At 55.2% G+C, this 57138-nt stretch carries 53 protein-coding genes, 1 tRNA gene and 1 other RNA gene; 37 read left to right on the forward strand and 18 right to left on the reverse strand.

The window, feature by feature from the left end; genetic code table 11:
• On the forward strand, window positions 1–995 hold a 995-nt coding region (locus tag JI62_RS23055; protein ID WP_240513328.1), incomplete at its 5' end, for an ATP-dependent DNA helicase.
• Window positions 996–1016: 21 nt separating this feature from the next.
• A complete protein-coding gene (locus JI62_RS21630) occupies window positions 1017–1799 on the forward strand; it encodes a sulfite exporter TauE/SafE family protein (RefSeq protein WP_088702133.1) in 783 nt (260 codons plus the stop codon).
• Between the two features lie 17 nt (window positions 1800–1816).
• Here JI62_RS21630 and JI62_RS21635 read toward each other — a convergent pair whose 3' ends face one another.
• From JI62_RS21635 to ispB, 7 genes are all read right to left on the reverse strand, one after another.
• The gene (locus JI62_RS21635; protein ID WP_240513332.1) at window positions 1817–4801 is read right to left on the reverse strand and encodes a response regulator; all 2985 of its coding nucleotides are present in this window, start codon (window positions 4799–4801) and stop codon (window positions 1817–1819) included.
• Window positions 4695–6794, reverse strand: a complete 2100-nt coding sequence (locus JI62_RS21640; RefSeq protein WP_240513329.1) for an ATP-binding protein — start codon at window positions 6792–6794, stop codon at window positions 4695–4697. Before JI62_RS21640 ends, JI62_RS21635 begins: the two co-directional genes overlap by 107 nt.
• Window positions 6795–6827: 33 nt before the next feature.
• On the reverse strand, window positions 6828–8480 hold the full coding sequence (locus tag JI62_RS21645; protein WP_088702135.1) for a diguanylate cyclase: 1653 nt from the start codon (window positions 8478–8480) through the stop codon (window positions 6828–6830).
• Window positions 8464–8862, reverse strand: coding sequence for a response regulator (locus tag JI62_RS21650; RefSeq protein WP_088702136.1), 399 nt, complete (start codon window positions 8860–8862; stop codon window positions 8464–8466). Before JI62_RS21650 ends, JI62_RS21645 begins: the two co-directional genes overlap by 17 nt.
• A 213-nt stretch (window positions 8863–9075) precedes the next feature.
• The gene (locus tag JI62_RS21655; RefSeq protein ID WP_240513330.1) at window positions 9076–10266 is read right to left on the reverse strand and encodes an MFS transporter; all 1191 of its coding nucleotides are present in this window, start codon (window positions 10264–10266) and stop codon (window positions 9076–9078) included.
• Window positions 10267–10450: 184 nt separating this feature from the next.
• A tRNA-Pro gene (locus tag JI62_RS21660) sits at window positions 10451–10527 on the reverse strand.
• Between the two features lie 100 nt (window positions 10528–10627).
• On the reverse strand, window positions 10628–11632 hold the full coding sequence (ispB, locus tag JI62_RS21665; protein WP_088702137.1) for an octaprenyl diphosphate synthase: 1005 nt from the start codon (window positions 11630–11632) through the stop codon (window positions 10628–10630).
• Window positions 11633–11966: 334 nt separating this feature from the next.
• On the opposite strand from ispB, the gene rplU reads away from it, so the two are divergent.
• The 4 genes from rplU to proB all read left to right on the forward strand — a co-directional run bounded on the left by rplU (window position 11967) and on the right by proB (window position 15237).
• Complete coding sequence (rplU, locus tag JI62_RS21670; protein ID WP_088702138.1) at window positions 11967–12278, forward strand: 50S ribosomal protein L21; 312 nt, start codon at window positions 11967–11969, stop codon at window positions 12276–12278.
• A gap of 29 nt (window positions 12279–12307) precedes the next feature.
• Window positions 12308–12565, forward strand: a complete 258-nt coding sequence (gene rpmA / locus JI62_RS21675; RefSeq protein WP_008957069.1) for a 50S ribosomal protein L27 — start codon at window positions 12308–12310, stop codon at window positions 12563–12565.
• Window positions 12566–12732: 167 nt separating this feature from the next.
• Window positions 12733–13920 (forward strand): Obg family GTPase CgtA, encoded by a 1188-nt coding sequence (gene cgtA, locus JI62_RS21680; protein ID WP_088702139.1) that lies wholly within the window; start codon window positions 12733–12735, stop codon window positions 13918–13920.
• Window positions 13921–14097: 177 nt separating this feature from the next.
• Window positions 14098–15237, forward strand: a complete 1140-nt coding sequence (proB, locus tag JI62_RS21685; protein WP_088702140.1) for a glutamate 5-kinase — start codon at window positions 14098–14100, stop codon at window positions 15235–15237.
• A gap of 17 nt (window positions 15238–15254) precedes the next feature.
• On the opposite strand, the gene JI62_RS21690 is transcribed toward proB, so the two are convergent.
• Both JI62_RS21690 and JI62_RS21695 read right to left on the reverse strand, forming a co-directional pair.
• Window positions 15255–16250 carry a DUF1853 family protein gene (locus JI62_RS21690; RefSeq protein ID WP_430750728.1) on the reverse strand — a complete coding sequence of 332 codons (996 nt, stop codon included), beginning with the start codon at window positions 16248–16250 and terminating at the stop codon, window positions 15255–15257.
• Between the two features lie 219 nt (window positions 16251–16469).
• Window positions 16470–16946 carry a hypothetical protein gene (locus JI62_RS21695; RefSeq protein ID WP_088702142.1) on the reverse strand — a complete coding sequence of 159 codons (477 nt, stop codon included), beginning with the start codon at window positions 16944–16946 and terminating at the stop codon, window positions 16470–16472.
• A gap of 146 nt (window positions 16947–17092) precedes the next feature.
• Between JI62_RS21695 and JI62_RS21700 the strand changes: the two genes are divergently transcribed.
• The 12 genes from JI62_RS21700 to JI62_RS21755 all read left to right on the forward strand — a co-directional run bounded on the left by JI62_RS21700 (window position 17093) and on the right by JI62_RS21755 (window position 30394).
• Window positions 17093–17461 carry a PepSY domain-containing protein gene (locus tag JI62_RS21700; RefSeq protein ID WP_088702143.1) on the forward strand — a complete coding sequence of 123 codons (369 nt, stop codon included), beginning with the start codon at window positions 17093–17095 and terminating at the stop codon, window positions 17459–17461.
• A 79-nt stretch (window positions 17462–17540) separates the two neighbouring features.
• On the forward strand, window positions 17541–18215 hold the full coding sequence (locus JI62_RS21705) for a winged helix-turn-helix domain-containing protein (RefSeq protein WP_088702144.1): 675 nt from the start codon (window positions 17541–17543) through the stop codon (window positions 18213–18215).
• A complete protein-coding gene (locus tag JI62_RS21710) occupies window positions 18212–19588 on the forward strand; it encodes an ATP-binding protein (protein WP_088702145.1) in 1377 nt (458 codons plus the stop codon). The genes JI62_RS21705 and JI62_RS21710 overlap by 4 nt, the downstream gene beginning before the upstream one ends.
• Window positions 19589–19607: 19 nt before the next feature.
• Window positions 19608–21527 carry an alkaline phosphatase D family protein gene (locus JI62_RS21715; RefSeq protein ID WP_088702146.1) on the forward strand — a complete coding sequence of 640 codons (1920 nt, stop codon included), beginning with the start codon at window positions 19608–19610 and terminating at the stop codon, window positions 21525–21527.
• 158 nt (window positions 21528–21685) lie between these two features.
• The gene (locus tag JI62_RS21720) at window positions 21686–23443 is read left to right on the forward strand and encodes a bifunctional diguanylate cyclase/phosphodiesterase (RefSeq protein ID WP_088702147.1); all 1758 of its coding nucleotides are present in this window, start codon (window positions 21686–21688) and stop codon (window positions 23441–23443) included.
• A gap of 115 nt (window positions 23444–23558) precedes the next feature.
• Entirely contained in the window at window positions 23559–24524 is a 966-nt protein-coding gene (gene phnD, locus JI62_RS21725; RefSeq protein WP_088702148.1) for a phosphate/phosphite/phosphonate ABC transporter substrate-binding protein, read from the forward strand.
• A 77-nt stretch (window positions 24525–24601) separates the two neighbouring features.
• Entirely contained in the window at window positions 24602–25462 is an 861-nt protein-coding gene (phnC, locus tag JI62_RS21730) for a phosphonate ABC transporter ATP-binding protein (RefSeq protein ID WP_088702149.1), read from the forward strand.
• On the forward strand, window positions 25459–26277 hold the full coding sequence (gene phnE, locus JI62_RS21735; protein WP_088702150.1) for a phosphonate ABC transporter, permease protein PhnE: 819 nt from the start codon (window positions 25459–25461) through the stop codon (window positions 26275–26277). Before phnC ends, phnE (JI62_RS21735) begins: the two co-directional genes overlap by 4 nt.
• Before the next feature lie 46 nt (window positions 26278–26323).
• Window positions 26324–27139 (forward strand): phosphonate ABC transporter, permease protein PhnE, encoded by an 816-nt coding sequence (gene phnE, locus JI62_RS21740; RefSeq protein ID WP_088702151.1) that lies wholly within the window; start codon window positions 26324–26326, stop codon window positions 27137–27139.
• Window positions 27140–27179: 40 nt separating this feature from the next.
• Window positions 27180–27809, forward strand: coding sequence for a histidine phosphatase family protein (locus JI62_RS21745; protein ID WP_088702152.1), 630 nt, complete (start codon window positions 27180–27182; stop codon window positions 27807–27809).
• Window positions 27810–27874: 65 nt separating this feature from the next.
• On the forward strand, window positions 27875–28387 hold the full coding sequence (locus JI62_RS21750; protein ID WP_088702153.1) for a C40 family peptidase: 513 nt from the start codon (window positions 27875–27877) through the stop codon (window positions 28385–28387).
• A 201-nt stretch (window positions 28388–28588) separates the two neighbouring features.
• Window positions 28589–30394 carry a GGDEF domain-containing phosphodiesterase gene (locus JI62_RS21755; RefSeq protein WP_088702154.1) on the forward strand — a complete coding sequence of 602 codons (1806 nt, stop codon included), beginning with the start codon at window positions 28589–28591 and terminating at the stop codon, window positions 30392–30394.
• On the opposite strand, the gene JI62_RS21760 is transcribed toward JI62_RS21755, so the two are convergent.
• Window positions 30391–31044: a putative metalloprotease CJM1_0395 family protein gene (locus tag JI62_RS21760; protein ID WP_088702155.1), complete on the reverse strand. Its 654-nt coding sequence runs from the start codon at window positions 31042–31044 to the stop codon at window positions 30391–30393. The genes JI62_RS21755 and JI62_RS21760 overlap by 4 nt on opposite strands.
• 142 nt (window positions 31045–31186) lie before the next feature.
• On the opposite strand from JI62_RS21760, the gene JI62_RS21765 reads away from it, so the two are divergent.
• The 5 genes from JI62_RS21765 (at window position 31187) to JI62_RS21785 (ending at window position 35235) form a co-directional block, all read left to right on the forward strand.
• Window positions 31187–31408: a DUF2835 family protein gene (locus JI62_RS21765; RefSeq protein WP_088702156.1), complete on the forward strand. Its 222-nt coding sequence runs from the start codon at window positions 31187–31189 to the stop codon at window positions 31406–31408.
• 14 nt (window positions 31409–31422) lie between these two features.
• Complete coding sequence (locus JI62_RS21770) at window positions 31423–31830, forward strand: hypothetical protein (RefSeq protein ID WP_088702157.1); 408 nt, start codon at window positions 31423–31425, stop codon at window positions 31828–31830.
• 129 nt (window positions 31831–31959) lie between these two features.
• Window positions 31960–32535, forward strand: coding sequence for an antibiotic biosynthesis monooxygenase (locus JI62_RS21775; RefSeq protein ID WP_088702158.1), 576 nt, complete (start codon window positions 31960–31962; stop codon window positions 32533–32535).
• 180 nt (window positions 32536–32715) lie between these two features.
• Window positions 32716–33387 (forward strand): glutathione S-transferase, encoded by a 672-nt coding sequence (locus JI62_RS21780; protein WP_088702159.1) that lies wholly within the window; start codon window positions 32716–32718, stop codon window positions 33385–33387.
• 9 nt (window positions 33388–33396) lie between these two features.
• Window positions 33397–35235 carry a putative bifunctional diguanylate cyclase/phosphodiesterase gene (locus JI62_RS21785; protein ID WP_088702160.1) on the forward strand — a complete coding sequence of 613 codons (1839 nt, stop codon included), beginning with the start codon at window positions 33397–33399 and terminating at the stop codon, window positions 35233–35235.
• Window positions 35236–35322: 87 nt separating this feature from the next.
• Here JI62_RS21785 and nhaD read toward each other — a convergent pair whose 3' ends face one another.
• Window positions 35323–36801, reverse strand: a complete 1479-nt coding sequence (gene nhaD / locus JI62_RS21790) for a sodium:proton antiporter NhaD (RefSeq protein WP_088702161.1) — start codon at window positions 36799–36801, stop codon at window positions 35323–35325.
• A 482-nt stretch (window positions 36802–37283) separates the two neighbouring features.
• Between nhaD and JI62_RS21795 the strand changes: the two genes are divergently transcribed.
• Complete coding sequence (locus JI62_RS21795) at window positions 37284–38261, forward strand: TAXI family TRAP transporter solute-binding subunit (RefSeq protein ID WP_088702162.1); 978 nt, start codon at window positions 37284–37286, stop codon at window positions 38259–38261.
• A gap of 42 nt (window positions 38262–38303) precedes the next feature.
• Here the strand turns inward: JI62_RS21795 and JI62_RS21800 are convergent, their stop codons facing one another.
• Window positions 38304–39260, reverse strand: a complete 957-nt coding sequence (locus tag JI62_RS21800) for a calcium/sodium antiporter (RefSeq protein WP_088702163.1) — start codon at window positions 39258–39260, stop codon at window positions 38304–38306.
• Window positions 39261–39628: 368 nt separating this feature from the next.
• On the opposite strand from JI62_RS21800, the gene JI62_RS21810 reads away from it, so the two are divergent.
• From JI62_RS21810 to JI62_RS21820, 3 genes are all read left to right on the forward strand, one after another.
• Window positions 39629–39835 carry a cold-shock protein gene (locus JI62_RS21810; protein WP_007111857.1) on the forward strand — a complete coding sequence of 69 codons (207 nt, stop codon included), beginning with the start codon at window positions 39629–39631 and terminating at the stop codon, window positions 39833–39835.
• Window positions 39836–40062: 227 nt separating this feature from the next.
• The gene (locus JI62_RS21815; protein ID WP_088702165.1) at window positions 40063–40788 is read left to right on the forward strand and encodes a metal-binding protein ZinT; all 726 of its coding nucleotides are present in this window, start codon (window positions 40063–40065) and stop codon (window positions 40786–40788) included.
• A gap of 281 nt (window positions 40789–41069) precedes the next feature.
• Window positions 41070–41663, forward strand: coding sequence for a hypothetical protein (locus JI62_RS21820; protein WP_088702166.1), 594 nt, complete (start codon window positions 41070–41072; stop codon window positions 41661–41663).
• 31 nt (window positions 41664–41694) lie between these two features.
• Here JI62_RS21820 and JI62_RS21825 read toward each other — a convergent pair whose 3' ends face one another.
• Complete coding sequence (locus tag JI62_RS21825; RefSeq protein ID WP_088702167.1) at window positions 41695–42510, reverse strand: helix-turn-helix transcriptional regulator; 816 nt, start codon at window positions 42508–42510, stop codon at window positions 41695–41697.
• Between the two features lie 251 nt (window positions 42511–42761).
• Here JI62_RS21825 and JI62_RS21830 point away from each other — a divergent pair, with 251 nt between their 5' ends.
• The 3 genes from JI62_RS21830 (at window position 42762) to JI62_RS21840 (ending at window position 46077) form a co-directional block, all read left to right on the forward strand.
• The gene (locus JI62_RS21830) at window positions 42762–44138 is read left to right on the forward strand and encodes an APC family permease (RefSeq protein WP_088702168.1); all 1377 of its coding nucleotides are present in this window, start codon (window positions 42762–42764) and stop codon (window positions 44136–44138) included.
• Between the two features lie 13 nt (window positions 44139–44151).
• A complete protein-coding gene (locus tag JI62_RS21835) occupies window positions 44152–45039 on the forward strand; it encodes a carbon-nitrogen hydrolase family protein (RefSeq protein WP_170938616.1) in 888 nt (295 codons plus the stop codon).
• A gap of 189 nt (window positions 45040–45228) precedes the next feature.
• A complete protein-coding gene (locus tag JI62_RS21840) occupies window positions 45229–46077 on the forward strand; it encodes a sulfurtransferase (protein WP_088702169.1) in 849 nt (282 codons plus the stop codon).
• A 224-nt stretch (window positions 46078–46301) separates the two neighbouring features.
• Here JI62_RS21840 and JI62_RS21845 read toward each other — a convergent pair whose 3' ends face one another.
• Entirely contained in the window at window positions 46302–47189 is an 888-nt protein-coding gene (locus tag JI62_RS21845; RefSeq protein WP_088702170.1) for a LysR family transcriptional regulator, read from the reverse strand.
• A 94-nt stretch (window positions 47190–47283) separates the two neighbouring features.
• On the opposite strand from JI62_RS21845, the gene JI62_RS21850 reads away from it, so the two are divergent.
• Window positions 47284–47880 (forward strand): NAD(P)H-dependent oxidoreductase, encoded by a 597-nt coding sequence (locus tag JI62_RS21850; RefSeq protein WP_088702171.1) that lies wholly within the window; start codon window positions 47284–47286, stop codon window positions 47878–47880.
• Window positions 47881–47906: 26 nt separating this feature from the next.
• Window positions 47907–49394, forward strand: a complete 1488-nt coding sequence (locus JI62_RS21855) for a carotenoid oxygenase family protein (RefSeq protein ID WP_088702230.1) — start codon at window positions 47907–47909, stop codon at window positions 49392–49394.
• A 14-nt stretch (window positions 49395–49408) separates the two neighbouring features.
• Here the strand turns inward: JI62_RS21855 and ssrA are convergent.
• Window positions 49409–49788: a transfer-messenger RNA gene (gene ssrA / locus JI62_RS21860) on the reverse strand.
• 45 nt (window positions 49789–49833) lie between these two features.
• Window positions 49834–50325, reverse strand: coding sequence for an SsrA-binding protein SmpB (gene smpB, locus JI62_RS21865; protein WP_087108742.1), 492 nt, complete (start codon window positions 50323–50325; stop codon window positions 49834–49836).
• 125 nt (window positions 50326–50450) lie between these two features.
• Between smpB and JI62_RS21870 the strand changes: the two genes are divergently transcribed.
• Together JI62_RS21870 and JI62_RS21875 are read left to right on the forward strand one after the other, a co-directional pair.
• Entirely contained in the window at window positions 50451–50885 is a 435-nt protein-coding gene (locus JI62_RS21870) for a type II toxin-antitoxin system RatA family toxin (protein WP_088702172.1), read from the forward strand.
• Window positions 50875–51192: an RnfH family protein gene (locus tag JI62_RS21875; RefSeq protein ID WP_088702173.1), complete on the forward strand. Its 318-nt coding sequence runs from the start codon at window positions 50875–50877 to the stop codon at window positions 51190–51192. Before JI62_RS21870 ends, JI62_RS21875 begins: the two co-directional genes overlap by 11 nt.
• A gap of 11 nt (window positions 51193–51203) precedes the next feature.
• On the opposite strand, the gene JI62_RS21880 is transcribed toward JI62_RS21875, so the two are convergent.
• The gene (locus JI62_RS21880; RefSeq protein WP_088702174.1) at window positions 51204–51656 is read right to left on the reverse strand and encodes an outer membrane protein assembly factor BamE; all 453 of its coding nucleotides are present in this window, start codon (window positions 51654–51656) and stop codon (window positions 51204–51206) included.
• Between the two features lie 72 nt (window positions 51657–51728).
• Here JI62_RS21880 and fur point away from each other — a divergent pair, with 72 nt between their 5' ends.
• On the forward strand, window positions 51729–52181 hold the full coding sequence (gene fur, locus JI62_RS21885; RefSeq protein ID WP_007111850.1) for a ferric iron uptake transcriptional regulator: 453 nt from the start codon (window positions 51729–51731) through the stop codon (window positions 52179–52181).
• A 156-nt stretch (window positions 52182–52337) separates the two neighbouring features.
• Here fur and recN read toward each other — a convergent pair whose 3' ends face one another.
• Window positions 52338–54011, reverse strand: a complete 1674-nt coding sequence (gene recN / locus JI62_RS21890) for a DNA repair protein RecN (protein WP_088702175.1) — start codon at window positions 54009–54011, stop codon at window positions 52338–52340.
• A 224-nt stretch (window positions 54012–54235) separates the two neighbouring features.
• Here recN and grpE point away from each other — a divergent pair, with 224 nt between their 5' ends.
• Both grpE and dnaK read left to right on the forward strand, forming a co-directional pair.
• On the forward strand, window positions 54236–54877 hold the full coding sequence (grpE, locus tag JI62_RS21895) for a nucleotide exchange factor GrpE (protein ID WP_088702176.1): 642 nt from the start codon (window positions 54236–54238) through the stop codon (window positions 54875–54877).
• Between the two features lie 158 nt (window positions 54878–55035).
• A complete protein-coding gene (dnaK, locus tag JI62_RS21900; RefSeq protein WP_088702177.1) occupies window positions 55036–56970 on the forward strand; it encodes a molecular chaperone DnaK in 1935 nt (644 codons plus the stop codon).
• Window positions 56971–57138 lie beyond the last annotated feature (168 nt).

Here is a 57138-nt window from a genome sequence, read left to right on the forward strand (position 1 = left end):
GTAAACCCGTCTATCGGCTGCTGAGGACGTTACCCGATAAGCTGGTAGCTGCCGCTCAGCAAGTGGGCGCTGCGATTACCGACCACCTGGGTGAGCACCCCGAGGATGCGACGCTTGAGCTCCAGGAGCTGCTGTTCGAGTCGCTGGCGTTCTGCCGCCTAGCGGAGCGCTTTGGGGATCACTCGCTATGTGACCTTACCCGCCATGGCCGCGGGCGAGCGGTGCTGGGGCTTCGCAATCTGATACCTGGCGATTTCCTGGCGGCGCGGTTTAACACTGCCCACTCAGTGGTGCTGTTTTCCGCCACGCTCTCACCCGCTCACTACTATCGAGATCTGCTGGGGTTGCCGGATAATACGGTGTGGCAGGAAGTAGCGTCGCCCTTTGCTGCGCACCAGCTTGAAGTACGCATACGCAGCGATATTTCCACGCGTTTTCGTGATCGGGAAGCGTCTGTTGAGCCGATGGTGGCGGCCATGGCGCAGCAGTATCAGCGTAAGCCCGGCCACTATTTAGCCTTCTTCAGCAGCTTTGCCTACTTGGAGGCAGTGCTGGCGAGGTTTCGCGAGGCGCACCCTGAGATAGCCGTTTTCAGCCAGACCCGCGGGATGCCGGAAGCCCAGCGCGAGGCATTTCTGGCGCGCTTTACCCCTGGTGGAGAAGGCATCGGTTTCGCAGTGCTCGGCGGTGCCTTCGCAGAAGGCATCGACCTGCCCGGCGACCGGCTGATCGGCGCCTTTGTCGCCACCCTGGGCCTGCCGCCGTTTAACGACTTCAACGAGGCGCTTAAAGCGCGTTTGACCGCACGCTTTGGCCAGGGTGACGACTACACCTACCGCATTCCCGGCATGATCAAAGTGGTGCAGGCCGCAGGACGGGTGATTCGCAGTCCAGACGATGAAGGCGTTGTGGTATTAATGGATGATCGTTTTGCCCAGGCCAGTGTGCGCGCGCTATTGCCAAGCTGGTGGTCGCTGGGCAACCCCATTCCCTAATTGAGAACCTTAACGCGAGCCATGACAGATCTACTCTGGTACCAGTATGCGCTGATTGGGCTAATTTTTGCCTGGAGCGGTTTTGTGCGAACTAGCCTGGGCTTTGGCGGCGCTGTGCTGGCGCTGCCATTCCTGCTTTTGGTGGTCAACGAGCCCCTGGTGTTTTTGCCGATCATTGCCATTCAACTGCTGATTTTCTCCAGTTGGATCGCTTGGAGCGGGCATCGCCAGCTACAGAAAGAGGGCGTGGGAAGCGGTACACCTGAGAGCAATATCGATTGGAGCTACCTGTTCAAAGCCCTGAAAATCATGATCATCCCCAAGCTGATCGGGGTGGTGGGGCTATTAACGCTACCCGCACAGGTCATGACCAGTATCATTTTCGGCATTGTGATCATCTATGCCATTGGCTATGTATTGAATAAGCCTTTCAAGAGCAAGAACAAGTACGTGGACTACGTGCTGCTGGCGCTTGGGGGGTATGTCAGCGGTACCTCGCTGATTGGCGCGCCGTTGATTGTGGCGGTGTTCGCCACTCACGTGGCCAAAGAGCAGCTACGGGATACCATGTTTGTGCTGTGGTTTATCCTGGTGGTGATCAAGATGGTCTCGTTCTTGATTGCAGGCGTGGATCTTCAGTTGATCCACCAGTTGTGGCTGCTGCCCTGCGCTTTTATTGGCCATCTGGCAGGCGAGAAAGCCCACCGCTATATGCTCAATGCGGATACCGGGCTGTTCTTCCGTGTGCTGGGCGCGGTACTGATTTTGGTTAGCGTGGTGGGGTTGATCAACCCGCCTGGGTAACTAAACCATGTAAGCACTTAACTAGCAGGGTTTGTGGGTGGCTGCTTGGTCGAGCGGAACGATTGAATACGCGCATTGATTCCATTAATCAATGTCTCTTTGGATAGCCGTGATTTAAGCAAAACAGCCTCGACTTGGCCATGTTGTTGCTGTGTCATATCGGCCCCGGAAAGGATGACCAATTTAGCGCCAGGCTGGCAAGCGCGAATGTCAGCAACTAAATCCCACCCCGATCCATCCGGCAGCCCGATATCAAGAAGCACGACGTCAAATGCCCCCTGCTTCAGGCGTGTGCGCGCCTCTTGCACCGTATAGGCAGCTTCAAAAGAAAAGTGATCACCGGCCATGGCACAAACCACTTCATGTAAGTCGCTGTCATCTTCGATGTGAAGCACGCGTGGACGATGCTCGTACTTGTCTGATAATTGTTGCTGGACTATGCCGATGAGTCGTTGCTGGTCGATCGGTTTAGCCAGCCAGTCAATGTTTGTTGCATCGCCGTTGATAGCTAAACGACCCTGTTCCATTTTTGCCGAGACCACGACTATCGGTATGTCAGCGGTGTCTGGCTGTTGGCGCAGCAGACGGATAATATCGAGTCCATCGGTATCGGGTAGCATCAAATCCAGGCTGATGAGGTCGTAATGCGTTTGCTTCAGGCGGTTCAGTGCCTCTGCGCCAGTCGATGCAGTATCGACTTGGTACCCGGCATCGTTGAGCATGATACTCAGCAGTTTGGCGACGTCTTTATCATCTTCGACCACTAAAATACGGGGAGCTTCCTGATGGTCAGTGATACCTTCCAGTTGCCAAGTGTCTTGCTCTGCCGCTTGTACTAACGGTAGTTCAAAGAAAAAGCGTGATCCGTTGCCTTCGGTGGACTCAAAATCAATCCGCCCCCCCATGTGTTCCACCAGTTCACGCGTGATGGCTAAGCCAAGGCCAGTGCCTTCTTTAGCACGGGAATCCGAGGCATCCGCTTGGGCAAAACGCTGGAATATTTGTTTACGAAAAGCGTTGGCAATGCCAGGCCCGCTGTCAATAACGCTGATACTTACCTTGTTTGATGTGGTTTCCACCGCAAGGGTAACCTCGCCCCCCTGGGGGGAAAACTTGATCGCATTGGATAATAAATTGGCCATTATTTGCATGAAGCGCTGGTTATCAACATTGATAAGCGCATTTGACCCATTGCCCGCCAATGACAGCGTAATACCCCTATTGCTTCCGTAGTGTTGATTCGCCTCCAGTGCTTGTTCGAGCAAGGGCATCACTGCATGAACCTGCATATCGAAATGCAGTTTACCCTCGGCGATTTTTTCGATATCCAGCAAATCGTTAATCAAGTGAGTCAAGCGCTTGCTGTTTCTATGGGCGGTCGTCAGTAGTGTCTGGGCTTTTTCCGGCAACTCGCCAACATTACCACCGACCATCAAGCCCAGCGCACCGGAGATGGATGTTAACGGCGTACGCAGTTCATGGTTAACCGTCGATATAAACTCATTTTTAATCTTGTCGGCGCGTTTCCGCTCGGTAATGTTTTCAGCAATACCCACGTAACCATTAATCTCTCCAGCACTGTCGCGCATGACCGTGACTACCATTGATACGGGGATCTGGTGGCCATCTTTGTGAACGTAGATCCACTCGCGTTTTTCTGATCCACGTTGTTCGGCTTTCTCCACAAATACTCTAAAACCCTCAACGCAATAGCCTAGCTCAGTGGTTAGTTGTGCCGACCGAGCATCCACCTCCTCTTTCAGGTGCAATATGGCGGGGGTCTGTTTGCCGACCATCTCTTGGTGGCTATAACCGAGCATATTCTCGGCACCTTTATTAAAAGCAGTGATTATCCCGGTAGTATCGGTCGCAATAATTGATACTTCCGACGCGGACTCAAGCACACTGGATAAAAATCGCTCGGCTTTATAAATGGCCATATCCGCCGCTTTGCGCTCATTGGCTAAGCGGTTCATCGCGTGGGCTAATGCAGTTACCTCCGGGCCGCCCTTTTCCTGGAAACCACTATCAAAGCGTGCATTATCAGCCATATGCTCAATACGGCGGGTTATTCTTTCTATGGGCTGCGTTAGGCTGCGTGCAATCCATGCGCCCGCTAAGCCCACGATGGTCATAGCAATCAGCGCGATAAGCAGAAAATGGCGAAAAGATGCCTGCGCTGGGGCTATGGCCTCACTGTAAGGTAGCGCCCGCAGGATGATCCAGCCGGGAGAGTCCAACTGCCGGCTAGCCACTAGGTAGGACTCTTGCTGATACTCAACGATGCTGCCCGCAGGGCTGAGCGATAGTGCCGCGTCGACTAAGGCATCAGCGCCTTCATCAGGCAGAGGTTCGGGCCTGTCGAAGCGCTCTTGCATTGAGACAAACAGGCGATGTTGAGGGTCAATAATCAGAGTGACTGTGCTTGAGTCGCTCTCGATGACGCTCCCTGTGTCGACGAGGGGCGTATTGGCGAGATTCAGTAGACCGCCCGCATAGCCGATAAGATCGCCACTTTCAGCCACAATCGGTTGCAAGTATGAGAGCAACGGCAGTCCGGTGGTTCGCCCCAAAATCGGCTCAGAAATCACTGCCTGCTGGGTTTGCCTGGCGCGCTGAAAGTGAGGGCGGTCGGCGTAATTGGCGCCCAAACGCCCCGGCGCATATTGGCTTTCTGCAATAGCGGTAGCATCCGCATCAAGCACCAGCAAGCCATCCGGAAACAGCTCGCTGGCAACAGAAGACCTCTGCAGCAGCGATTGCAGCGCGTCGTCATCAAGTAGCTGGCCGTCATCATTGACTAAGCGGGTGGCGAAGGCCTCCAATCCCAGCAATCGTTTTTGATTTGATAATTCCAGCTCGGAGGCTACGCGCTTTATGACCGCTGTTTCTCGCTCAGCGACCAATGCTTCGTAATCGGAGACCATTAACTGGTAAACCGTTGCTAGCATGCCGCCGACCAGGATGCCACTCGTGACTAGCACGAGTAGCACAATTCGCACGCTTAGCGGGGCTTTCATCATGACATTTCCCTTGGCAATACAATAAAAAGTCGGCCCCGCCGCCGACAGCGTCGCGATAGCCGACTTCGCCACCCATTTGCTGGCAGATTTCTTGACTAATCGCCAGCCCAAGCCCTGTTCCGGGTAGCTTTCGGGTATCACTGCCGTCAGCTTGAGAAAAACGCTGAAACAACTGAGCGCGAAATATCGGATCAATCCCCGGGCCGTGGTCGCAAACGGAAATTTCGATAGTGTCTGCATAAGGCGTAACGCTAACTTCAACGGCTTCGCCTTGGGGGGAGAATTTAATCGCATTGGATAATAAGTTGGTGAGTGCTTGTGCCAAGCGAGGAGCGTCAATATTAACTTGAACGCGAGGCCATTCGGCAGGCGTTAGGATAGACACCTGATGCTGCGCGCTATAGCCCCACATGGACTCAATGACCTCGTCGAGTAACGGGGCCACTGGTTGCACCCTCAGGTTCATGGGCATTTTGCCAGCCACCAGTTTTTCCATATCTAATAAATCATTAATCAATACGAACAAGCGTTGAGCGTTGCGTTCGGCGGTGCTTAACAACGCCTGAGCTTTGCTGGGTAGGGGCCCTGCGGCACCACCGTTCAGTAACCCCAGTGAGCCTTTAATCGACGTAAGCGGGGTTCGTAATTCGTGGCTGACGGTGGCGATAAACTGATCTTTCATTTTATCCAGTTTGCGGCGTTCAGTGATATCTTCAATCAAAGACCAAATCACCTGTCGACCATCCTGTTCCTGGCTGAGCATGCCTTGCAAACGGACGGGGTAACGGCTGCCATCCTTGCGGATATACTCTTTTTCGAAAGGGCCGTAGCGTCCTGTCGACTTTAGGCTTAAAAGCGCTTTCTCTTCTTCGGGTTGATACTCTATCGGGGTGACGTCCCAATAGCTCAATGACACAAACTCATCGCGGGTATAACCCGTGGGTAAGATCAAGGCGTCGTTTAAATCGATAAACTGCCCGGTGGCCATATCATTCAAGGCAATACCGATGGGAGAAAAGTCGAACAGCCCCCGTAAACGGGTTTCGCTGTGTGTCATGGCAAGGCGTACCAGTTCCTGTTCATGAATATCTTGCAGGTAACCATGCCATAAAGTACTGCCATCAATAAGGCGTTCTGGTTTGGCTTGGCCCGTAATCCAGCGATAGTCGTTTTCCTGGCGCGCAACACGAAACGTTGCATTCCAATCTTCCAGTGTGTTGGCTGAGTGCTCGATAGACGCACTGATGGCGTCGAGATCATCGGGATGAATCCGCTCAAAAGCCGGGGTAGCATCTTCTGCGGCCTGCGCGGGGGTGATGCCATACAGTTGTTGAATTTGCGGTGAGCTGAACGGAAACGTCATGTGGCCGTCAGGAAAACGGCGAAACTGATAGATCGTACCTGGCAGTTGGGCCACGAGCTTTGTCAGCCGTTCACGGCTGGCTCTTAATTCAGATTCAAGGCTTAAGTATGTTTGTTGACTGATTTCGTCGACTTGTATCAGTTCTTCCGCCGTCGCTGCTAGATCGACCAGCATATCGATCTGTTCAGTTGAAAAGTGTCTCGGTCGCGTATCAATCAGGCACAGTGTGCCAATACGATAGCCGTCGACGGTATGCAACGGCGCACCCGCGTAAAAGCGTATCTTAGGCGCCTCGGTGACAAGAGGGTTGGAGGCAAAGCGTGGGTCTTCAAGCGCATTTTCGACGATCAATGGCGAGCTGCAAAGAATGGCGTGGCCGCAAAAGGATAGGTTGCGTGGCGTTTCCTCAGCATCAAGCCCTTGTCGCGACTTGAACCACTGTCGGTCGTGGTCAATTAATGAGACGAGTGCAATAGGCACTGAGAAAAGCTGACAGGCAAGGCGCGTTAAACGATCAAAGCGCTTCTCCGAGTCCCTATTCAGTAATCCGGTTGCATCAAGGGCACGCTGACGCTCATTTTCGTTATCCGGGGTCGGTGGCGTTATCATTGTTCTACCTCAACGGTAACATCGCTGTTGATGCTAATCTGTTGCCAAACAGACACGGTTGCGGCCACTTTTCTTGGCTTGGTAAAGCGCTTGATCAGCTCGGTTAAGCAGAGACTCGGCGATGTCATCAGGAAAATGCTGATTGTCTACCACACCCGCCGACAGGGTGCAGGAAAACGGGTTGCCGCCGCCGGTAAATTGAATAGCGGCAAAATCTTCGCGCAGGTTATTCACCATGCGCTCGGCGTGTTCAGCGGTGCAATCAATAAGCACCAGGGTAAACTCTTCGCCACCGTATCTACCCAGTCTATCGGTGCTTCGGAAACGTTGGCGCAGTAGGGTGCCTACCGCTGCAATGACGACGTCCCCCAAAGCATGCCCATAGGTATCGTTAACCGCTTTGAAGTGGTCGATATCGAGCATGACCACGCTGAATGGTTGCGGTTTTCGTTGAGTTAACTGCCATTGGTAGTCCAGCGCTTCCTTGATGCTGGCGTGTTTCAATAGACCGGTAAGGCTGTCTCGGTTTTGGGTATCTTCCAGCTTGCGTCGTTGCTTTACCCGTGAGCGGCATAGGTTGATGAGAAGGTCGGGATCAATGGGCTTTTCCAGAAACGCATCGCCCCCCTTTAATAAGGCCTGGTCGCGTAGCTCTGAATTGGATTGGCTCGAAAGATACACAATGGGCACCTGAGACCATTGTTCCACTTGTCTTAATAGGGCCGCCATCTCTGTGCCGGTAACGTCGGGCAGCCAGAGATCCATCAAAATCAGTTCAGGGTTCACATCATGCATCGCCTCGAATAACGTATCGGCTCGATCAAGCACTGCCACGTGCATGCTGGCCTCCTCCAACACCCGTTGAAGTTGCTGAGCCAATTCCTTGTCGTCTTCGACAATCATCACTCGCTCGGGCACGGTATCTTTGGTTTTAATCAATTGCGCCATATGGGAGGCCAAATTGATCATATCCAAGGGTTTGACGAAATAGCTCTGTCCTCCGCTACGTAAAGCGTTGAGGCGCGCGGTGAAGCTTTCCTCGCTCCCGGTAAACAGAACCGGGCAGGTAAAGTCTTTTAAATGCTGTTGCCAGAAGGCGACAGGATTAGCCCTGAGGGCCTCTAAATGGGAGGCGCGATGGTCGATTAAGAGCAAATCAGGCAATGAGCCTTTTTCGTGAGCGAGTGCCTCTGCATCACGTAAATGGCGGATATGAAAACCGAAGCTGTGTAGTTGTTGAACCATATATTCTGCCAACATGGAATCGCGCTCTACCAGCCAGATGACCGGCTCTCCGCCAACGCTTTCTATCCTGGAAGTCTCGATGCGTACAGCCGATTTTTTGCTTTCATCCGTTTTAAGCGCTTTTTGTAACGCTATAATCCATTCAAAAACAGGCAGTGGCTGTTTGTCATTGCAAGGTTGCTCCAGGGTTGTTGCTACCTGCAGCTCCTGCTCTCTGGCTTGACGCCCAAGCTGTACAAAGCCGAAGGTACCTGCTGACCCTGCCAGCGAGTGCAAGGCGGCATGCAATTGCTGAAGGGATTGTGTACACGTCGGGTCTTCTTCGAGCTGACCAGCGAGTATCGTGAGATGGTTAAAATCATCAGCAAGGCGTTTTGAGTAGGCTGCAGCTAGCTTTTCCAGCCGTGCAACGAAAGTTTGGTGATTAGTTGATTCGGCCATTAAATGCCTTCCAGATTGAGCGGACGTCATCAGCGAGCGTCATGGGGTCAAATGGCTTTGCTATAACGTCTGTGGCCCCGATCTTCTTATAACGCGCCACTTCTTCAGGATGAACTTTAGCCGTCATGAAGGCCACCGCTGTTGCTTCGGTGATATAGCCTTGGCGGCTCAATTCCAACAGCGTGCTAGGCCCATCCATGCCCGGCATCATCACATCAAGTAAAAACATTTGGGGAGCAAACGCTTCAACTTCCTTTAATGCTTGTTCGCCGGAGCTGCAGGCTTTGATTGTTAAGCCGCCGACATCCTCCAGCGCCATGCATGCGACTAAACGTATATCGTCATCGTCTTCAACGTACATGACTCTTTCAAGTGTATCCAAGCCGAGTCTCCTTCAAGGTTTTTAAAGGATTTATCACAAGCTATCACTGTATGAGCGATGTACTAGAAGTGCCATGCTTTTTTAGTAGCGCCGATGGTGCGGCTGACTATTGCAATCAATGGTTGCCAGACCCATGTTCGCCAAGCGTACTGACACGATGCGGCTGGCCGCACTTTACCTAGCAGCGGCTGGGAATGGCAAAGTGAGGTCGACCTACAGCTTGCTATCTGCCTGTAGGGCTGTTTTGCCTAGAATAATCAGAGCAATGGCCAGTAGGCCACACGCGACTGCCATGCCGGTAAACACATTACGCAGCGAGTCCAGCCAGATCACTGCCGGAGCGACCACCACAGGGGAGATAAACTGGCCAAAAAAGAAGGTTGAGGTAAAACCACCAAATACCCGGCCCCTTACACGCTGAGGCGTGATTCGCATTAGCCAGGTGGTGGTGTTGGGCATAAAGGCGCCCAGGCCCAAACCGGAAATCGCCGCGCCGACGATGGCCATGGCGTAACTTTGGGTAAAACCAACGATCAAAAAGCCAGTGGCCGCCAGAAAGAATCCCAAAACATAGATCGTCATCACCGAAAGAAACGGTTTGTAGTAGCCGTAGCAAAACGCCACGATGCTGGCCGTTAGGGCCGCCATTGAAAGCGCGATACCGATCGCCATGCCACTGATCTGGCCCTGCTGAGAGAGCAAAAAGGGGAGTTGGGCGGGAAACATATAAAACATCGCCATGCTGATCATAGCGATGAGGTAGGCAAGACCGGTGCGCCCATAATCCACCTTCACTGGTGCATCGATGACACCTGCGTTTACGCTACCGCTGGATTTGGGTTCTTGAAGAATCGCCCAGGCATAGGGGAGTAAAAGTACGCCGGTTAGATAGAGGAGAAACGGGCCGCGCCAACTCCAGTCGGAAAGTATTCCACCAAGGTTAATAAAAATAACCCCGCCCAAAGCCATGCAACTGCTTTGTAGCCCCAAAAAACGGGCGCGTTCGGCGCTTTCAAAATAATCACCTACCAGGGTCGTACTGATACTGAGGATACCGGCCACCGCAATCCCCATCAGTGCGCGGGAGCTTAATAGCAGATCCACGCGATCGATGAAAAAGCCCGCGACTCCCGCAAAACCGTAGATACCCAGCATCATCAGCAGCAATTTCTTGCGCCCAAACCGGTCAGCCAAATATCCCATCAGCGGGCTAAACAGCGTAATCATCAGCGCGGGAATGGTCAGAATTAGCTGGATCAGTACTTGAGGCTGATCAGGAAAGTGACGGCTAATACCCGGCAGCGCAGGCGCGATAATCGCCCCCGACATCACGGTCATGGTGCTGGCAAACAGCAGTACGGCCTTAATATGCGTTAACTGGCTAATGGTCTTTTTCCATATCAAAAGAAGGGAAAGGATTTAAAGCAGAAATGCCAATCGTAGCATAGTTGTTAGCAGGCTAGTTTGTTTTTCGCAGTGCTTTTATGGGTAAGCAGCGGTGAGTGGAACCTATATGTCACCTATCACCCAACCAACAAAAAACGGCCACTTGCTATATTAGCTAAGTGGCCGTTTTTTCTGGAATTTTTGGTCGGAATAGCAGGATTCGAACCTACGACCTCTGCCTCCCGAAGGCAGCGCTCTACCAAGCTGAGCTATATTCCGAAAGTTGCCGAGCAATGCTTATCTGTGCTCAACAACGGAGGTGGATCATACTTAGCCAGAGGTGTTTTTTCAAGTCCTCGAGGGTGTGATCTAGCAATTTTTATGCTTGGCGATCAACCGCTAAGCGGGCCAACTGGGCCATGCTGTCGCGGTAGGCGCTGGGCGGCAGAGCGTCCAGTTGCTGCAGGGCTTTATCGGCCATCTCTTCGGCGCGCTGGCGGGTATAGTCGAGTGCGCCGGTGGCGTGAATAATGTCCAGTACGGCGTCGAGCTGCTCAAGCCCGCCATCGCGAATCACCTGGCGAATCAGCTTGGCCTGTTCCGGCGTGCCTTGCTCCATGGCGTGGATCAGCGGCAGTGTCGGCTTGCCTTCGGCTAGGTCGTCGCCCACGTTTTTGCCCATGGCATCGGCGTCGCCCTGATAATCCAGCAGGTCATCGATCAACTGAAAGGCGAGACCTAAGTAGCGGCCATAATACTGGAGTGCGCGCTCCTGTTCCGGCGTTGCCTCTGCCAGCACGGCACCGCTGTGGGAAGCCGCTTCAAACAGCATGGCGGTTTTGCCCAAAATGGTCTCGAAGTAATCTTCCTCTGAGATGCTGGGATTGCCGATGTTGGTTAACTGCAGCACTTCGCCTTCCGCAATGATGCAGGTAGCGCCGGACAGGATCGCCATGATGCGCATCGAGCCCACATCGACCATCATCTGAAACGAGCGCGCGTAGAGAAAGTCGCCGACCAGTACCGACGGCGCATTGCCCCAGGCGTCGTTGGCGGTTTTCTTGCCCCGGCGCATATGCGACTCATCCACCACGTCGTCGTGGAGCAGCGTGGAGGTGTGCATAAACTCAATCAATGTAGCCAGCGGGATATGCTTGTCGCCGGTATAGCCGAGTGAGCGGGCGGCCAGGAGTGCCAACAAAGGGCGCAGGCGCTTGCCACCGCTTTCGGTAATGTATTGGCCGATCGTTTCAACCAAGGGCACTTTAGAGTTGAGCTGCTCGACAATTGTCCGGTTGACGGCTGCAAAATCATCGGCCACCACGGCGTGCAGCGGTGAAGGCGTTGGGCTGTCAGGCTGTGCTGAGGAGACGTTAGCGGTCATGGGATACGTTCATCGCGGCAGATTGAGGCGGTAAGTCCCGCCCATAATGGGGGTCATGCTATGGGGCTGCCTGTTAGGCGTCAAGACACGCACTGTGGCCGCACTATTATATGTCTTTATAAACGGAGGGTAGTGACAATTGACAACGGCCTGTGGTCTTGTGGTAAGAGAAGATAGTCGTTATAATCCGCGACCCACTCATCTTGCTCCCTGTCAGATGGCTCCAAAAGGGGCGCCACTCGCAGCAGGTCGATAAGAGCACGACTCGAAAGAGCGTAGGAGATGAGTGCCGTTTAAACGTTAGAACGGCATTAACGACAGTCCGGAGAGCGACATGTACGCAGTTATCAAAAGCGGTGGTAAGCAGTACCGCGTTCAAGAAGGTCAAACCCTCAAGCTTGAGAAAATCGAAGTCGCAACCGGCGAAACGATTGAGTTTGACGAAGTGCTGATGGTCGCTGACGGCGATGATTTCAACATCGGTGCGCCGACGATTAGTGGTGCTAAAGTCTCTGCCGAAGTGGTTTCCCACGGCCGTGGCGATAAAGTCACCATCATCAAGTTCCGTCGTCGTAAGCACCACATGAAGCGTCAGGGCCACCGCCAGTGGTTCACTGAAGTCAAAATTACCGGAATTTCTGCGTAAGCGGTCAATTCCCTTAGGAGGATTTTGCAATGGCACATAAAAAGGCAGCAGGCTCCACGCGTAACGGTCGCGATTCCGAGTCCAAACGCTTAGGTGTAAAACTCTTCGGTGGCCAAGCGGCGACTGCGGGTAACATCATCGTGCGTCAGCGCGGCACGCGTTTTCACGCGGGCACAGGCGTTGGCCTTGGTCGTGACCACACGCTGTTCGCACTGAGCGACGGTTTTGTGAAGTTTGAGACCAAAGGCCCGAAAAACCGCAAGTTCGTTAGCATCGTTTCTGCCTAAGCGGCTAGAGCTATGCTCGCGGTTGCGAGAGAAAAAGCCCCGCTATGGCGGGGCTTTTTTGTCGGTCAAATCTCTTTTCCAAATATGCTTTTCCATCATGCAGGTGGAAACAGGGTTGGAAAAAAAGCAGTGCATATTAGGGCGGCGGAAGCGGCCGGGAGAATCCAATGCAGTTCGTCGATGAAGCCTCGATTATTGTTGAGGCGGGCAAAGGCGGCAATGGCTGTCTGAGCTTTCGCCGCGAAAAATATGTGCCCAGGGGCGGCCCCGACGGGGGCGATGGCGGTCACGGTGGCAGCGTTTACCTGATTGGTGACGATGCCCTTAATACCCTGATCGATTTTAAATTCCAGCGCTTCTATAAAGCCCAGAATGGGCAGGGCGGCATGGGTCGTCAAATGAGCGGTAAGGCCGGCGAAGACCTGCACGTCAAAGTGCCGGTGGGCACCACGGTGATCGATGAAGATACCCTGGAAGTCATTGCCGATGTCACCGAAATCGGTCAGGTGGTGCTGGTAGGCGAAGGTGGTCGGCGTGGGTTGGGTAATATCCACTTTAAATCCTCGACCAACCGTGCACCGCGTCGCACGACACCAGGCACCGAAGGTGACCGCCGTAACCTGCGCCTGGAAATGAAGGTAATGGCCGATGTGGGCCTTCTGGGCATGCCCAACGCGGGTAAATCGACGCTGATTCGCTCGGTGTCTGCCGCCAAGCCCAAGGTCGCCAACTACCCGTTCACCACCTTAGTGCCCAACTTGGGCGTGGTAAAACTGGGGATGCACGAGCACTTCGTGATGGCCGATGTACCGGGCTTGATCGAAGGGGCGTCAGACGGTGCCGGTTTGGGGTTGCGCTTCTTGAAGCACCTTACCCGTACGCGACTGCTATTCCACGTGGTCGACGTCGCGCCGTTTGACGAGTCTGACCCGGTTGAAGCAGCCAAGGCGATTGTCCATGAACTGGGGCAGTTCTCTCCAGCGCTTTCTGAGCGGCCACGCTGGCTGGTGCTGAACAAGTTTGACCTGCTGCCGGAAGATGAGCGTGAAGAGCGCGCCCAGAAGATTATTCAGGCGCTCAACTGGGAAGGCCCGGTATTCCGCATTTCGGCGATCAGCAGCGACGGCACCGATAAATTGGTGCAGGCGGCCTACCGCTGGTTGACCGAACAGCGCCGTCTTGAGAACGAAGATGAAGAAGCGCTGGCCCGTGAGGAAGAGATGCGCCGCCGCATGGAAGAGGAGTCGGTCGCACGTACGGAAGCGCGTCTGGGTCGTCGGCGTAAGCGTGACGATGAAGATGACGAAGACTTCGACGATGATGATTATGATGTTGAAGTCGAGTACGCCCCTTAGTGATATTGAGCGGGTGCACTCGGTAGTCAGTAAAGTAGTAAGCTTAAAAGAGGCTGCGTTCGCGCGGCCTCTTTTATGGGTGTCTGATCAAGTGGTAAGTATATGATTAAGTTGCCAGTGTCTGATGTGGCGGTGAGTATCTGATTAAGCTGTCAGCGCCTGATTGAGGGGGGTCGCATGGAAAGTAACGAGCAAATCCTGGGCCGCAGCGCGCTAAGCCGTGCACGGCGGGTCGTGGTAAAGATTGGTAGTGCGCTGCTGACTAACGATGGCCGCGGCCTGGACGAACCCGCTATCGGTGGTTGGGTAGATCAAATTGCCGCCTTGCACCAGCAGGGGGTAGAAGTGGTACTGGTCTCTTCCGGCGCCGTGGCGGCGGGCATGGTGCGTCTTGGCTGGCAGGTGCGCCCCAGCGCCGTGCACGAACTGCAGGCCGCCGCCGCGGTAGGTCAAAATGGCCTGACCCAGTGCTACGAGCAGCACTTTGCCCGTCACGGCATGCTCACCGCGCAGATTCTGCTTACCCATGACGACCTCTCCAATCGCAAGCGCTACCTGAATGCGCTCTCTGCGCTGCGTACGCTGGTAGAGATGCGCGTAGTGCCGGTGATCAATGAAAACGATACCGTGGTCACCGATGAGATTCGCTTTGGCGATAACGATACGCTTGGCGCACTGGTGGCTAACCTACTGGAAGCGGATGCGCTGCTGCTGCTGACCGACCAGGAAGGCTTGTTTGACGCCGACCCCCGCCACAACCCCAATGCCCAGATGATTGCTGAAGGGCGCGCCGACGACCCGCGCTTAGCCGCCGTGGCAGGCAGCGGTGGCGCGCTGGGTCGTGGTGGTATGACCACCAAGGTGCGCGCGGCGCAGTTGGCGGCGCGTTCCGGGGCGGTCACGGTGATTGCCAGTGGCCGCCAGCCTGACGTTATCAACCGGATAATGGCGGGCGAAGCGCTGGGCACGCTGCTGAGTCCTGACCAAGCGCCCATGGCGGCGCGCAAGCGCTGGCTGGCGGGACAACTGCAGGTGCGCGGCACGCTGGTGCTGGATGCGGGGGCGGTCAAAGTGCTGCGGGATAAAGGCTCTAGCCTGCTGGCAGTAGGTGTGCGCAGTGTGCAGGGCAGCTTTAAACGCGGCGATATGGTGGTGTGTGTGGATGAGCAGGGCGCGTCTGTGGCCAAAGGGTTGGTGAATTATGGTGCTGATGAAGCGCGCCAACTGGCGGGTCAGCCCAGTCACCAGATTGAGGCAATCCTTGGCTACGTAGAAGCCCATGAGCTGATCCATCGCGATAACCTAGTGGTTATCTAGGGGGCTCTGGCTGTTATTTAGTCGCGAACGCGGGGCGGCAGAGGCACTTGTCGAGGCCAGTCATCGGGCACTATAAATAGCCGCTGGTAGCGTTGTTCACTGTGCTCTCTCGTTGGGTAACACAGCATCACTTGCTGGGGGGAGCGCCAGGTATTGACCCGATCAATCACGGTTGGCAGTACCTCTGCCGCAGGGCGAAAAACGCTGGCTGGCGGCGGTGCCAGCCAGTGGGGCTTTTCCAGCTCTATCATACTCGGCGTGGCGGAAAAGCTGGCTGACAAGGCCGGCCAGTCACGCAAGTAACACCAGATACCACGGCGATGATCTGCCGTCGCGCCTTCCGGCGCTGGCATAGCGGCATGCCAAGGGTAGTAAAGCACGCCGGGCATCGCCAGCCGCTGAGTTAACTGTTCGCCTAAACGCAGATCAGAACCACCCAAATCCCGTGGCGTAAGCCAATGTGCGAGGGTTTCCAGCGCGGGCGCCGTGGTGGAAAGGGGGAGTTGGTGACGTTGCAGATGAGTGCACTTAAGCGCCAGGCTGTCTAACCCGCCAGGGCCAATCCAGCGTGTTTGGCTATTGGCGGCCCCAGGCCCTTCGGGAAGCCCCAGGTAGAACTTAATGGCGACTTCTAAATGGATCGGCGCCGGATTGTCGCGGGTTCTGTACAGCATATCCAGCTCGCCCAGGGTGTTGCGCTGTCGGGTGATGCGGACATTTCGGGCGAGCAATCGCGTATTGGGTGCGTGATCCAACAGCGTATGCCACAGGCGTTCGTGGTAGTGCCCCATACGCGTTGCGCGGCTGCCATTCAGGGCCGTTAGCGGTGGTCGGCCAAGCTGACCCAGCCAGGGCAGTAGCGCACCCTCTAATCCCAGCTCTTTAAGCGTTGGCCGCCCTCCACAGGGAATCGGTGGCGGCAGCTCCACAAGGTCAGGTGTGGCGACCAGCCAGGCTAAGTCGCGTAGCACTGAACTCAATAGTGCTGAACTGAATAGCGTTGAATCGCCCAGCGCTGGATTGCACGGCACTGATTTGCCGACGCCTGAAGCTAGCGCCGACGAGCCGAGCTCTTCACTCTCCAGCGCACCGTTAACGCCTTCGTGCAGCACAGATCTCTCCTCAGCACCCCGATAAGGTCGGCACTATCAATTTAGCGACATGTTTTAGCAGCCTACCATAAACGCAGCGGGCTCCCCGTAGGGAGCCCGCAAAGCAATTAGCTGGAAAAATTAATCGCGGTCAATTTGCGTCACTTCGGCAGAGCCCTGACGCACGCTGATCTCTAGCTCACGGCCATCTTCACCGCGGCCTTCAATATCGATGATGCCGCTCTTATCGATATCGAGATCTTCAAATTCAACCATACCCTCCTGGCTAGCCACGTCCAGTGCTTGACGGATATCGTCTTCGCTCATACCCCAGGAACCGCTAATCAGGCGCTCACGTTTCTCTTGTAGGGTCTCACCGTTATCGAGTGAGAATTCCACGTCGGCGTACCACTCATCGTCCAGCCAACCTTCCACTTCTACGCGGCCCCGGCTTTCAATGCTAATTTCTTCATAGTGGCTGAAACCGTACTCATTGGCGTGGCTCAATACGTCATCAATGCGATCCATCGGCAGTGAATCGGCCTGGGCACTACCGGCAGCCGCAGCAAGCAGCAGAGCAGAGGTCGGGATCAGCAGCATTTTTTTCATGGTGTTCATAGCAAATTCCTTCTTTACGTATCTGTACGAGAATGAATAAACGGCATTCAGCGAATGCGACAGTGGATTTATATCACCACGATACTTTCCTTAAGCTGACAAAGCTGTTCATCTAACGTTCATGTTGCCTTTGGCATGCTGACGCAATGAGTAAAATCCTACGTCACTTCAAAAAACTACTGCGCAGCGTCCCGCGTGGCCCTCGCCGCAACGTCACTGGGTTAACCTTGATGCTGTTGCTGGCGGGTAGCGCGGTGGGCGACCAGCCTTGGGAGTCGCTACACGGCGAAGTGCACCGCGGCGAGGTCGTGCCCCTCGACACTATTTTGGATTGGCTGGAAGCTAACTACATCGGTGAAGTGTTGGAGGTTGAGGTGGAGCGCGAAGGGGGTTACGTCGAGTATGAGATCAAACTGCTCGGTCCCCAGGGCCAAGTCGTTGAGTTTGAGTTCGATGGCCATAACGGCCAGTTGATGTCGATAGAAGGCGTACGTATCAATGATATGCGCCGTTAATGTGTCGGCTTGAAGCGCTTAATGACATCGTTACAGCATTACCAAACAAATTAGTCGATGAGAAAAGGGTCGTTAGCCGATGAAGTGTTTGCTGGTAGAGGATGACCAAGCGCTTGCCCGTGAACTTAGCCAAGCGTTGCGCGACGGAGATTGGCTGGTAGAGCATGCGGCGACTGGCCAGGAAGCCGATTTTCTGGTGCGCACGGAAGCCTACGACACGCTAATTCTGGACGTTGGATTGCCCGATGGCGATGGCACCCGCTGGCTTTCCGCCTGGCGGGAGGATGGTATCGACCTGCCGGTGCTGATCCTTACCGCCCGGGAGCGCTGGGCCGATAAAGCCGCGGGGTTTACTGCCGGAGCCGATGACTATGTCACCAAGCCGTTTGAACCAGCGGAAGTCCTATTTCGTCTGCGCGCCCTGGTGCGCCGCAGCCACGGCCATGCCCATCCGGTACTGAAAGTGGGCGAACTGAGTTTGGATACCCACACTCAACACGTTACCTTGGCAGGTCGACCGGTGGGGTTAACCGCCCAGGAGGCCCGCCTGCTCGGCTATTTAATGCACGCCGCACCGCGGGTGGTGAGCCGCACCGAACTCTCGGAGCACGTTTACGACCGCGACCACGAGCCGGACTCCAACGTGATCGATGTTCAGGTCAGCCGCCTGCGCCGCAAGCTGGGCAGTTGGCGCATTGCCACCCTGCGTGGCCAGGGATACCGGCTATTAGCAGAAGAGCCTGCTAGCGAATGAGTCAAGATACCACCGCATGGAAAGATCGCTGGGCAAAACGTTCTATCAGTGTGCGGCTACTGCTGGCCGTACTAGTGATGGTGGGGCTGGCGCTGCCTGTTGCGGGCACGCTGCTCTCCCACCATTACCGCGCCTCAGCCACCCAGGCGTTCGACGAGCGTCTGGAGGCTACTCTCAACGTCATTATGGCGGGCGTTACCTATGACCGTGTAGAACAACAGCTTGTTCACGACCGGGCTCTGGGCGACCCGCGTTTTGACAACGTCTACTCCGGTTGGTACTGGCAAATCACCGATGGCGAGGAGAACACCCTGGCCTCGCGCTCGCTGTGGGATCAGCGCCTGCCGGTGATTGATAGCGACACCCTTAGCGCTCGCTCGATACCTGGCCCCAGGGGGCAATCGCTGCGCGTGGTGGAGCGCGATATCCATTTGGCGCCGTTAGAAGCGCCGCTCCATATTAGCGTCGCCGCCCGGGACGATGTGTTGACCCGCGATATTGGCGAATTTCAACGCCTGCTGTGGGGCGGTTTAGTCGGTCTGGGCGTGCTGTTACTTGGCGTATTGGCGCTCCAGGTACGCTGGGGGTTAGCGCCACTGCGCCGCATGCACGCCAACCTGCATGAGGTAGAGCAGGGGCGGGCCGAGCAGTTAGACACCCGCTTACCTGACGAGTTGGCGACGCTTGCCGCCTCAATGAACGCGGTGCTGGCACGCGATCAGCGCTTGATCGAGCGCGGCCGCCATACCGCTGGCAACCTAGCCCATGCGCTGAAAACCCCGCTGAGCGTGATGCGGCTGCAGCTACGCCAACTGCCGGAAGCGAACCGCGCCGCCTGGGAGGTTGAGCTAGAACGCGTGGATAGCGCGGTACGCCATCATCTGGCGCGGGCATCGGCAGCGGGTGAGGGGATACGCTTTGCGCCGATTGATTTACATGCCACCCTGGCGCCGCTGCTCAATGGGTTGGCCAGGCTTGCCCAGCGGCGTGGCATTGCGCTGCGCCAAACCTGGACGGGTGAGATTAATGTGCATATGGATGGGCAGGATATCCAAGAGCTGGTGGGTAACCTAATGGATAACGCGCTGCGCTGGGCGCATAGCGATGTGCAGCTACAGGTAGAGAGTGAGGGGCAGCAGTTAACCTTGACCGTTAGCGACGATGGCCCTGGTATGTCGGAAGCAGAGTGCCAGCAGGCGGTGCAGCGCGGCAAACGGTTGGATGAACAGCGCTCGGGCAGTGGCTTGGGTTTGGCCATTGTGACTGACCTTGTCGCCCTGTACAGCGGCCATATGCACCTTAGCCGCGCCAGCACTGGCGGTTTAAACGTGGCGGTGGCACTGCCCGTCGTCGCGCGTAATCGTCGCGTGTAAATAATGGAGACCGCACCGAATGAATCGCATCGATACACTGCCCGATATAGTCGCCGGCCCCCTATTAAGACGCATCAGCGCTGCACGGCTGGTACTTTGGCTCGTCGCCACTCGGCCACTGAACATGACACTTGTGCTGCGCCCAGGGCATGCCGATAGCCAGTCGGTCGGCTTGGCGCATCACCAGCAGTGCATCCCCATCGGCCAGCGGGCCTTTATCTACCTAATCGATTGTGGGCTTGAATCGCCGCTGCCCTGCGACGAGCGCATCGAGTATGACCTGCAGGTGGAAACTCTGCAGGGCGAGTGGCGCTCTTTGCCCGAGTGGGCGCCGTGGCTCTGTTATGACGGTGCCGCCTATCCCGCCTTTGTGGTTGCCTCGCGCCATCACCGCCTACTGCACGGCTCCTGCCGTAAGCCTCATCACGCCAGTGCCGATGGCCTGGTGCGCGCCGACAGCTGGCTGGCTGAGCAGCAGGCAGCGCCCACCGAGTGGCCCGCTTGGCTGCTGATGACCGGTGATCAGGTGTACGCCGACGACGTAGCCGGGCCGATGCTGCGGGCAGTGCATGCGTTGATTGAACGGTTAGGGCTGGTGGATGAGTGGTTGGAAGGCGCGACGGTCGACGATAGCCAAGCGCTCTACCGCTCGCCGGATAGCTACTATCGTCGTGCAGAGCTACTGCCGGATGTGACCAGCAACGTGGCGCTGCGCGAGCGCTTCTTCGGCGGTGTCAAAAAGCCCGTGTTTACCTCGGCGAATGCCCATAACCACTTGATGACACTGGCCGAAATGCTCGCCATGTACTGCCTGGTGTGGTCGCCAACGCCCTGGCAAGTGATTGCGCCAACGCCGCCTGACTTAAATGACAAAGATGCCGAGCTGTATCGTCAGGAGCAGGCGGTGATCGATGACTTTGTTGCGGGGTTGCCCCAGTGCGCACGGCTGATGGCGCACCTGCCCAGCCTGATGATCTTTGACGATCACGACGTCACCGACGACTGGAACCTGACCGCCGATTGGGAGCGTGCCGCCTACGGCAATCCGTTCTCTAAACGCATTATCGGTAATGCCCTGGTGGCCTATCTGCTCTGCCAAGCCTGGGGTAACGACCCGGATAAAATGAACCCGTTAGTCCACCACGCCTCGACGCTGATGGGCGATGGCGACCAGCCGCTAGTCTGTGCCGAGCAGGATGGGCTGATTGAACGACTGCTGCGTTTTCAGGGCTGGGAGTTTCAGGTGCCGGGCACCCCCGCGCTGATTGTGCTGGATACCCGCACCCGCCGCTGGCGCAGCGAGCGCAGTCCCCACCGGCCCTCGGGCTTGATGGACTGGGAGGCGCTAATGGAGATGCAACAGGCGCTAATGGGGTTCAAGAGCGCGGTGATTGTCTCTCCCGCGCCGATGTTTGGTGTCAAGTTGATAGAGGGAATTCAAAAGCTGTTCACCCTGGTGGGTAAGCCGCTGGTGGTGGATGCTGAAAACTGGATGGCCCACCGCGGGGCAGCCAATACGCTGCTGCAGATTTGGCAGCACTCCAAGACCCCAGGCAACTATGTGATTTTATCCGGAGATGTGCACTACTCGTTTGTCTACGACATTTTGGTACGTCGGCGAAAAAGTGCTCCTCACCTGTGGCAGATTACCTCCAGCGGTATCAAGAATACGTTTCCCAAGCAGCTACTCAATACCTTTGATCGGCTCAACCGTTGGCTCTACGCGCCGTGGTCACCGCTTAACTGGCTCACCAAGCGCCGTAAGCTAAGCGTTCACCCCCGTGATCCCGATCGCGCCAGCGCCGGTGAACGGCTGTGGAATGCCAGCGGCATTGGCTTAGTGACCCTTGACGAGAAAGGCCGCCCGATCAACATCCGTCAGCTCGACGCTGACGGCAGCGAGGTTCTCTTTCCTGCTCCCGAGAGGATCCTTTCATGACCTCTGTTTAGCGCCAACTGCCTGACGCCCTTGATGTTTGTCATGATAGCTTCACAAAAATGACGCACGCTTGCAGCTTATCAACAGCCTCCAGGGACGGTGACACATCATCGACACCACCGCTGGTGATTAGGGTGGCAGCAGAGGGCAGCAGGCAAATGACCGCACAAGAATCGCAGTGGCTAAAAAAGATCATTGCACAAGAAGAGTTGCATGTGCTTTTTCAGCCCATTGTGGATGCCAGCCAGCAGGCGATTTATGGCTACGAAGCACTGATCCGAGGGCCTAAAACCTCGCCGCTGTACTCCCCGTTACGTTTGTTTGAGGTGGCTACCCAGGCCGGGAAGTTAGTCGAGTTAGATTTGCTTTGTCGGCGCCTCGCCATACAGCGTTTTGCAGAGCTCGACCTGCCCGGTCTGCTGTTTCTTAACGTGATGCCGCTGACGATTGTGGAGCGCGACTTTCGCGAAGGCTTAACCCTTGGCTTTATTCGTGACAGCGGTTTGCCCCCAGAGCGGGTGGTGATCGAACTCACTGAACATGTGCCTATCCATGACTATGAACTAATGCGCCAGGCGGTGGATCACTACCGCACCATGGGCTTCCAGGTGGCGCTGGATGATCTCGGTGCCGGGCACTCAAGCCTGCGCCACTGGTCTGAGCTGCGCCCCGATTTCGTTAAGCTCGATCGCCACTTTATCTCCGGCATCGACCAGGATCCTGCCAAGCGAGAATTCCTACGCTCGATCCTCGATGTGGCCCGTAGTCTGGATTGCCAGGTCATTGCCGAAGGCGTGGAGACCGCCGCCGAGCATCTCTGCTTGTGGGAACTCGACCGCGGCCTCGCGCTGCTGCAAGGTTTCTATTTTGCTCGACCCACCCAGCAGCCGCCGTTGGAACTCAATATGCTGCTGCCGGCGACCACCCATTTAAAAAGTCCCGCTGGCCGCACCGCCCGCTCGATTTTGCGGGCGATCGATCCCATCACGACAGATTGCGCAGTGCCGTATATCTCCGAACGATTTCGTCAACAGCCCAGCTTGCGCTGTGTGGCCGTGCTGGAGAATGGCAAGCCCGTAGCGGTGGTGCGCCGCAATGCATTTTTAACCCTGTTTACCAACCCCTACAGCCATTCACTTTATGCCAAGCGCCGTGTGCTGGACGTTGCTGATGCACGCATGCTGGTGGCTGAAGCAGATACACCGCTGGAGATTTTGAGCCAGAAGCTGACCGATAGCCGGGATATCGAGCAGGAGGACTTTGTTATCGTTAAGGCTAACGGTGACTACCTGGGCATGGGCAATATCGTTGACCTACTACGTGAAATTACTGCCATTCAGGTGCGTCAAGCCCGCCACGCCAATCCGCTGACGGGCTTGCCGGGCAATATTCTGATTAATGAAACCCTGGCCGCCTATTTAGCCGCCGAACGCGGGTTTGCCGCGGCCTACGTTGATTTGGATAACTTTAAAGCCTTTAACGACGCCTATGGCTACGCCCGCGGTGACCACATCATTATTTCGCTATCGCGGCTGCTGCAAGCCCAGGTAGAGAACGCCGGGGGATTTATCGGCCATATTGGCGGTGACGATTTCATGATGCTGCTGCCGCTTGAGCACTGGGAAAGTGTTTGTAAGCAAATTCTGCACTCATTCGAGGTGATGGCCCCGGGTTTCTACGAAGAGGCTGACCGCCTTCAGGGCGGGATTCATATCGAAAACCGACAAAATAGACTGACGTTTTACCCTTTTGTCAGTGTCTCGATTGCGGTGAAGCCCATCCCCGATGCGACCAACTGCCAATCGCTGGATATAGCGGGTGAACTTTCCGAGCTGAAGCATCAAGCCAAAAAAATCCCTGGCAATAGTCTGTTCGTGGAGCGTCGCGGCCGCGATGCTGCTCAAGCCACACATTAAAGATGCCTGCTTAAAAACGTCACGAAGTGGTCATATAAGTGCCCCATTTTTGTCATCTGGACTCGTCAGGATGTTGTCATCTTTTAACAACTCTACAGAACGCTACAGGTGACCCATGCAAACATTATCCCTCTCCCGCACGTTAATCAGTGCTGCCGTTGCCAGTGCCTTCGCCTTGGCCGCTGTAAACGCCTCTGCGGATCTTTCATCACGCTATGTGGATAATGATGGCGATATGATCGCCGATGTTCCCAGCGACGAGTCACAGTGGGTTGACCCGGATACCCTGGTGTTTGCCTATACCCCGGTTGAAGATCCCGCGGTTTACGCGGATGTCTGGTCTGACTTTCTGGATCACCTGAGCGAAGCCACCGGCAAAAAAGTCCAGTTCTTCCCGGTACAGTCCAACGCTGCCCAGCAGGAAGCACTGCGTGCTGGCCGCCTGCACGTCGCTGGCTTTAATACCGGCGGCGTACCGGTGGCGGTTAACTGCGGTGGCTTCCGTCCCTTCGCCATGATGGCCGCGGAAGATGGCAGCTTTGGCTACGAGATGGAGATCATCACCTACCCAGGAAGTGGCATTGAAGACGTTGAAGACTTGCAGGGCCGCCAGCTAGCGTTTACCTCCGAGACTTCCAACTCTGGCTTCCGCGCCCCATCGGCGTTGCTGCGCTCTGAGTACGGCATGGAAGCGGGCGAAGATTTCGAGACCGCTTTTTCGGGCTCCCACGACAACTCAATTCTCGGCGTGGTCAACGAAGACTACGACGCGGCGGCGATTGCTAACTCCGTGGGCAAGCGAATGATTTCCCGCGGTGTGGTGAACGAAGGTGATTACGACATCATCTACACCTCACAAACCTTCCCCACCACCGCTTACGGGCTGGCGAATAACCTGAATCCGGAACTTGCCGAGAAAATTCAGGATGCGTTCTTCAGCTACGACTGGGAAGGCACTGCCCTCGAGTCAGAATTCGCCAACTCCGGCGAAGCACAGTTTATTCCGATTACTTATCAGGAAAACTGGGAAGTTATTCGCACCATCGCTGACGCCAACGGCGTGACCTACGACTGCGATTAATCTCTAAGCAGCACCCCAATACGATCGGCCAGGAGGGCAACCTTCTGGCCGAACCGCTATGTAGATGAGGCACTTCCATGTTGACACTCACCGGCGTTGGCAAACGTTACCCTACCGGAGATCGAGCGCTGACGGATATTGAACTCACGCTGCCCAAAGGCCAAGTGATGGCGCTGATTGGCCCCTCTGGCGCGGGTAAAAGCACGCTAATTCGCTGTGTTAACCGGCTGGTTGAGCCTACCCAGGGCAGCATTCGTCTGGACGGCACGGAGCTGACGAAGCTTTCGGGGCATAAGCTGCGTCACGCCCGCCGCTCCATGGGCATGATTTTCCAAGAGTATGCGCTGGTAGACCGCTTAACCGTGATGGAGAACGTACTCTCGGGTCAGCTCGGTTATGTGGGCTTTTGGCGCAGCTTCCTGCGCCGCTACCCGCAGGAGGCCGTGATTGAAGCCTTCCGTCTATTGGAGCGAGTGGGGCTGCCGCATGCCATTGATAAACGCGCCGATGCCCTGTCCGGTGGCCAACGCCAACGGGTGGGTATCGCCAGGGCGCTCCTGCAAAGTCCCAAGCTGTTGCTGGTGGATGAACCTACCGCCAGCCTTGACCCAAAAACTTCCCGCCAAATTATGCGTTTGATTCGTGAGCTATGCGCAGAGCGCGAATTGGCGGCGATCATCAATATTCACGACGTAGCGCTGGCCCAGCAGTTTGCTGACCGCATTGTTGGCCTGCGGGCGGGTGAAATCGTCTTTGATGGCCTTCCCAGCGAACTTACCAGCGAGATCCTCACCACGATTTACGGTGAAGAGGATTGGGACACCACGCCTGAACCCATGGACGATGAAGTCAGCGGTGATGAGGCGACTAACACTGCCCCGATTAACCCTCCCTACGCGCGGGTGATGTCGACCATTGAAGTGGGAGCGGCACGATGAACGAGCAGGCACGCCAGCAGGCGGCGCAGCGCGGTCAGTGGCGGCGTCTACCGCTAGTTGAAAGCCCCCGCTTGCGCTGGGGGCTCGCCATTGGCGCAGTGATTTATCTGTTTTTAGCGCTTGCCTCGGTAGAGGTGAACTGGGCGCGGGTGGCGGAAGGCGCAGGCCGAGCGGTTAATTTTTTAGGCGCCTTTATGCAGCCCGACTTTGTCAGCCGCTACGACGATATCGTCGCGGGCTTGCTGGAAAGCTTGACCATGACGCTCACCTCCACGGTACTGGGTGTACTACTGGCGATACCCGTGGGCTTAGGGGCAGCGCGAAATATTTCACCACTGCCGATCTACTTTGTGTGTCGCGGGATTATCGCCTTTTCACGTACGTTCCAGGAGATCATCATCGCCATTCTGTTTGTGGTGATGTTCGGCTTTGGGCCGTTTGCGGGCATGATCACCCTGGCATTTGCGACGATTGGCTTTATGGCCAAGCTGCTGGCGGAAGATATCGAAGACTTGGATTGGCGGCAGGTAGAAGCGGTGCGCGCCACGGGCGCCAGTTGGTGGCAAACCATGAATCACGCCGTGCAGCCCCAGGTGATGCCGCGCTTGATCGGGCTCTCCATGTACCGCCTGGATATCAACTTCCGTGAGTCCTCGGTGATTGGCATTGTCGGCGCGGGCGGCATTGGCGCCACGCTGAACACCTCGCTGAGCCGCTATGAGTACGACACCTCCGCGGCGATTCTGCTGATCATCATCGCTATCGTACTGCTATGTGAATATAGCTCAAGCCATGTTCGCCGCTGGACTCAGTAAATGCTGATTTAGTCACTTCTGGCCCACTAATTTGTCGAGAGTTTAAATGCCTGTTTCCACTACACCCCAGGGTCAGCCAGTTTGGCAGCGGCGTACTACCCGCGCTCAATGGCTGCAGTACCTGGCTTGGCTGGCGGGTGTCAGCCTATTTCTGCTCTGCTGGAAGATGATTTCCGACAACACCATGTGGGTGTTTGTGGAAGATGCCGGCCGCCAGGGCGCCGACCTAATCAGCCGCATGACCCCACCCAAATGGGGCTACGCCAATGTGCTCTGGAAGCCCATGTGGGACACCATCAATATCGCTATTTTGGGCACCGTGCTAGGCATTATCATGGCCTTCCCAGTGGCGTTTTTGGCTGCGCGCAACACCACGCCGCATCCGCTGGTACGCAGTGTTGCTTTGATGGTGATTGTTTCATCGCGCTCCATTAATTCGCTGATTTGGGCGATGCTGCTGGTGACCATTCTCGGCCCAGGCGTGCTGGCGGGGATTATCGCCATTGCCCTGCGCTCCATCGGTTTTGTGGGCAAGCTGCTTTACGAAGCGATTGAAGAGATACACCCCACCCCCGTTGAGGCGATTAGTGCGACCGGTGCAAGCCGACTGCAGGTAATGAACTATGGCGTGCTGCCCCAGGTGATGCCTGCATTTGCCGGGATTAGTGTTTACCGCTGGGACATTAATATTCGCGAGTCGACGGTATTGGGCTTAGTGGGGGCAGGCGGTATCGGTCTGCAGTTGAATGCCTCGATCAACAGCCTCGCCTGGAATCAGGTTAGCGTCATTTTTATTATGATTTTCGCTACTGTGTTGGTATCCGAGTGGATCTCTGCGCGGGTTCGTCACGCAATTATTTAACTGAATTATTTAACTGAGTTTAGCCACTCAGGAGGCGAGTATGCGTTTTCCCGACGCGGAGATCACGACGATTGATTTACTGCGCCACGGTGAACCGGTAGGTGGCCGTATGCTGCGCGGCTCCACCGATCACCCGTTGAGTGAAACCGGCTGGCAGCAGGTGACCGATGCCGTGATGCGGCAGACGATCGACGGGCATTTGCCCTACGATGCGATTGTGACCTCGCCGTTAACGCGCTGCCGCGAGTTTGCCTTGTGGCTGGGCGAAGAGTTTGATCTGCCCGTTCAGGTGGAGGAGGCTTTTGCCGAGCTGCACTTGGGGCGGTGGGAAGGCAAAACCCACGCCCAGGTGTTTGCCGAAGAGGGTACCGAGCGAATGAGCGCCTTTTGGTTCGATCCTGCCGCGGTGTCTCCCCCCGGTGGTGAAACCCTGCAAGCCTTTGATACGCGATTGGCCGAGGCCTGGCAGCCGCTATTAAGCCACCCGCCTGGCAAGCATGTGCTGGTGGTGGCGCACCTGTTTGTCTGCAACGGGCTGCTGCGTCAGGTGATCGAGCAGCCGCTTTCGCGGGTATTAACAATGGATTTACCCTACGCGGCAATGAGCCGGGTGCGTCATGAGCGCCACGCGCTGGGCGCAACCAGCTTTGTGGAGTGGATCGGCCGTTAATCATTGGCGGCTAGGCAGGCTTTGCGCCATCATGAAGGCAAGCGGGTTTATCGGAGTGGTTGTCCATGATATCGGTTCGTCTGTGGCCTCTACCTTGCGGGTTGGCGCCATCGGGAAGGGGGCTGCTTACCTGCCTGTTCATACTGATGCTGGCGGGCTGCGCCAGTCGCGACCTGACCCCCATTGAGGCGCCGCCTAACCGTGCAGGCCTCTCAATGGAGCGTGCGTTGATTCTCTCCCATGCCCAGCAGGCTATTGGCACACCGTATCGTTTTGGGGGGAATACGCCCGATGGCCTGGACTGCTCTGGCTTGGTGGAAATGACCTACCGGGCGGCGGGTATTCGCGTTCCGCGTTCCGCCGATGAACAGTTTCGCGTCTTGCCCCAGGTGAAAACCCCACGCCCTGGCGATCTGCTTTTCTTTGGTGACCGTCGCAAAGCGACCCACGTAGGAATTTATCGTGGCAACGGCCAAATGATTCATGCACCTGGTAAGGGCCGTGCAGTCGTCAGCGTGCCGTTAGAGATCGATTACTGGCAGGCGCGCTTTTTGGGTGCCGCCAGCCCCGCTCCTTAACTTATTTCCTCGTCAGCCGATAAGGTACTTTGCAGCGCAAAGTACCTTCGCCGCTATAGGGTGTTATTATGACCAGCAGCACTACTGACCTCATAATAACGGCGTTTGTGAATAACGGCCTTATATAACAATGCAACGATATAGCAATAGCATTGGCTCTATGCGATAGCTTTATAAAAACGACGAGGAGAGCAAAGACGTATGTATGAATCCTTGAATTTATCGAAGGAACAGTCTTTGTCTCAACAGTACTCCCAGCCAACACCTTCTCTACCCCGCTCGAACGCAATGTCGGCAGCATCCGGCAGCCAGGCAGCGTCACCCGCTGAATCGGTATTTTGCTATGCCAACGAAGCGATCATTATTACCGATGCAGAAAACCGGGTAGTGGAGGTGAATCCTGCTTTTTGTGAGTTAACGGGGATTACGCAGGACGATGTACAGGGCAAAACGCCGGAAGCATTCAGCATTTTACCGCTGGATGATAGCCGCACCACGCGCTTGATGCGTGAAGAGCTGCAATTGCGTGACCGCAGTAAAAGCCAGGTGAGTTACCGCAGCCACGATGGCCAGTTTTATCCCGGGATGATGTCGATTAATCGCGTGCGCAATGAGCATGGGGAGATCGATCACCATGTGATTGTGCTGGCGGATCTTTCGGCCATTCCTGCTCATGCCCGTCACCTTAATCGGGAAGTCTATTTTGATGCCCTAACGGGGTTGCCCAATCTGCAACTGCTGACGCAATTGATTCAAGAGTCCATGCAGCATGCAGAAGCAAAGCAGCTCTCCTTAGCGGTGTGCTCGCTGGATATCGATTTCTTCAAAAATATCAATGACCGTCTTGGCGCCACCGTGGGCGATGCGCTGCTCTCATCTTTTTCCCAGCGTATAAGTCATCTGCTGTTTGGCGATGATGTGCTGGCGCGGGTGGGGGGGGACGAGTTTTTGCTGTTACTCCATCATGTCGTAGACGACGATTTTTTTGAGAAGCTGCTAGCCTCTATCCGCCAGCCGCTGATGATAGAGGGGCAGAGCATCCACCTGACGGCAAGCTTGGGAGTGACGTTCTACCCCAATGACCACGTTCAGGGCGATGTGCTCTTACGGCATGCCAATCAGGCGATGTACCGCGCCAAGCAGCGTGGCCGCGATACCTTTCACTTGTTTGATCCAAACCATGACCGCTTGCTGCAGGTGCGCCATGAGCAGCGGCAGCGTTTTATTGATGCCCTCAATAACCATGAACTGCGCCTCTATTATCAGCCCCAGGTCGATATGCGCAGCGGGCAAGTGGTCGGCCTAGAGGCGCTGATTCGTTGGCAGCACCCGGAAGAGGGGCTGCTTGCGCCGGGGCAGTTTTTACCTACCATCGATACCACGCCGTTGGAAGTGGAGCTTGGCGAGTGGGTCATTGAGCAGGCGCTGCGTCAGTTGACCATATGGCAGGCTCAAGGCATCGCGCTACCCATCAATGTGAATATAAGCCCTACGCATCTGTTAGTGAGCAATTTTAGTCAGCGGCTGGACGAACTCTTGGCACGTCATCCCAATGTACCGCCAGCGATGCTCAAACTCGAAGTACTGGAGAGTGCGGCGATGCATGATATCCAGGCCGCACTGCAAAATATGTCGCGCTGCCAGGCACTGGGAGTGAGCTTTGCTATTGATGACTTTGGCACCGGGTTTTCGTCGTTAACCCACCTGCGGCAGCTGCCGGTCAGCCTGATCAAAATAGACCAGAGTTTTGTCCGCGATATGCTCAGTGATCAAGACGATATGGCGATTGTGGAGAGCGTCATTTACATGGCGAATCGCTTTAAGCGGCCCATGCTGGCGGAGGGTGTAGAAACCTTAGAGCATGCCAAAGCCTTGATGGCGCTAGGCTGTGAATTAGCCCAAGGCTACGGGATTGCTCGGCCAATGCCCGCCGAGTCGCTGCCTACCTGGTTGGCGAATTGGCCCAGCCGTGAAGAGTGGAACTCTCTCGCAGAGGCGAACCCTTAAGCGGCTAGCTCGTCAGCGGCTGATTCATCCGCGGAGGGTGTGTCGGAGGGCGTCGCAGTGGAGGATGTCGCTGCGGCGCCGTCGCTGCGGGCTTGGTTCATTTCACTGCGCTGCATGGAAGCTTCAAGCTTGGCTTCCAACAGATATTGACGCGCTTGGGCAGCCACTTGGTAATCGGTAGGGGACGGGTCGGCAGGTGCCATGGCCGCGGCGATCACGGTCTGCATTTTTTCGATCGTCGCTTGGGGGTCATTGGGTACCGGGCCATAATCGATCGGCACTTCGCCTGCTACCGCGTAGCGTTTGCCATCGGGGCCAACTTCATATTCATAGCTGGCGCCGCCCGCATAGGCACCGCCCACTGTTTGGTGGGCCATCTCATGCTGGCGTACTTCGCGATCAGTCTGTTTGAGCTGTTCGAGTAGCTGAATCTCTTCCGGCGCCATGGGCGTGCCGTCTGCCCGTTTGGGGCCAGCCTCGGCGCTGACGCTCTCTTCGCTAGTGCTAGTCGTTTTAGGGTCGTCGGTAGACGCCGTATCTTCTTCAAGTGCACGGCCTTTGGCGGTTTGCTCAACGCGCGGGGACATTGTATTCGCTGAAGGATATGTCCAGGCAGCGTGGGAAACGGTGCTAATGGAAGAAACGGCCATAGGTCATTACCGACTAAGTACGAGTTGGGATACCATGAAGTATTAGCGAGCGATACCGACAGTGCAAGTTTTGCAGTACGTTTTCGCAGTGCTATGCCAACACTTTTCCGACATGATGCCAGTCTTATCTTATGTAAGCCCTATGCAAACCATTGATGTGGTTATTAATCTTAATTATGATGAGTGTTTGGCCCATTACGAGGGGCGTATTGCCAATGTGCGTGCCCGCAGCATTGATGGCCGCTGGGTGATATTTCCTGCCGAAGCGATTCGTCGAATAGTGAGTCGTGACGGCGTGCGCGGTATCTACCGATTAAGTTTTACTGAGCAGGGCCGATTTATCAGCATTAAGCCCCTTAACTAGACGTTGACTTGCCTATGCACCGCCATGGAACACCGATCACCTTAAATGACCTCATTTATTCCATTATTCCCAATTTAAACAGTGCTGAGAAGTTAGTTTTCGCTACGCTAGAGAGCCTGATTGAAACTGCTTCAAACCCTCTGGACATCCTTAAACGCACCGATCAACGTCAGGCGTTTGGTCTGGAAGTTCATCGTATACGCATCAACCTGGAACACCTGCTCGACCGTTACCGAACAGAGCTAGAAGCCGTACTACGCAGCGAAGGTGAGTATACCGGCCCGGTCGTCGACCCCGACCCTCAAGAAGCCGATGCTATTCGTAGTGCTGTGGATATCTATATTCATGTATGTGCTTTTCAACGCGGCGAGCGTCCCAACCCAATACCAGGGCGTGAATCTACGCTGCGCAAACTGTCATAAGAGTAACATTCGCAGCATGGCATCAACATTGCTTGTATAATGTGGCCATTCTGGCTTTCAGGGTTACCCCCTTGAAAGCAAACAGCCTGCCTACCCGGCGCTGGCTGTGGACACATTAGGAGATATACCATGTCTGCCTCACCTGTCACATTGATGGTGGCTCGTCGCGTTGAGCACGGCCGCTACGCTGATTTTAATCGTTGGCTTAATGAAGGGCGCGAATTGGCGGCCGATTTTGCAGGCTACCTCGGCTCCGGCGTATTGGCGCCACCGGCTGACGACGATGAATACCAGATCATATTCCGCTTTAGCAGCAGCGAAACCTTAGCCGCTTGGGAACACTCCGCCTCACGCCATGCTTGGTTGGCGCGCGGCAAAGGCTTATATGAAGCACCTCACGAGCACCGGGCCACCGGGTTGGATGCGTGGTTTCAAACCGGTAGCAGCGCACCGCCGCGCTGGAAGCAGGCCGTGGCGGTATGGCTGGCGTTCTTTCCTATCTCGCTGATCTTTCAATTTGTGTTCGGCGGCGTTTTGGCCGATTGGACACTGGTGCCGCGGGTAGTAGTGAGCACTCTAATGCTCACGCCTGTGATGGTGTTTGTGTTTATTCCACTCTCTATGCGTTTATTAGCGCCCTGGCTGCAGGGGAAGTGGTCCCCGCTGGATCTGCTGGCGCGGTGGCGTCACGCACACCGATCATAACGTAACTGATTAATAAACTTGCTTTGTTCACGCCTCCATAGCGATCCACGCTGCGTTGATACTATTGATACTATTGATCCTATGATGATGGGCTTTATGGTACTAAGCTAAATATGCCTATAGAAAAGGATAAGTGACGCCAGTGCAATGCTGACGTACAACTCAGCCCATGGAGTGTTTATGATTCACGTTCACCATCTGGAAAAGTCTCGTTCGCACCGTATCCTATGGCTACTTGAAGCCCTTGAGCTGGACTATGAATTGGTGGTTTACCAACGCGATGGCAAAACACAGCAAGCGCCAGACTCGCTGAAAAAAATCCATCCACTGGGTAAATCGCCTGTGATTACCGATGGTGATTTCACCGTGGCTGAGTCGGGAGCGATCATTGATTACCTTCTGCAACGCTACGGACAGGGCCGCTGCCAACCCTCGTCGGATGATATGCCTGAGTGGGTGGATTACCGCTACTGGTTGCACTATGCCGAAGGGTCACTCATGCCGCTGCTGGTAATGCAACTGGTGTTTAGCCAAATACCCAAACAGTCACCCTGGCTGATTAAGCCACTGGCCAAGGGGATCAGCGATACAGTAAGTAAGCGCTTCCTCGCGCCGCAGCTTAAACAGCACCTGAGCTTTATTAACCAATACCTGTTGGCGCAGGGTAATTTTGCCGGGCCGTGGCCCAGCGGCGCCGATATGCAAATGAGCTTTCCGCTCCAGGCAGTGGCCGCCGTACAGTCACTGGAACAGTATCCTGCCATAGCCGCTTTTGTGTCACGCATTGAGCAAGACGCCGCTTGGCAACGGGTGGTAGAGCGGGCAGGCCCGCTTACCATGCCTGGTCAGTGAACAGTCGCTATGTACTATTTCGCCTCGTCTGCCGCTCTTCCGGTGGAGCTGCTACGCAGCATTGACGACTACCTGGGGCGATGGGGTATCGCCTTGCTGCTTGTTTTTCTCCTTTTGGCGCTGCTGGGCAATCTGTTGCTCAAGCGGCGTATGCAGTATAACCGGGCGCTCCTGCAAACCAATAAAGAGATGCTGGCGACCATTCTGGATAGCGTCGATGCGTTTATTTATATCAAATCTCCTACCTTAGAGTACCAATACGTTAATCGCCGCATCAGCGAGCTATTTGGCCTGCCCGCCGACAAAATTATCGGTAAGCGCGATGAGGCCTTTTTTGATGCCGGAAGCGCCGCTGAAATCAAGCAAGTCGATCGCAACGTATTGGCGTCAGGTAAAAAAGTGACGGTAGAGGAGAGCAATGTCTTGCAAGGCGAAAGCCGGGTAAGAACTTTCTTATCAATTAAAATGCCGCTTTCCATGTCGCCCGGTACAGCCCCTTGCCTGTGCGGTATATCGACCGAACTGACTGACTACCTGGAAATGCAGTCGCGCACTCACTACCTGGCCTTCTATGACTCGCTAACCGGGCTACCCAATCGGCGGCTGCTGATGGATTCCTTAACGGCCGCTATTGCCCATGAAGAGTGGGCGGCATCCTATAGCGCGGTAATGGTCATTGATCTGGATAACTTTCGCTTAGTGAATGACATTCAGGGCCATGACAGTGGCGATCAGCTATTGATTAGCGTTGCCGAACAGTTGCGCCAGCGGCTTGACGCAGAGGAAACGCTGGCTCGCTTTAGTAGCGATGAGTTTGTGGTGCTGATCAATAATCTGGGCGAGCAACAGGCGAACGCTGCGCTAAAAGCCGAGCGTGTGGCGCGCCAACTATTAGAGACGATTGCGCAATTAAGAAACAGCCATTCGTTGCCGATCAGTGCCAGTATTGGTATTTCACTGTTCACGGGAGGAGGTGAGCACAGTATGGATAGCGTGCTGCAGCAGGCTGATATGGCGTTGCAGCAGGCGAAAAGCGCGGGCGGTAATGGGCTGTGCTTTTTTAATACCGATATGCAAACCAGCGTGCTGGAAAGAGCGAGCTTAGAAGCCGACCTGCATAAGGCGCTCGAGCGCAACGAGCTGGCGCTGCATTACCAGGTGCAGGTTGACCATCAGGGCGTCACCATCGGCGTAGAAGCCTTACTGCGCTGGTTTCACCCTCAGCGCGGCTGGGTATCGCCCGCGACGTTTATTCCGCTTGCGGAGGAGAATCGGCTGATTGTGCCGATCGGTTATTGGGTAATGCGCTCCGCCTGCGAACAGCTGGCGAAGTGGTCGCGCCAAGCCGCCTATGCGCCGTTAAGTATCTCCGTCAATGTAAGTTCAGTGCAGTTTCAGCAGCCGGAGTTCGTGCGTGATGTTGAAGCACTGTTGGCTGAAACCCAGGCGCCACCGAGCCGCCTGGTGCTCGAAGTCACCGAGAGCCTGTTGATGCAAGAGCCGGTGAGAGTCCGCAACACGATGTTGCAACTGCGGGCCAAGGGGATTCGTTTTGCATTGGATGACTTTGGCACGGGCTACTCATCGCTGAGTTATCTGAAGCGATTGCCGCTGGACGAGTTAAAAATTGATCAATCGTTTATTCACGAGCTGCTTACCGATAAGACAGACGCCGCAATTGTCGATACCACGATTCTGCTTGCGGTGAGCTTGGGCCTGACCGTGGTCGCGGAAGGGGTGGAGAAAAAAGAGCAGCTTGACTGGCTAAGAGGCCACGGCTGCTATCGCTATCAAGGCTATCTATTTGGCCGCCCGACCCCGATTGAGTATCTGTTCGAGACCTATTAAGGGTTTATAGCAAAACCCCTTTCCAGAATGCTGAAAAGGGGCGAGGGTCGTGCTTATCAATGTGTCTGGCTTAACTGGGCGACTGGCTTAGCTGAACAGTGCAAAGCTGTCGGCGTTAAGCCACATATGAACCAAAATACTGGCGATGTAGCCGAGCAGAATAACCGGCGACCAGCGCAAGTGACCCATAAACGTATAGGATCCCCTTGCCTGACCCATTACCGCCACACCGGCTGCGGAGCCTATCGATAGTAAGCTGCCCCCGACGCCAGCGGTTAAGGTAATCAGCAGCCACTGGCCATGGGACATATCGGGCTCCATGGTCAGCACCGCAAACATCACCGGAATGTTATCCACCACGGCCGAAACGACACCCAATACGATGTTGGCGGCGGTGGCGTTCCAACCGGTATACAGCGCTTCGGACAGCAAACCTAGATAGCCCATGAAGCCAAGCCCGCCAACGCACATTACCACTCCGTAGAAGAACAGCAGTGTGTCCCACTCGGCCCGGGCGACGCGGTTAAAAACATCAAACGGCACCACGCTACCCAACTGCGCCAGCTTACGGTTATCACCTTCACGGCTATACCGCTCGCGCTTGCGCTCCAAGGAGCGGGGCAAGCTCCGGCGCAGGTAGTAACCGAAGAACTGCAAGTAGCCCAGGCCGGTCATCATGCCAAGCACCGGGGGAAGGTGGAGCACAACGTGACATAACACGGCGGTGACAATCGTCAGTAAAAACAGCAGCACAATGCGCCGGGCGCCACGCTTTAGCCACACATCTTCATAAACGCTGGAGGGTTTTTCATCCTTGATAAACACGCTCATGATGCAGGCGGGAATCAGGAAATTGACCAGGGCGGGGAAGAACAGAATGAAGAACTCCTGGAACTCCACCATGCCCGCTTGCCATACCATTAGGGTGGTGATGTCGCCAAAAGGGCTAAACGCGCCCCCGGCGTTGGCCGCCACGACGATATTGATACAGGCTAAGTTGATATACCGCTGATCCCCTTCGGCCACTTTGGTTACCACCGCACACATCAACAGTGCGGTAGTGAGGTTGTCGGCAATCGGTGAGAGTAGAAAGGCGAGGCCGCCGGTTAGCCAAAACAGCGTGCGGTAGTTGAAGCCCTTGCGCAGCATCCAGGAGCGCAGCGCATCAAAGACACGGCGCTCTTCCATGGCGTTGATATAGGTCATGGCCACAAGTAAGAACAGCATCAGCTCGGTGAACTCCAAAAGCGTAACGCGGAAAGCGTACTCGGACGCTTCCGACATGCCGTTTTGGACATACACCCAGCCGATGAGGCTCCAGATAATACCGGCTGCCACTAACACCGGTTTAGACTTGCGCATATGGATCTTTTCTTCCGCCATGACCAACGCATAGGCCAGGACAAAGATCGCTACAGCGAAAAAGCCCACGGTAGAGCTGGTAAGATCCAACTCACCGGTCACTGCAAAAGCATTGGGACTTACGCCTAATAGTAAGGCCGCTAACAAAAAAAGCCAGCGACGATATAATCGAGGCTGGCAAGAGGGTTGGCACAACGTAGGCATGTGACGTTCTTCCTCATGGTCAAGTTGTCAGGAGTGGTGTAAAAACGGCCTTATTTTATCAGTCTATATTGCGCCGCAATACCTTATTAAAACGAACGAAAGGAGTTCTTCTTAAGGTAATAGCATCTTTTTTTAGGAAATTAATCTTTTAGGTAATGGTAAAATTTTTAGTATTCGTTTTATAAAAAAAGCTAACAGTGGATTTGGTATTATACTATTGCCGCATAGCATTATTGAATAAGATTCATAATTTATATCTTTTCTCGCTAATATTTGTTTTTGAAAATATTTGCGTGGATCGGGGCAGACAATGAAGGAAGGGCCGCAAGTGCCCGCCTGTAGCCAGTCGTGCTATGTTGAGTTGCGCCACGCTCCCACTCAGACTGAAAAGTTTGTTCGCCAAGCGTTTGCTCAAAAACAGCGGGTGACGATAAAACGAGGCCTGTCAGCGACGGCCATTGGATACGCTAAGGAATAACACGATGCGCAACCTCTTCTCCTCCCAGTGCCGCGCGCTTGGTACATCGATAGCGACGCTGGCTCTTTTATGTGTCGCTTTCGATATCCAGGCTGAAACTCGTGTGACCTATAAGTCAGCCGCGGCGGGTACGGCCTACTACCTAATGGGCGTAGAGCTCTCTGATGCCATTCGCGAGGGGACTGACGAAGCCATTATCCTCACCCTCGAAGAGAGCCAGGGTTCTATACAAAACGTGATGGAAGTATCGGCTCGCCAAGGCAATTACGTGTTTACCTCCCCGGCCGTTTTAATTGAACAGGCGATGGCCGGTGAGGGGGCGTTTGCAGAACATCCGCACCCTCGTTTCCAGGAGATCCGAGGCCTGTTTCCGCTGCCCTCGATGACCATGCACTTTGTGCTTGCAGGCGATAAAGGCAGCATCGATTTTTCTGCGCTGGAAGATAAACATATATTGATTGGACGCGGCACCTTTAGTGCCCGTGAGGCCACTCGGTACCTGACGCTGTTTGGCCTGGAAGGTCGCGTACGCATCGCGGATGCGGCGATTAATAGCGGGCCTGATGCGATCAAAAACGAACAGATTGATGGTTTTGTTACCGCAAGTGCCTATCCCTCTCCCAGTGTGCTTGAGGCGGCCAGCAGTCTGCCTATCTCGTTGGTCAGCCTGACCGACGAACAAATTGAGCAAACCGGGGCGTCACGCCAAACGATACCCGGCGGCACTTACCCTGGTATCAACAACGATGTCCATACGACGTCGCTCCCCGTGATTGCCTACACCACAACCGCGATGGACGAAGATACGGCCTATACGCTTACCAAAACGTTTTGGGAGCATCATGAAACCCTGGCGGAGGACGCCCCATGGTGGAGCAGTATTAGCCCCGAAATGCTGGAAAACATGGCCGATACCCTTCATCCAGGGGCGCTGCGTTACTATCAGGAAGCGGGGAGCGAGATAGCTGACGCTGTGCGCTAGCTTTTTTAGCTCCCCGTCAACCGGCCTACAAAGCAACTTACTTCAAAAGATCGTAAAGCTTAACGCTATATAAGCGGCGTAGCCTGCGAGCAGCACGGCGCCCTCCCAGCGCGACAGGCGCATACCGGTATACAAAAACAGCACCAGTATGCCCGCGGCTCCCAGCATTACCCACTGGTCAAATAGGGCCACCCGCGGCGCAAGGGGCAGCGGCTGTAAAAACGCGGAGATACCCAGAATACCTAACAGGTTGAAAATATTGCTGCCCAGAATATTCCCAACGGCAACATCTGCATGACGGCGCAACGCAGCAATGACCGATACGGCCATCTCCGGCAGTGAGGTACCCACAGCGACGATGGTTAAGCCGATCACCGCTTCGGAAATACCCATAGCCTGGGCCAAGCCAATGGCGCCGTACAAGAGTAGCTGTGACCCGCCAATCAGCATGCCTAAACCAACCACTAGCGCTACGGCGATCATCCAGCCTGTGGTGGGCAGCTTCGTCATCTCCTCCGCTTCTGAGGCGTGCATCTCCGCGGCAGGAATATGGTGGCGGCTTTCACTGACATAGGCCCAAATAAGATAGCCGACGAGCCCTGTTATAAAAATTCCCGCATCTATACGCCCTAGCGCACCGCCGAAGGAGAGTCCAATAAACAGCAGGCTAGCCAGCACCATCACCAAGCCATCCCGGCGCAGCGCTAATGGTTGAACCACCATCGGGCAAATAATCGCGCACATACCCAGAATCAATAAGATATTGCCGATATTACTACCCACAATGTTGCCAACCGCAATGTCAGGCTGCTGGTTCATCGCGGCATCAATCGAAACGACGAGTTCAGGGGCCGAAGTGCCAAACCCCACCACCACAAGTCCTGTTAGCAGTGGCGAAACGCCGACTCTTCGCGCGCCAGCCACCGCGCCGCGAATGAGCGACTCCCCTCCGAGAGTCAATAGCGCAATACCTGCCAACAAACTAAGACCATATAGCATGTTAAAACCTCTTCTAAAGTGCTCGCCAGGCCGCGAATGACGCGGGTTTTACCGGGCAAGCCAAGCGCGCTAGGCGGACGAATTAGTAGTGCCTAGCTCACTGGCAAGATTAAGGCTATTTTTGATAATTTGCGCGTTTTTTGAATGATGATGGCAGCAGAACACCAAAATAAAAAACATAAAGGCTTTGACCTGCTGTTGACGACGTGACAGGATGTGCGCAGTTAGTAAGTTAGCAAGCAAGCATGGTTCCAGAAACATTCGAATTCTTTCGGTAGTCTGTAATTGTATTCCTTGTTCTACTCACTATTTATCTGGGTAATACCAGGATTTCTACAATTCGCGACTTGCGAAAAGGATTTAATATCATGGCAACTGGCACAGTTAAGTGGTTCAACGATTCTAAAGGCTTCGGTTTCATTGCTCCTTCTGACGGCAGCGATGACGTTTTTGCTCATTTTTCTGAAATTCAGTCTGATGGCTTCAAAACTCTGCCTGAAGGCGCTAACGTCTCTTTTGACGTTACCCAAGGTCAGAAAGGCCTTCAAGCTTCAAACATCAAGCTGCTTTCTTAATCCTAGCGATTATTTAAGTTCTCGAATCGTTTAGATTCGATGATCGGGCCCCGCTTTGGCGGGGCCCGATGCGTTTGCGCCTGTTAAAAGTGTTTCTTCCCTTTAGGCGTACCTTCTGTGTGCTGGAGTCAGGTTGAGATAAGAATGGGTTTGATTGGCGTGATGTTATAATATACCTTTATGGCGAAGATGCATTACTTTGCAATCGGCAAAAGGAGAGATCGGATATGACAGCATTGCCACTTAAGGGCGCCAGCGTATTGGTACTGAGTGCTTTGATACTGACAGGCATTCAGAGCGTTAACGCCAGCGATCATGACCATGATCACGACCATACTCATAACGACCACGACCACGACCACGACCACGACCACGACCACGACCACGACCACGACCACGACCACGACCACGACCACGATAGCGATATCTACTCAGGCTATTTTGATGATGATCAGGTTAAGGATCGTGCGCTTTCTGATTGGGAAGGCGATTGGCAGTCCGTTTATCCCTACCTGCAAGACGGCACCCTCGACGAAGTGTTTGCGCATAAAGCAGACAATGGTGACAAGACGGCTGAAGAGTACAAAGCGTACTACGACACCGGGTATCAAACGGATGTTGAGCGTATCGTCATTGACGGAAGCAGCGTCACCTTCTTTGAGAACGGCGAAGAGAGAACAGGCGAATACCAATACGATGGCTATGAAATTTTAACCTATCAAGCGGGGAATCGCGGCGTACGGTTTATTTTCGAACTGGAAGAAGCATCCGACGATCTGCCCCAGTATATCCAGTTTAGTGACCACAGCATTTATCCCACCGATGCTCATCACTATCATCTCTACTGGGGTGATAATCGCGAAGCCCTATTAGAAGAAGTCACCCACTGGCCGACGTATTACCCATCGATGCTGAGCGGTGAGGAGATTGTTGAAGAAATGGTAGCGCATTAAGCTGCATCGGTTGATACGAACACACCTCCAAATACTTTCGTGTCACTCTTAAAAGAAAAGCAAAGCGCTGGCCAGATGCTGGCGCTTTGTTTTTTCTCCACCTCCAACGCTGGAACCCTCCTGCATGGCCTACTGGCGACACCGGATATAGGTACGTCTATTGCCTCATTTCGGCAGATATGGTTTTATTTCTAAATTAATTTAAGGTGGCGCTTGAGGCTCTCAACAGGGAGGGTTAAGAAGCTGCCCAATAATAAAGTGACGGGAATATAGGAGCGGGTATGGCCACCTATACGCTTTATGACAAAGATGGCAACGAACTTATCCACAACGATTTACAAAAAAAGCAAGAGTGGTGTAAAGACGGGGAGCGTCTGGAAACGCGTTTTCTAGCGCTGTATGGTAAAAAATTGGGTTTGAGGCTCAATGAAGAGAAATTACGTGACCCAACAGTGCCCGATTTTATTCATACTGAAACAGGCAGGTACGTTGACCTCAAAAGCCAAACGACACCGTTTTTTCAATCACACAAGTACGGCGTTGATCCTCAGTACGCAGTAACGTTAAATAAAATCGATGTGGATAGGTACTATCAGTTATATCCCGGCATTATCGTTCTTTACCATGTGAACTGGATAGCGGTAAAGATGGTAAGTGGTTATGGGAAAACAGCGGAAGTAAAAGCAATGGAAGGAATTTGGGCGGCCACTATCAATAAAATAAAGGCCATGTGTACGCCTGAAAATCTCCATGCGTATTTGCAGCGCACTAACGACAAGCAGGGTAATGCCCGAGATAGCTATGTGCTGAACCTAAAGCACGATCACTTCAAAGTTATTGAGGATGATAAGCAGAATCTAAAGTGGCTCAGTTGAGCTGCTAGATGATAGCAGCAACGGCCATAGCTCATTTGTGTTCTGTTAACTGTGCGAACAGCGGCATCAGTAGCGCGAAGAGTTCTGCCTGGGACGAAATGCAGCACTTGGCGTAGAGCTGGCGGCGGAAGACTTTCACTGTCTGAAGGCTGACCTCCAGGTGTAGGCTGATGGATAAGGATGAGTGGCCTCTTAGAATAAACAGGGCCACTTCCGCTTGGCGTGGGCTCAGTCGAATGCTGTGATGCTGATTCAGGGCCTCTCTTAGGCGTTCCTCTAGAGGCGCTGGCGACGCCTTAATCACCCCTTCAAAACGGTAATCTTGCCAGTGCTTTTTCAGCAAGCTGCTGAGGGTGAATGCGTACTGTTGCAGTACCTCAAGCTCACGTTTATTAAAGGGTTTACCACTGGAGCGATCTCTACCAAGACAGGCGGTTAGCGTAACATCCGTAGTGATAGTGGCGAACACTGCCACCTCGTCTAGCAGCGTGGTCTGCTGGTAGTAATTCTTATAGTAATGCGTGCGTCGAAAGTGGTCAGGCGCCACGTCCCTCAATCGGCGTATGCCCTGAGCATCGCCTCTGAGGTGCTCGCGGTAAAATGGATCCAGCAGGTAATCTCCCCCTAGATATTGGCTATCCATCGGCAGGTAAACGACAGGGTCGGTGTACTCCCGATAGAGCACCGCTGGCCGGTGTTCGCCGTGATAAGCGATGATGATCAAGTTATCGAATGCCGCTAGACGTTTCACCAAGCTTGAGAAATGTTGCGGCAACGCAGGGGTTGCCAACGCCAGGAGGGTATTGGCCAGTGCTTCGTCAATTTCGCTATGCGTCACCCATTTCACATCCGCAGGCCCATACCACGCTGGGGTTATATACGATCCGATGAGCTGCCAATACCGTTCTAGATAGGTTGGCTACCAAGCCTCTCAGTCTAGCTGGAGAGCTGCAACGCCAGCAACTGAGGGTTATTAGCCGATCATAAACGGTAGCAAGCTGGTCTAGCCCCGGCGGCTGGCTTGATCAACCACCTCTTCGTTTTGTGCCGGCTCAGCGATTGCCCGCTGTCGGTTGCAGCGTTTCCTGGAGATGGATCATGACGGATAACAATATCAAACTGGAAAGAACCCTATCCCTAAAAGCCGTGGTGCTGTTTGGCCTGGCCTATATGACGCCATTGATCGTGCTAGGCACCTTCGGGGTAATTGCCAGCACGAGCAATGGCGCCGTACCCACTGCTTATCTTATTACCACCGCTGCCATGCTCTTCACGGCCTACAGTTACGGCATTATGGCGCGTACTTATCCGGTAGCCGGGTCTGCCTATACCTACGCACGCAGAGCCATCGACTCCCGGGTTGGCTTTATGGTGGGGTGGAGCGTGCTGCTGGATTACTTCTTCCTGCCCATGGTGATCTGGTTGATCGGCGCTGCTTACTTGAATGCACGCTTTCCTGAAGTACCGAGCTGGATATTTCTGCTGGGCTTTATTGGCATCACCACCTTCCTGAATATTTACGGCATCAAGCTCGCGTCCAAAGTGAACTCGTTGCTGATGGTCTTCCAGATATTGGTGATCGCCTTCTTCGTGTTGTTGTCGGTTCGTCATGTCTTTGCGACCGGCGGTAGCGACGCGCTTTTTAGCCTGGGGCCGTTCTTGGGTGAGGATGCTGGGTTCACCGCGATTGCCGCGGGCGCAGCGGTGGCCGCTTACTCTTTCCTTGGCTTTGACGCCGTCACCACACTGACCGAAGAAACCATCGATCCAAAGCGCAATATCCCCAAGGCCATTATGCTTACCGCTCTGATCGGCGGCGGTATCTACGTGCTAGTGGGTTACACAACGCAGCTGGTGCATCCTGGCAGCAACTTCGTAAATTCCGATTCAGCCGCCTTCGAAATTGCCACGACCATCGGTGCAGATCTCTTTGGCGCTATCTTTTTGGCCGGTATGGTGCTCGCTCAGTTCACGTCTGGCCTGGCCGCCCAAGCAAGCGCCTCTCGGCTGCTGTTTGCCATGGGGCGGGATGCAGTATTGCCGCCGAAGCTGTTCGGTGGGCTGCACGCGCGCTTCCATACGCCGGTGTTCAACATCGTGTTAACGGGCGCTATCGGCATCATCGCTTTGTTTCTTGATGTGTTATCGGCTGCCTCGTTTATCAACTTCGGTGCCTTTATCGCCTTCACGATGGTTAATCTGTCAGTCATCTTTCTGGTCAGCAAAGACGCCGAGGCAAAGCGCCAGTATGGTGTGATTCGAGGGATGTTAGTGCCGCTCATCGGTGCCCTGGTCAACCTTTGGCTGATGAGTAAGCTGGATATCAACGCCTTTATTCTTGGGCTGATCTGGCTTTCCATTGGCCTCGCCCAGCTGGCTTATCTGACTCGTTTCTTCCGTCGCGAGCCGCCGGAAGTGGCCTTTGATGACTCAGAGCCCGAGTCAGCGCCCGCTTCGGCAAAAGCAACCCTGTAAACGGAGATCTACCATGTCCAGAAATTTGCCTGTCCTTGTGGTGCAGGAAGCCTCGCGGCCGCACGGCATTGACTCCGAACTGCTGGACTTCGAGGCCGAGCTGGCGGTACATCTGAGCGACTTCGGGGCTGATTTTGAGCCGCCAAGGATGGTGGTTTATCCGGAGCTCTATTTATGCGGCGCCACGGGTACGCCTCAGCAGCGCAAGGAGCAACTGGAAGCCGCGGCTGAACCAATTGATGGCCCCCGTCACCAGCACTTATCACGTATCGCCCGCAACCTGGGGGTATGGCTGCTGCCCGGCACAGTATGCGAGCGGGGAGAGGGCGGGCATCTGTACAACACCGCGCCGGTGTATTCGCCCGAAGGTGAGCGAGTGGCTGCCTACCGTAAGTGTTTCCCCTGGCGACCTTACGAGCCCTATCAACCGGGAGATCGCTTTGAAGTGTTCGAGGTGCCGGGCATAGGCCGGGTCGGCCTGGCCATCTGCTACGACATCTGGTTTCCCGAGACGGTGCGCCAGCTCGCTTGGCTGGGGGCGGAAGTGATCATCAACCAAGTGGCCACCACTACCTGCGACCGCGCTCAAGAGCAAATCCTTGTGCAAGCCAATGCTATTTTCAACCAGGTGTATATGGTCAGCGCTAATTCAGCCGCGCCTGCGGGGGAGGGTCAGAGTTTGATCGTCGATCCCGAAGGCCGCATCCGCGCGCGGATGTCCGGAGCGACTTCGGGCATTCTCACCGATGTACTCAACATTGATGAGGTCGAGCGTGTGCGTACCTTCGGGACTGCGGGCTTGAACCGAATGTGGTCTCAATTCCGGGAGGACGACCCGGTGCTGGAATTACCCATGTACGAAGGGCGCATTGATCCTCGTAAGTGGAGTAAAAAGCGTTAATCAGCCTACCACCATCACTGGAGAAAAAGGCGATATGAACACGGCTCCCGCACCCCTTCCAATCGGCATGCCCGGCGCTCTGCAGCTCGTCGATCAGCATACTGCGGATTACGCTATCCGCGTCAACTTGCTGGTCTCGCCCGTCCGCGATCATGTACTGTTGCATGTCGACCTAGACTGGAGAACGCCATGCCTTCCCCCCTCGTGACCACCGACTGGCTGCAGGAGAATCTGGATAACGAACATTTGGTGCTGATCGACGCTAGTATGGCCAATGTCGTTGGCAAGGAGCCGATCGTTTATGACCGTCCGATGTTGATCCCGGGAAGTTTCCGGATCGACCTGGAAGGAGCGCTTTGCGATACCGGGGCTTCCCAAGCTCACGCCTTCCCGACGGAAGAGCAGTTCACGGCGGAGGCCCGTAGATTGGGCATCAAGCCCGAGAGCTTGGTGGTGTTGTACGACGATCAGGGTATCTACTCGGCACCACGAGCCTGGTGGATTCTGCGGGCTATGGGCCTCAAACAGGTGTTTGTTCTAGATGGCGGCCTGCCGCAGTGGTTGGCCGAAGGGCGGGACATCGATTCTGCTTCGGTGGCAGATGCGGCCAAGCATGGCAGCGTGGTTGGCAAGCTCGACCACACCTTGGTTCGAGATTCTGCCTACGTTTTCCAGCATCTGGAGGACGAGCGAGTAACGGTCATCGATGCGCGATCACAGGCACGTTTCCTGGCGCAAGCGCCAGAACCCAGGCCTGGTGTGCGCGGTGGTCACATCCCCAATTCCCTCAACCTGCCGTTTACAGAGGTGCTGGAGGGTCATCGGTTCAAGCCAGCCAGCCAACTGGCGTCAACGTTTGCCCACCTCGCTCCCTCCCTTCAGCCCAGCAACGAGCCCCAACTGGTGTTTTCCTGTGGTTCCGGCATCACCGCCTGCATCATCTTACTGGCGGCCGAGCTGGCCGGGTATACTCAGCTGTCGCTGTATGACGGTTCCTGGGCCGACTGGGGTAGCAGTGAGTCATTGCCGGTGGCGTAGCGGACATCATCTCGCTACAAGAGGAATTGGCAGTTCCTAACAATCACGGGCACGGCAACGTCTACTCTATTGCGGCTTCGCCCCCATACAAGGTTCCCGCTAAGCTCAGCGCTAGGCGCTTTCGGGTCGACGTAGTAGCCCTATGTCAGCTACAGAAATCGCTATAACCACTGTGGTCTGGAACATTCTCTCCCAGATTGCGGGTTGGGTATCGCCTGGAGGCATCACTGAAGCAGTTCGATAAGAAGATCAGCAACGTGTCGAACGACAGGATCCTTCTCATGGCGCAGATGCCATGCCAAGTGCAGGGTAAAGCCGGGTACCGGCACCGGGGGCGGTAGAGATATCAGGGCTGTGAAGTCAGCTACGACACGGGAAGGCAGCATGGCGATCATATCGGATCCCTGCAGCAGCGCTGGCACCATCTGGAAGTTGGGTACCACCGCACCAACCCGGCGTGAGCTGCCTAGCTTGGTCAGCTCCGCATCCAACGACGTCCGTGTTTCACCGCGCCCGGAGACGATGATGTGCGGGTATTTCAGCCAGGTATTCATGTTGAAACCGGCGGCGGCAGGGTGCCCGGCGCGCATGGCGACGACATAGTGTTCAACGAACACTTCTTCACGATGCAATTTTTCCTCGACAGATGAGAAAACGGAGATAGCAAGGTCTGTCGAACCGTCGATGAGTGCCTGACGGGCAGCCTCGGCGCCATGCCAGGGCTGGATCACTATATCGACGCCAGGAGCTGAGCGCTGCAGTTCCTGCTGCAAGGGCGCGGTTACGAACACCGCCGGATAGTCTGCCATGGCGATCCGCACTGTTTTGCGTATTTCAGCCAGCGGCACCTTGGGTGGATCAACAAGATTCACCACCTCCGCAAGTAGCGATTTCAGCGGCGCACGCAGCGCCTCGGCCTTTGGCGTTAGGCGCATTGTGCCGCGGCCGCGCTCCAGCAACTCATCACGGAAGAGATAACGGCAGCGTTGCAGTGCGGCGGAGGCGGCAGGCTGTGACATGCCCAGCTTATCGGCAGCATGGCTGACATGAGCCTCATCCAGAAGCGCATCAAGGACAACGAGCAGGTTGAGATCGAGAGAGCGAAGATTCATGAAACAAATAATAGAACATATTATTAATCGATTGGAGTAATTTTGGTCGTGGGTGCATCGTTTCCGTGCAGTTACCTAAAGGAGGCGAAACCCCATGACTAAGACGCTCATTCTTCTGTTCCACCCCGATCTTGCGCACTCGAAGGCCAATGCTGCGCTAGCTGCGGCAGCGGCCAAGCTACCCGCCGTGGAGCTCGTCGATATGCAAGCCATCTATCCCCATGGCATCGATCTATCCAAAGACGGCGAGCGCGAGGCCCGGCGGCTGCTTGAATGCGACCGTATCGTGCTGCAGTTCCCCATCCAGTGGTATTCCACGCCTCCGCTGCTGAAAGCCTGGCAGGATGCCGTGCTGACGAGGATGTTCTACATCGCCTACGAGTCTGAAGGGCGTATGTTGGAAGGCACGCCGCTCATGGTGGCCGCAACGGCTGGCAACATACCAGACGCCTACCGAACCGGTGGGCGCAATATGTTCACAATGAATGCACTGCTCGCCCCGTTACAGGCCACCGCGCATCGCTGTGGTCTGCCGTGGGCCGAGCCTTTTGTTCTTTATCAGGCCGACAAGCTGTCCGCGGAAGCACTTGATGCCGCTACTGTTGAGTATGCCGCCACACTCAAGCACTGGATCGCAGGTAGTACAGCGCTCTGTGTGCAGGAGCTGGAGTTCAGGAGAGCAGCCCAATGAATTACAGCAGACGCGATATCCTGCGTATGGCCAGCGGCCTCGCGGCAAGCACATTCGCAACCTCCATCCTGAGCTTCGAAGCGTTCGCCAAGAGTAGTGGTGTAGGCAGCCCTGGTTCCGTCCCGAACTTTCTAGACGGGCATTTTCGGCCCGTTAACAAGGAGACGACGGCCTTTGACTTGTCGGTGCGCGGCGCCATCCCGTCCGCTTTATCAGGGCACTACTTCCGCAATGGCCATAACCCGAAGGATGGCATCAATCCCGGCGCCTGGTTCTATGGTTCAGGCATGATCCACGGGCTACGTATTTCGGGCGGACGCGCTGAGTGGTACCGCAATCGCTGGGTCAAAACCCCGGCGCTGGAAGGGGCGCCGCTGTTTATCGATCATGAGACGATCGACCTTCATGCGAGTGCGGCCGGTACCAGCGTGATCGCCCATGCGGGGCGCATTTTGGCCCTTCAAGAGGTTAACTTACCCTTTGAGATCACCCCCGAACTGGAAACGATTGGCGCCTACGATTTTGGCGGTGCTTTAAAGACTATGATGACGGCCCATCCCAAGATCTGCCCCCGCACAGGCGAGATGCTGTTCTTCGGCAATTCGCCTCTCCCGCCGTACTTGACCTACCACGTGGCGGATGCCTCGGGGCGGCTGGTACATAGCGAGGTGATCGAAGGGCCAAACGGTTCTGTCATCCATGACTTCGCCATCACTGAAAACTATGTGATTTGGTTCGATCCCAACGTAGCGCTTGATCTACATTCCAACCTTGCCTTTCCCTATACGTGGCAGAGGGAGTATCGCGGCCGGATCGGCGTTATGTCGCGTGACCGCAGCAAGGGTAGTGTGCAGTGGATCGACGTTGATCCCTATTACATGCTGCACTTCTCCAATGCCTGGGAAGATGCAGATGGTCACCTTGTGGTCGAGGGGCCGTTCTTTGACGAAGCCGCTTGGGGGAAAGCCTCAGCCTTTATCAATGGCACCGCGCCGGAGGGAGCCGCACCTGTCAGTGGGGCGAAGCGCAGCCGGTGGACAATAGATCCGCAGCAGGGAACCGCGCGCGTCGGGCTGCTCGATGATCTTACGATCGAATTCCCCATGATCCACCTCGGCTTCACCGGGCGGCAAAACCGCTTCGCCTATGCGGTGGTTTTCCCCGACGCGGCGCGCGCCGGTTACGGTATCGTCAAATATGACATGGAGCACGAACGGCGCTGGGTGCTTGACCTTCCCGCAGGTGTCTATGCAGGAGAGCCCTGCTTCGTTCCCGACCCACAAGGTCACAGTGAAGATGATGGGTGGCTATTAACCTATGTTACCGATCTGCGTAGCAACGTGGCAGAGCTTTGGATCCTGGACGCAACACAGATCGGCGCTCACCCTGTCGCTGCGATCGAACTACCTGCCTGGGTGCCCGCCGGTGTGCATGGAACTTGGATTGGCGATAACGAGGTCTTGGTTAGCCCTTTCCAAGCCACAGGCACAAAAAAAGCACCTAAAGGTGCTTGATTTGTAGGGGTGTCTGGTGGAGGCGGCGGGAATTGAACCCGCGTCCGCCAGCACGCGCCTATTGGCTCTACATGCTTAGATTTCGTCATTTGATTTAACGCAACTGACTCCGACGATCAGGATTCAGCCACGCGAGTCTTCTAAAGTTTAGCGCTTGGCGAGAAGACACCACCAAACGCGATCCTATCAGCTTTAGCTCGTATCCCCTTAGCGATGAATAGGCACATCACCTTGGGGCCAGACAAGAAGCTAACAGTGTTTAAGCTGCTAGCGCGCCTTGAGCGTAGTTTTCGTCATTTGCGACTATTTTTCGTGATGTGGGATTTACGAGATACATCACGCTCTCGGCATGCACCGCAAGGGTTGTCACCGGCGTCGAAACCATGTCGCCCCCTTATTTCAGGTGAGCATTCTAACGTGCTCACACCTGATTGACCAGTTATGCCTTGTTATGTTCCCGCATAATTCGACCTTTTTGGCGGCTCCAGTCGCGATCTTTTTCGGTCGCGCGTTTGTCATGCAGCTGTTTACCGGTCACGAGCGCCAGCTCACACTTCACCTTATTGCGCTTCCAGTAGAGCTTAAGGGGCACGCAGGTGTGGCCCTTGTCTTGGGTGATCGAAAAGATTTTGGCGATCTCTTTGCGATGCAGCAGCAGTTTGCGGGTGCGCGTCGGGTCGGCAATCTCGTGGGTGCTCGCGGTATTCAGCGGCATGATATGACTACCCAGCAGAAACGCTTCGCCGTTACGAACCAGAATATAGGTATCGGTGAGCTGAGCCTTACCGGCGCGCAGGCTCTTCACTTCCCAGCCTGCCAGCGCTAGCCCTGCCTCGAAGGTTTCATCGATATGGTACTCAAACCGTGCCTTCTTGTTTTGGGCAATAACGCTGCTACCGGGGCCCTTACTGTTACCTTTCTTAGTGGCCATGGAACCTCATAATTAATCTGTCAGTGGCTTCCCCTTCGTTATTTGGGGAGGCGTGATACCATTTAGGGTCTGAAAAATGTTTCCCATGATACGCTTTGGGCACTGTGAAGTCAGCGGAGAGGTCAATGCCAACCGTCAATCGTTCCGCCTTAGTGCGGCACACCCCCCAGAAAATGTTCGACCTGGTCAACGACTTCGAGCGCTACCCGGAGTTTTTGCCAGGTTGCCGTCAGGCGCGTCTGCTTGAGCATGATGATGTGCATCTGATCGGCGAAATGACCCTAGGCCGCGCCGGTGTCGAGCAAACCATTACCACGCGCAACGAACTTTTTGCGCCCGAGCGTATTGAGCTGTCGCTGGTAAAAGGGCCGTTTAAGCGGCTTAAAGGTCGCTGGCTATTTATCCCCATGGGGGAAGACGCCTGCAAAGTCAGCCTGGAGATGGAGTTCGAATTCGCCAATCGGTTGCTCGGCATGGCGTTCGGAAAACTCTTTCAGCAAATCGCTGGCCAGCTAGTCGATGCCTTCACCAAGCGCGCAAACGAGCTGTATGGGCGCTGAAGCGCTAACAGTTGAGGTGGCCTTTGCGTTGCCTTCCAAGCAGCGCATAGTGGCTCTACGCGTCCCTGAGGGCACTACCGCACGTCAGGCCGTTGCCTTGGCCGATTTGCCAGCGTTATTCCCCGATCTGCCCAGCGATACCTTTGCTCAGGCGCCGCTGGGCATCTTCGGTAAAGCGCTACGCGAGCCCGATACCCATCTGTTACGCGACGGGGATCGAGTCGAAGTCTACCGGCCGTTGGCGATTGACCCCAAGGCCGCTCGATTGGAGCGTGCTAAGCGCCAAGCGAGTGATCCGAAGCGGTAACCGCTCTAAAGCTATTGAACAGGCTGTATGCCCTCGGGCGGACGCGTCTGGGTGCTCTCTTCAGGGAGCGCATCCATTGGGTCAACGCCTTCCGTTGCAGGGCCCATGCTGCTCTTGCCTTCAAGCGGCAGGGGTTTGGAGAAATCGCCCTCTTCCTCAATATTCGCTAAGCGCCCTTGAGGGTCAAAGGTGAGGGTGATGCGACGCTGCTCTACATCGCCATACGCTTTATCTAAACGAAATACATAGTCCCACTGGCTGGCGTCAAAGGGCGCTTCCAGCAATGGCCTGCCCATTACGTAAGTCACCTGCTCTTGGGTCATGCCTGGCTGAAGCTGGCTGACCATCTCTTGAGTGACCAGGTTGCCTTGGGGAATATCGCGCTTATACACGCCTACGTAGCTGCAGCCGCTAATGACGGTAAGGGCAACGGAGAGCGTGATGATTTGAGTCAATTTTTGCATTTGGGCCTATTCTTCACTATCGTGGTTTCGGTTGATCATACCCGACCTAACCAGTTACTGCGAAGAGCGACCATGGCCGATCAGAACCATGAATTGCGCAAAGCCGGTCTAAAAGTGACCCTGCCGCGCGTCAAGATACTTCAAATTCTCGAAAATGTTTCGGGTCAGCACCACCTTAGCGCGGAAGAAGTGTACAAAACACTGATTGATGCGGGCGAAGATGTTGGCTTGGCTACCGTATACCGCGTATTGACTCAGTTCGAGTCAGCGGGCTTGGTAATTCGTCATAATTTCGACGGAGGCCATGCGGTATTCGAGATGACCCAAGAGGATCACCATGACCACATGGTGTGCCTTGAAAGCGGTGAAATCATTGAGTTTGTTGATGAGATCATCGAGCGTCGTCAGCAGGAAATTGCTGAAGAGCACGGCTACGAACTAGTGGATCACGCCCTGGTACTTTATGTGCGTCCGCGCGGTTCCGACGTAACACGCCAGGACAGTGGGCCGACTAACAAGAAATAGCGTCCTAATAGGGCGCCGTTAGTCGAAAACCGCTAGTCGCTGTTCGAAATGTAAGCGCCCCTAATCTGCTGGGTCGAATTCATCGTTAACTGAAACCGTTAATTGAATTCATCCAGTGGATCAGGGGCGTTTGTTTTTTTCAGGCACGCGCATTCGTCAGTGTGGCGGGCGCTGACTAGCGTGGAGCATCTCCCGCGCGTGGGCGAGGGTTTGGTCAGAAAGTTTCACTCCCCCTAGCATACGTGCCAGCTCGCTGATGCGGCCTTGCTCGTCGAGCAGCGCCATTTGCGTCAAAGTGGTGTCGCGCTTCGCCTGTTTCTCGATATGCAGATGCTGGTGGGCCTGGGCTGCCACTTGCGGCAGGTGAGTCACGGTCATGACCTGGCCGTTTTCGCCCAGTTTGCGCAGTAGTTGGCCAACGATCTCTGCAGTGGCCCCCGAGATACCCACATCCACTTCGTCAAACACCAGACTGGGCACCGTTGAGTGCGTCGCCGCGACGACTTGAATGGCGAGACTAATGCGCGACAATTCGCCGCCGGAAGCGACCTTGGTCAATGGGCGTGCGGGCTGGCCAGGGTTGGCGCTAATCAAAAACTGCACGCGGTCAAGGCCTTCAGGGGAGGGTGCGTCTTTGGCGGTGACTTCCACTTCAAAACGGGCTTTACCCATGGCTAAAAAGCCCAGTTGCTGCTGCACCTCTTTGCCCAGGCGAAGCGCGGCTTTCTGACGGCTCTCGGTGAGTTTTTTCGCCTCTTGGCGGTACGCTTCGCGTAACTCGACGACCCGTGCACTGAGTGCCTCCAGGTCGTTGCCACCCTCTTCGAGCTGAGCGACTTCACGCTGCAGATCCGCATGCAGGGCGTATAGCTCTTCAGGGGCAATGTGATGCTTGCGGGCGATGCGATGGACGTCGGTCATGCGCTCTTCCACCCAGGCGAGCCGCTCAGGGTCTAGCTCGGTGGTGCTGGCGAGGCGGTTAAGTTCGCTGGCGGCCTCTTCCACTTGAATGCGCGCATCGCTCAGCATGGCAAGCGTGTTGGCTAGGGTGCCCTTGTCACTGCCCGGCAGGGCGCTCAAGTGGGCAAACGCCTGATTCAGTAAAGAGAGCGCGCCGCCCTCATCGCTGGCGCAGCAGTCGGCGGCAAACTGGGTTTCGCGCAGGGTCTCCTCCGCATGAGCGAGGGTGTGCTGCTCTTCCTCTAACGTGGCTAATTCTCCCTCCGCTAAACCGAGCTGATCCAGCTCCTCTACCTGGTAGCGCAGCAACTGCCGTTTGGCCTCTACTTCACTGCCTTCTTCACTCAGCTTCTTCAACTGACGACGGGCGCTGCGCCACTCGCGGAACGTTTCGGCTAATTGAGCGGTGACACCGTTTAAGCCTGCATAATCGTCTAATAGAGCGAGATGGGTCTCTTCGCGCATCAGCGCGTGATGGGCATGCTGGCCATGAATTTGAATCAGCTGCTCGCCGAGGGATTTTAAGTCAGAGATAGTCGCGGGGTGGCCGTTAATCCACGCCTTGGAGCGGCCGTTGGCGGTGACCACGCGGCGCAGCAAGCACTCTTCTGCCGGGAGCTCCCGGGCCGTTAGCCACTCGACGGCGGCGGGCAGGTGCTGAATATCAAAACGCGCGGAGAGATCGGTGCGCTCGCGGCCGTGGCGTACGCTACCGGCGTCGGCACGCTCGCCCAGGCAGAGCCCAAGGGCGCCTAACAGGATCGATTTGCCCGCCCCGGTTTCCCCGGTAATTGCGGTCATACCGCCGGTCAAGTCGAGTTCCAGGTGATCGACAATGGCGAAATCTTGAATAGCTAGCTGAGTAAGCATGGCGCCTCCCGAGGCGGTTCAGCACAGAAGCTGGATACTTATCCAATAGTTGTTGATTTATACAGTAGTTAATAACTCACTTCAATGCACCTCTTGAGATGGGATTTATGGCCCCCATATAGCCTGCATCGTTGGTTAAAGCTAGCTAGTTAAAGCGAGTGATCTATAGCTTACTTCTCTGTGCGCCGCCCGTATGGCCGCGCCCTACTTTTTAGGAGCACAACATGGCGAAAGAACCGCAAACTCCGTTGGATGACGAACTCACACGCCACGAGCATGAAGCCGAGGGCGCTGAACAAGCGGCTGAGAAAGTGGCTGAAGAGCGCTTGATGGAAGGTGAGCTGGAAGGGCTGATCAATGACGAAGAGCCGCTGGAAGGTAGTTCCGATAACCCTGAAGCGGAAATGCTGGCTGCCCAGGTCGACGAGTTAGAGCAAAGTCTGGCCGAGGCCAAGGATCAAGCCCTGCGCGCTGCCGCCGAAGCACAAAACGTGCGCCGCCGTGCCGAGCAGGAAGCGGAAAAAGCGCGCAAGTTTGCTCTGGAGAAGTTCGTTAAAGAACTGCTGCCCGTGGTTGATAGCCTGGAAAAGGCTCTTGAAACCATGGAAGAGGGGGCCTCCGAGGTTCACCGCGAAGGCGTCTCCATGACACTCAAGATGCAGCTGGATGTACTCAATAAATTCGGCGTTGAGAGCATCGAGCCCCATGGTGAGCCCTTCGACCCGCAGGTGCACGAAGCCATGACCATGGTGCCAAACCCGGATCTTGATCCGAACACCGTGATGGACGTTATGCAGAAAGGCTATTTACTCAATGGCCGCCTGGTGCGTCCGGCGATGGTCGTCGTCAGCAAAAAAGCCGATTAAGCCACTGGCGACACAGAGTGTGCAAAGAGAGTGTGAAAAAAGCCCTTGAAATGTCAGCGGCGGCCCCCAAATAAAGGGCAACCCCGCGGGGAAACCCGCAGACACGTTTTAAAAGACTAAATTTTCAGTTTTGTAACAACCGAATTCGAGGTATTGCTATGGGACGTATAATTGGTATCGACCTGGGCACCACTAACTCTTGTGTGGCCGTGCTCGATGGTGACAGCGCTAAAGTTATCGAAAACGCTGAAGGCGGCCGTACCACGCCTTCTATCATCGCCTATACCGATGATGGTGAAACGCTGGTTGGTCAGGCCGCCAAGCGTCAGGCTGTCACTAACCCGGAAAACACCCTGTACGCCATCAAACGTCTGATTGGCCGTCGCTTTAAAGACGACGTTGTCCAGAAAGATATCAAGATGGTGCCGTACAAAATCAGCGAAGCTGATAACGGTGATGCCTGGGTTGAAGTAAAAGGCAAAAAAATGGCACCGCCGCAGGTAAGCGCGGAAGTGCTGAAGAAAATGAAGAAGACCGCCGAAGACTATCTGGGCGAAGCGGTCACCGAAGCGGTCATTACCGTGCCGGCCTACTTCAATGACAGCCAGCGTCAGGCAACCAAAGATGCCGGCCGCATTGCCGGTCTCGATGTTAAGCGCATCATCAACGAGCCGACCGCTGCTGCACTGGCTTACGGTATGGACAAAACCCGTGGTGACAAAACCATCGCGGTTTACGACCTGGGTGGCGGTACCTTCGATATCTCGATCATCGAAATTGCCGATGTCGACGGCGAAACCCAGTTTGAAGTGTTGGCCACCAACGGTGACACCTTCCTGGGCGGCGAAGACTTCGACCTGGCGCTGATTAACTACCTGGTTGACCAGTTCAAGTCTGATAGCGGCATCGATCTGTCCGGCGACAATCTGGCCATGCAGCGTCTCAAAGAAGCTGCTGAGAAAGCCAAGATTGAGCTCTCAAGTGCCCAGCAGACCGATGTGAACCTGCCGTATATCACCGCTGACAACACTGGCCCGAAACACCTTAACGTTAAGGTGACCCGTGCCAAGCTGGAGTCGCTGGTCGAAGAGCTGGTTCAGCGCTCGCTTGAGCCGTGCAAAATGGCATTGAAAGACGCAGGCCTGTCTGCCTCTGAGATCGACGAAGTGATCCTGGTCGGTGGTCAGACGCGTATGCCGATGGTGCAGAAGAAAGCGGCTGACTTCTTCGGTAAAGAAGCACGCAAAGACGTTAACCCGGACGAAGCCGTGGCCGTGGGTGCTGCGATTCAGGGTGGCGTACTCGGCGGTGACGTTAAAGACGTGCTGCTGCTCGACGTTACCCCGCTGACCCTGGGTATCGAAACTCTGGGTGGTGTGATGACGCCGCTGATCGACAAGAACACCACCATCCCGACCAAGAAGACCCAAACCTTCTCAACCGCGGATGACAACCAGACGGCCGTGACCATTCACGTCGTCCAGGGTGAGCGCAAGCAGGTTGCGCAGAACAAATCGCTGGGTCGTTTTGACCTCGCCGACATTCCGCCTGCACCGCGCGGTGTGCCGCAGGTCGAGGTTGCCTTTGATCTGGATGCCAACGGTATTCTGAACGTATCGGCGAAAGACAAGGCCACCGGTAAAGAGCAGTCCATCGTTATCAAGGCCTCCAGCGGTCTGTCGGACGAAGAGATCGAACAGATGGTTCGCGACGCGGAAGCCCACGCGGAAGAGGACAAAAAGTTCGAAGCCTTGGTACAGCTGCGTAATCAAGCTGACGGCATGATTCACGCCACGCGCAAAACGTTGGAAGAGGCCGGTGACAAAGCCACTGACGACGAGAAGCAGGCGATTGAAACGGCCATCAGCGAGCTGGAAGAGGCGGTTAAAACAGACGACCAGGACGACATTCAGAAGAAATTGGATGCATTGACCGAAGCCTCTGGCAAGCTTGCCCAGAAAATGTACGCCGAGCAGGCAGAAGCAGCGCAGCAAGAGGGCGGTGAAGGTGCCGAGAATGCCGGTGCCAAGCCGGAAGAAGACGTAGTTGACGCCGAGTACGAAGAAGTCAACGACGATCAGAAAAAGCAGTAACATCCTCTTTCTGCCAAGGAAAGCGGTGACGCGGGAGCTTACTCCCGCGTTGCTGTTTCCGGGATAAAGACGCACGTAGTTAGGTATGTAAATTAGGTATGTAGCTAAGTACGTAGCTAAATGTGTATGTCGCTAAAGTGCAGTTGAGTGCGTAGCTAACCAGGAGGC

Source organism: Halomonas campaniensis, assembly GCF_002211105.1.
Classification (GTDB): domain Bacteria; phylum Pseudomonadota; class Gammaproteobacteria; order Pseudomonadales; family Halomonadaceae; genus Vreelandella; species Vreelandella campaniensis_A.

Coding starts and splice junctions, on each gene's coding strand:
- JI62_RS21815 (WP_088702165.1), top strand. CDS start 40,063: ATGACAGCATTGCCACTTAAGGGCGCCAGCGTATTGGTACTGAGTGCT.
- JI62_RS21785 (WP_088702160.1), top strand. CDS start 33,397: ATGTACTATTTCGCCTCGTCTGCCGCTCTTCCGGTGGAGCTGCTACGC.
- dnaK (WP_088702177.1), top strand. CDS start 55,036: ATGGGACGTATAATTGGTATCGACCTGGGCACCACTAACTCTTGTGTG.
- JI62_RS21850 (WP_088702171.1), top strand. CDS start 47,284: ATGACTAAGACGCTCATTCTTCTGTTCCACCCCGATCTTGCGCACTCG.
- JI62_RS21710 (WP_088702145.1), top strand. CDS start 18,212: ATGAGTCAAGATACCACCGCATGGAAAGATCGCTGGGCAAAACGTTCT.
- JI62_RS21715 (WP_088702146.1), top strand. CDS start 19,608: ATGAATCGCATCGATACACTGCCCGATATAGTCGCCGGCCCCCTATTA.
- phnD (WP_088702148.1), top strand. CDS start 23,559: ATGCAAACATTATCCCTCTCCCGCACGTTAATCAGTGCTGCCGTTGCC.
- JI62_RS21780 (WP_088702159.1), top strand. CDS start 32,716: ATGATTCACGTTCACCATCTGGAAAAGTCTCGTTCGCACCGTATCCTA.
- JI62_RS21840 (WP_088702169.1), top strand. CDS start 45,229: ATGCCTTCCCCCCTCGTGACCACCGACTGGCTGCAGGAGAATCTGGAT.
- JI62_RS21775 (WP_088702158.1), top strand. CDS start 31,960: ATGTCTGCCTCACCTGTCACATTGATGGTGGCTCGTCGCGTTGAGCAC.
- proB (WP_088702140.1), top strand. CDS start 14,098: ATGGAAAGTAACGAGCAAATCCTGGGCCGCAGCGCGCTAAGCCGTGCA.
- JI62_RS21800 (WP_088702163.1), bottom strand. CDS start 39,260: ATGCTATATGGTCTTAGTTTGTTGGCAGGTATTGCGCTATTGACTCTC.
- smpB (WP_087108742.1), bottom strand. CDS start 50,325: ATGGCCACTAAGAAAGGTAACAGTAAGGGCCCCGGTAGCAGCGTTATT.
- JI62_RS21645 (WP_088702135.1), bottom strand. CDS start 8,480: ATGGCCGAATCAACTAATCACCAAACTTTCGTTGCACGGCTGGAAAAG.
- fur (WP_007111850.1), top strand. CDS start 51,729: ATGGCCGATCAGAACCATGAATTGCGCAAAGCCGGTCTAAAAGTGACC.
- cgtA (WP_088702139.1), top strand. CDS start 12,733: ATGCAGTTCGTCGATGAAGCCTCGATTATTGTTGAGGCGGGCAAAGGC.
- JI62_RS21765 (WP_088702156.1), top strand. CDS start 31,187: ATGCAAACCATTGATGTGGTTATTAATCTTAATTATGATGAGTGTTTG.
- phnC (WP_088702149.1), top strand. CDS start 24,602: ATGTTGACACTCACCGGCGTTGGCAAACGTTACCCTACCGGAGATCGA.
- JI62_RS21700 (WP_088702143.1), top strand. CDS start 17,093: ATGAGTAAAATCCTACGTCACTTCAAAAAACTACTGCGCAGCGTCCCG.
- JI62_RS21835 (WP_170938616.1), top strand. CDS start 44,152: ATGTCCAGAAATTTGCCTGTCCTTGTGGTGCAGGAAGCCTCGCGGCCG.
- phnE (WP_088702150.1), top strand. CDS start 25,459: ATGAACGAGCAGGCACGCCAGCAGGCGGCGCAGCGCGGTCAGTGGCGG.
- nhaD (WP_088702161.1), bottom strand. CDS start 36,801: ATGCCTACGTTGTGCCAACCCTCTTGCCAGCCTCGATTATATCGTCGC.
- JI62_RS21720 (WP_088702147.1), top strand. CDS start 21,686: ATGACCGCACAAGAATCGCAGTGGCTAAAAAAGATCATTGCACAAGAA.
- JI62_RS21830 (WP_088702168.1), top strand. CDS start 42,762: ATGACGGATAACAATATCAAACTGGAAAGAACCCTATCCCTAAAAGCC.
- JI62_RS21845 (WP_088702170.1), bottom strand. CDS start 47,189: ATGAATCTTCGCTCTCTCGATCTCAACCTGCTCGTTGTCCTTGATGCG.
- JI62_RS21770 (WP_088702157.1), top strand. CDS start 31,423: ATGCACCGCCATGGAACACCGATCACCTTAAATGACCTCATTTATTCC.
- grpE (WP_088702176.1), top strand. CDS start 54,236: ATGGCGAAAGAACCGCAAACTCCGTTGGATGACGAACTCACACGCCAC.
- JI62_RS21795 (WP_088702162.1), top strand. CDS start 37,284: ATGCGCAACCTCTTCTCCTCCCAGTGCCGCGCGCTTGGTACATCGATA.
- ispB (WP_088702137.1), bottom strand. CDS start 11,632: ATGACCGCTAACGTCTCCTCAGCACAGCCTGACAGCCCAACGCCTTCA.
- JI62_RS21640 (WP_240513329.1), bottom strand. CDS start 6,794: ATGATAACGCCACCGACCCCGGATAACGAAAATGAGCGTCAGCGTGCC.
- JI62_RS21875 (WP_088702173.1), top strand. CDS start 50,875: ATGGGCGCTGAAGCGCTAACAGTTGAGGTGGCCTTTGCGTTGCCTTCC.
- JI62_RS21870 (WP_088702172.1), top strand. CDS start 50,451: ATGCCAACCGTCAATCGTTCCGCCTTAGTGCGGCACACCCCCCAGAAA.
- JI62_RS21880 (WP_088702174.1), bottom strand. CDS start 51,656: ATGCAAAAATTGACTCAAATCATCACGCTCTCCGTTGCCCTTACCGTC.
- JI62_RS21855 (WP_088702230.1), top strand. CDS start 47,907: ATGGCCAGCGGCCTCGCGGCAAGCACATTCGCAACCTCCATCCTGAGC.
- JI62_RS21630 (WP_088702133.1), top strand. CDS start 1,017: ATGACAGATCTACTCTGGTACCAGTATGCGCTGATTGGGCTAATTTTT.
- JI62_RS21760 (WP_088702155.1), bottom strand. CDS start 31,044: ATGGCCGTTTCTTCCATTAGCACCGTTTCCCACGCTGCCTGGACATAT.
- JI62_RS21695 (WP_088702142.1), bottom strand. CDS start 16,946: ATGAACACCATGAAAAAAATGCTGCTGATCCCGACCTCTGCTCTGCTG.
- rplU (WP_088702138.1), top strand. CDS start 11,967: ATGTACGCAGTTATCAAAAGCGGTGGTAAGCAGTACCGCGTTCAAGAA.
- JI62_RS21755 (WP_088702154.1), top strand. CDS start 28,589: ATGTATGAATCCTTGAATTTATCGAAGGAACAGTCTTTGTCTCAACAG.
- JI62_RS21820 (WP_088702166.1), top strand. CDS start 41,070: ATGGCCACCTATACGCTTTATGACAAAGATGGCAACGAACTTATCCAC.
- JI62_RS21745 (WP_088702152.1), top strand. CDS start 27,180: ATGCGTTTTCCCGACGCGGAGATCACGACGATTGATTTACTGCGCCAC.
- JI62_RS21810 (WP_007111857.1), top strand. CDS start 39,629: ATGGCAACTGGCACAGTTAAGTGGTTCAACGATTCTAAAGGCTTCGGT.
- phnE (WP_088702151.1), top strand. CDS start 26,324: ATGCCTGTTTCCACTACACCCCAGGGTCAGCCAGTTTGGCAGCGGCGT.
- recN (WP_088702175.1), bottom strand. CDS start 54,011: ATGCTTACTCAGCTAGCTATTCAAGATTTCGCCATTGTCGATCACCTG.
- JI62_RS21750 (WP_088702153.1), top strand. CDS start 27,875: ATGATATCGGTTCGTCTGTGGCCTCTACCTTGCGGGTTGGCGCCATCG.
- JI62_RS21705 (WP_088702144.1), top strand. CDS start 17,541: ATGAAGTGTTTGCTGGTAGAGGATGACCAAGCGCTTGCCCGTGAACTT.
- rpmA (WP_008957069.1), top strand. CDS start 12,308: ATGGCACATAAAAAGGCAGCAGGCTCCACGCGTAACGGTCGCGATTCC.